Annotated in this window: 66 protein-coding genes (2 of these 66 cut by a window edge); 48 read left to right on the top strand and 18 right to left on the bottom strand. The window is 30.9% G+C overall.

What is annotated here, in order from left to right:
• Together B8063_RS03065 and B8063_RS03060 are read right to left on the bottom strand one after the other, a co-directional pair.
• On the bottom strand, positions 1-805 hold the 5' portion of the coding sequence (locus tag B8063_RS03065) for a sodium:solute symporter family protein (protein WP_085069376.1). The gene continues 1010 nt to the left of window position 1, outside the view; only the first 805 of its 1815 coding nucleotides appear in the window; it begins with the start codon at positions 803-805; the stop codon falls past the left edge of the window.
• Positions 802-1062 (bottom strand): DUF4212 domain-containing protein, encoded by a 261-nt coding sequence (locus tag B8063_RS03060; RefSeq protein ID WP_085069374.1) that lies wholly within the window; start codon positions 1060-1062, stop codon positions 802-804. The genes B8063_RS03065 and B8063_RS03060 overlap by 4 nt, the downstream gene beginning before the upstream one ends.
• Positions 1063-1263: 201 nt before the next feature.
• Here B8063_RS03060 and B8063_RS03055 point away from each other — a divergent pair, with 201 nt between their 5' ends.
• Complete coding sequence (locus B8063_RS03055) at positions 1264-1821, top strand: esterase (protein ID WP_232311414.1); 558 nt, start codon at positions 1264-1266, stop codon at positions 1819-1821.
• Here the strand turns inward: B8063_RS03055 and acs are convergent.
• The 3 genes from acs to tsaD are packed head-to-tail and all read right to left on the bottom strand — an operon-like array spanning position 1818 to position 5394.
• Positions 1818-3893 carry an acetate--CoA ligase gene (acs, locus tag B8063_RS03050; protein WP_085069369.1) on the bottom strand — a complete coding sequence of 692 codons (2076 nt, stop codon included), beginning with the start codon at positions 3891-3893 and terminating at the stop codon, positions 1818-1820. The two genes, B8063_RS03055 and acs, sit on opposite strands and share 4 nt — an antisense overlap.
• A gap of 14 nt (positions 3894-3907) precedes the next feature.
• Complete coding sequence (locus B8063_RS03045; RefSeq protein WP_085069367.1) at positions 3908-4321, bottom strand: EVE domain-containing protein; 414 nt, start codon at positions 4319-4321, stop codon at positions 3908-3910.
• Positions 4321-5394, bottom strand: coding sequence for a tRNA (adenosine(37)-N6)-threonylcarbamoyltransferase complex transferase subunit TsaD (tsaD, locus tag B8063_RS03040; protein ID WP_085069365.1), 1074 nt, complete (start codon positions 5392-5394; stop codon positions 4321-4323). Before tsaD ends, B8063_RS03045 begins: the two co-directional genes overlap by 1 nt.
• A gap of 58 nt (positions 5395-5452) precedes the next feature.
• Between tsaD and hemC the strand changes: the two genes are divergently transcribed.
• Genes hemC through B8063_RS03010 form a run of 6 tightly spaced genes read left to right on the top strand, consistent with a single transcriptional unit; the run spans position 5453 to position 10360 of the window.
• Positions 5453-6361: a hydroxymethylbilane synthase gene (gene hemC, locus B8063_RS03035; RefSeq protein WP_085069363.1), complete on the top strand. Its 909-nt coding sequence runs from the start codon at positions 5453-5455 to the stop codon at positions 6359-6361.
• A 1-nt stretch (position 6362) separates the two neighbouring features.
• On the top strand, positions 6363-7061 hold the full coding sequence (locus B8063_RS03030; RefSeq protein ID WP_085069361.1) for a uroporphyrinogen-III synthase: 699 nt from the start codon (positions 6363-6365) through the stop codon (positions 7059-7061).
• Positions 7062-7064: 3 nt separating this feature from the next.
• Positions 7065-8150 carry a mechanosensitive ion channel family protein gene (locus B8063_RS03025; protein WP_085069359.1) on the top strand — a complete coding sequence of 362 codons (1086 nt, stop codon included), beginning with the start codon at positions 7065-7067 and terminating at the stop codon, positions 8148-8150.
• On the top strand, positions 8147-8440 hold the full coding sequence (locus B8063_RS03020; protein WP_085069357.1) for a YggT family protein: 294 nt from the start codon (positions 8147-8149) through the stop codon (positions 8438-8440). The genes B8063_RS03025 and B8063_RS03020 overlap by 4 nt, the downstream gene beginning before the upstream one ends.
• 3 nt (positions 8441-8443) lie before the next feature.
• Positions 8444-9292, top strand: coding sequence for a bifunctional 5,10-methylenetetrahydrofolate dehydrogenase/5,10-methenyltetrahydrofolate cyclohydrolase (locus tag B8063_RS03015; RefSeq protein ID WP_085069355.1), 849 nt, complete (start codon positions 8444-8446; stop codon positions 9290-9292).
• Between the two features lie 9 nt (positions 9293-9301).
• A complete protein-coding gene (locus B8063_RS03010; protein WP_085069353.1) occupies positions 9302-10360 on the top strand; it encodes an MBL fold metallo-hydrolase in 1059 nt (352 codons plus the stop codon).
• On the opposite strand, the gene B8063_RS03005 is transcribed toward B8063_RS03010, so the two are convergent.
• Complete coding sequence (locus B8063_RS03005) at positions 10357-11418, bottom strand: PQQ-dependent sugar dehydrogenase (RefSeq protein ID WP_085069351.1); 1062 nt, start codon at positions 11416-11418, stop codon at positions 10357-10359. The genes B8063_RS03010 and B8063_RS03005 overlap by 4 nt on opposite strands.
• A 1-nt stretch (position 11419) precedes the next feature.
• Positions 11420-12130: an SDR family NAD(P)-dependent oxidoreductase gene (locus B8063_RS03000; protein WP_085069349.1), complete on the bottom strand. Its 711-nt coding sequence runs from the start codon at positions 12128-12130 to the stop codon at positions 11420-11422.
• 28 nt (positions 12131-12158) lie between these two features.
• Here B8063_RS03000 and B8063_RS02995 point away from each other — a divergent pair, with 28 nt between their 5' ends.
• On the top strand, positions 12159-13652 hold the full coding sequence (locus B8063_RS02995; protein ID WP_085069346.1) for a cryptochrome/photolyase family protein: 1494 nt from the start codon (positions 12159-12161) through the stop codon (positions 13650-13652).
• The gene (locus B8063_RS07270) at positions 13649-13774 is read left to right on the top strand and encodes a DUF2256 domain-containing protein (protein WP_085069344.1); all 126 of its coding nucleotides are present in this window, start codon (positions 13649-13651) and stop codon (positions 13772-13774) included. The genes B8063_RS02995 and B8063_RS07270 overlap by 4 nt, the downstream gene beginning before the upstream one ends.
• A gap of 1 nt (position 13775) precedes the next feature.
• Here B8063_RS07270 and B8063_RS02985 read toward each other — a convergent pair whose 3' ends face one another.
• From B8063_RS02985 to B8063_RS02955, 7 genes are read right to left on the bottom strand one after another with little or no spacing between them, the layout of a single operon-like run.
• The gene (locus tag B8063_RS02985) at positions 13776-14003 is read right to left on the bottom strand and encodes a hypothetical protein (protein ID WP_085069342.1); all 228 of its coding nucleotides are present in this window, start codon (positions 14001-14003) and stop codon (positions 13776-13778) included.
• Between the two features lie 30 nt (positions 14004-14033).
• Positions 14034-15170, bottom strand: a complete 1137-nt coding sequence (locus B8063_RS02980) for an FAD-binding domain-containing protein (RefSeq protein WP_085069340.1) — start codon at positions 15168-15170, stop codon at positions 14034-14036.
• Between the two features lie 9 nt (positions 15171-15179).
• Positions 15180-15560 (bottom strand): phosphate-starvation-inducible PsiE family protein, encoded by a 381-nt coding sequence (locus B8063_RS02975; protein WP_085069338.1) that lies wholly within the window; start codon positions 15558-15560, stop codon positions 15180-15182.
• A complete protein-coding gene (locus tag B8063_RS02970) occupies positions 15560-16018 on the bottom strand; it encodes a hypothetical protein (RefSeq protein ID WP_085069335.1) in 459 nt (152 codons plus the stop codon). Before B8063_RS02970 ends, B8063_RS02975 begins: the two co-directional genes overlap by 1 nt.
• A gap of 60 nt (positions 16019-16078) precedes the next feature.
• Positions 16079-17263, bottom strand: coding sequence for an argininosuccinate synthase (locus tag B8063_RS02965; protein ID WP_085069333.1), 1185 nt, complete (start codon positions 17261-17263; stop codon positions 16079-16081).
• A gap of 4 nt (positions 17264-17267) precedes the next feature.
• Complete coding sequence (locus B8063_RS02960; RefSeq protein ID WP_085069331.1) at positions 17268-17768, bottom strand: invasion associated locus B family protein; 501 nt, start codon at positions 17766-17768, stop codon at positions 17268-17270.
• Positions 17759-18793 (bottom strand): aldo/keto reductase, encoded by a 1035-nt coding sequence (locus tag B8063_RS02955; protein ID WP_085069329.1) that lies wholly within the window; start codon positions 18791-18793, stop codon positions 17759-17761. The genes B8063_RS02960 and B8063_RS02955 overlap by 10 nt, the downstream gene beginning before the upstream one ends.
• A gap of 69 nt (positions 18794-18862) precedes the next feature.
• Between B8063_RS02955 and B8063_RS02950 the strand changes: the two genes are divergently transcribed.
• Entirely contained in the window at positions 18863-19621 is a 759-nt protein-coding gene (locus tag B8063_RS02950) for a Bax inhibitor-1/YccA family protein (RefSeq protein WP_085069327.1), read from the top strand.
• Here B8063_RS02950 and B8063_RS02945 read toward each other — a convergent pair whose 3' ends face one another.
• Together B8063_RS02945 and B8063_RS02940 are read right to left on the bottom strand one after the other, a co-directional pair.
• Positions 19622-19966 carry a DUF2794 domain-containing protein gene (locus B8063_RS02945; protein WP_085069325.1) on the bottom strand — a complete coding sequence of 115 codons (345 nt, stop codon included), beginning with the start codon at positions 19964-19966 and terminating at the stop codon, positions 19622-19624.
• Entirely contained in the window at positions 19959-20510 is a 552-nt protein-coding gene (locus tag B8063_RS02940) for a septation protein A (RefSeq protein WP_085069322.1), read from the bottom strand. The genes B8063_RS02945 and B8063_RS02940 overlap by 8 nt, the downstream gene beginning before the upstream one ends.
• A gap of 77 nt (positions 20511-20587) precedes the next feature.
• Between B8063_RS02940 and hspQ the strand changes: the two genes are divergently transcribed.
• The 22 genes from hspQ to B8063_RS02835 all read left to right on the top strand — a co-directional run bounded on the left by hspQ (position 20588) and on the right by B8063_RS02835 (position 40194).
• Entirely contained in the window at positions 20588-20908 is a 321-nt protein-coding gene (hspQ, locus tag B8063_RS02935) for a heat shock protein HspQ (protein ID WP_085069320.1), read from the top strand.
• A 170-nt stretch (positions 20909-21078) separates the two neighbouring features.
• Positions 21079-21786: a heme ABC transporter permease CcmC gene (ccmC, locus tag B8063_RS02930; RefSeq protein ID WP_085069315.1), complete on the top strand. Its 708-nt coding sequence runs from the start codon at positions 21079-21081 to the stop codon at positions 21784-21786.
• Entirely contained in the window at positions 21783-22016 is a 234-nt protein-coding gene (ccmD, locus tag B8063_RS02925) for a heme exporter protein CcmD (protein ID WP_085069313.1), read from the top strand. The genes ccmC and ccmD overlap by 4 nt, the downstream gene beginning before the upstream one ends.
• 12 nt (positions 22017-22028) lie before the next feature.
• Positions 22029-22448 (top strand): cytochrome c maturation protein CcmE, encoded by a 420-nt coding sequence (gene ccmE / locus B8063_RS02920; protein WP_085069311.1) that lies wholly within the window; start codon positions 22029-22031, stop codon positions 22446-22448.
• Between the two features lie 2 nt (positions 22449-22450).
• Positions 22451-24325 (top strand): heme lyase CcmF/NrfE family subunit, encoded by a 1875-nt coding sequence (locus B8063_RS02915; protein ID WP_085069309.1) that lies wholly within the window; start codon positions 22451-22453, stop codon positions 24323-24325.
• Positions 24315-24839, top strand: a complete 525-nt coding sequence (locus B8063_RS02910) for a DsbE family thiol:disulfide interchange protein (RefSeq protein ID WP_085069307.1) — start codon at positions 24315-24317, stop codon at positions 24837-24839. The genes B8063_RS02915 and B8063_RS02910 overlap by 11 nt, the downstream gene beginning before the upstream one ends.
• The gene (locus tag B8063_RS02905; RefSeq protein WP_085069305.1) at positions 24836-25201 is read left to right on the top strand and encodes a cytochrome c-type biogenesis protein; all 366 of its coding nucleotides are present in this window, start codon (positions 24836-24838) and stop codon (positions 25199-25201) included. The genes B8063_RS02910 and B8063_RS02905 overlap by 4 nt, the downstream gene beginning before the upstream one ends.
• Before the next feature lie 11 nt (positions 25202-25212).
• The gene (locus B8063_RS02900; RefSeq protein WP_085069303.1) at positions 25213-25710 is read left to right on the top strand and encodes an acyloxyacyl hydrolase; all 498 of its coding nucleotides are present in this window, start codon (positions 25213-25215) and stop codon (positions 25708-25710) included.
• Between the two features lie 14 nt (positions 25711-25724).
• Positions 25725-26876, top strand: a complete 1152-nt coding sequence (locus B8063_RS02895) for an alpha-hydroxy acid oxidase (RefSeq protein WP_085069301.1) — start codon at positions 25725-25727, stop codon at positions 26874-26876.
• 9 nt (positions 26877-26885) lie between these two features.
• Positions 26886-28049 carry a pyridoxal phosphate-dependent aminotransferase gene (locus B8063_RS02890; RefSeq protein WP_085070863.1) on the top strand — a complete coding sequence of 388 codons (1164 nt, stop codon included), beginning with the start codon at positions 26886-26888 and terminating at the stop codon, positions 28047-28049.
• Between the two features lie 3 nt (positions 28050-28052).
• Positions 28053-29549: an FAD-linked oxidase C-terminal domain-containing protein gene (locus B8063_RS02885; RefSeq protein ID WP_085069299.1), complete on the top strand. Its 1497-nt coding sequence runs from the start codon at positions 28053-28055 to the stop codon at positions 29547-29549.
• Positions 29503-30780: an FAD-binding protein gene (locus tag B8063_RS02880; RefSeq protein WP_085069297.1), complete on the top strand. Its 1278-nt coding sequence runs from the start codon at positions 29503-29505 to the stop codon at positions 30778-30780. Before B8063_RS02885 ends, B8063_RS02880 begins: the two co-directional genes overlap by 47 nt.
• Positions 30780-32072, top strand: a complete 1293-nt coding sequence (gene glcF / locus B8063_RS02875) for a glycolate oxidase subunit GlcF (RefSeq protein ID WP_085069295.1) — start codon at positions 30780-30782, stop codon at positions 32070-32072. Before B8063_RS02880 ends, glcF begins: the two co-directional genes overlap by 1 nt.
• Position 32073: 1 nt before the next feature.
• Positions 32074-33027, top strand: a complete 954-nt coding sequence (locus tag B8063_RS02870; RefSeq protein ID WP_085069293.1) for a 2-hydroxyacid dehydrogenase — start codon at positions 32074-32076, stop codon at positions 33025-33027.
• A gap of 126 nt (positions 33028-33153) precedes the next feature.
• Positions 33154-34311 carry a TRAP transporter substrate-binding protein gene (locus B8063_RS02865; RefSeq protein WP_085069291.1) on the top strand — a complete coding sequence of 386 codons (1158 nt, stop codon included), beginning with the start codon at positions 33154-33156 and terminating at the stop codon, positions 34309-34311.
• Positions 34312-34381: 70 nt separating this feature from the next.
• Positions 34382-34966: a TRAP transporter small permease subunit gene (locus B8063_RS02860; protein ID WP_085069289.1), complete on the top strand. Its 585-nt coding sequence runs from the start codon at positions 34382-34384 to the stop codon at positions 34964-34966.
• Positions 34956-36317 carry a TRAP transporter large permease gene (locus tag B8063_RS02855; RefSeq protein WP_085069283.1) on the top strand — a complete coding sequence of 454 codons (1362 nt, stop codon included), beginning with the start codon at positions 34956-34958 and terminating at the stop codon, positions 36315-36317. The genes B8063_RS02860 and B8063_RS02855 overlap by 11 nt, the downstream gene beginning before the upstream one ends.
• 11 nt (positions 36318-36328) lie before the next feature.
• Positions 36329-37654 (top strand): amidase, encoded by a 1326-nt coding sequence (locus tag B8063_RS02850; protein WP_085069281.1) that lies wholly within the window; start codon positions 36329-36331, stop codon positions 37652-37654.
• Between the two features lie 2 nt (positions 37655-37656).
• Positions 37657-37833: a hypothetical protein gene (locus B8063_RS07210; protein WP_179850052.1), complete on the top strand. Its 177-nt coding sequence runs from the start codon at positions 37657-37659 to the stop codon at positions 37831-37833.
• Between the two features lie 56 nt (positions 37834-37889).
• On the top strand, positions 37890-38795 hold the full coding sequence (locus tag B8063_RS02845) for a DMT family transporter (RefSeq protein ID WP_085069279.1): 906 nt from the start codon (positions 37890-37892) through the stop codon (positions 38793-38795).
• Positions 38779-39591: an alpha/beta hydrolase gene (locus B8063_RS02840; RefSeq protein ID WP_085069277.1), complete on the top strand. Its 813-nt coding sequence runs from the start codon at positions 38779-38781 to the stop codon at positions 39589-39591. Before B8063_RS02845 ends, B8063_RS02840 begins: the two co-directional genes overlap by 17 nt.
• 48 nt (positions 39592-39639) lie before the next feature.
• Positions 39640-40194, top strand: a complete 555-nt coding sequence (locus B8063_RS02835; protein ID WP_085069275.1) for a hypothetical protein — start codon at positions 39640-39642, stop codon at positions 40192-40194.
• Here B8063_RS02835 and ftsY read toward each other — a convergent pair.
• Positions 40178-41095 carry a signal recognition particle-docking protein FtsY gene (ftsY, locus tag B8063_RS02830; protein WP_085069273.1) on the bottom strand — a complete coding sequence of 306 codons (918 nt, stop codon included), beginning with the start codon at positions 41093-41095 and terminating at the stop codon, positions 40178-40180. The two genes, B8063_RS02835 and ftsY, sit on opposite strands and share 17 nt — an antisense overlap.
• A complete protein-coding gene (gene dapF / locus B8063_RS02825; RefSeq protein ID WP_085069271.1) occupies positions 41095-41919 on the bottom strand; it encodes a diaminopimelate epimerase in 825 nt (274 codons plus the stop codon). Before dapF ends, ftsY begins: the two co-directional genes overlap by 1 nt.
• 159 nt (positions 41920-42078) lie before the next feature.
• Between dapF and ffh the strand changes: the two genes are divergently transcribed.
• The 16 genes in view from ffh to B8063_RS02745 are tightly spaced (at most 50 nt apart) and all read left to right on the top strand, a layout consistent with a single transcriptional unit that may run on beyond the window.
• The gene (gene ffh, locus B8063_RS02820; RefSeq protein ID WP_085069269.1) at positions 42079-43437 is read left to right on the top strand and encodes a signal recognition particle protein; all 1359 of its coding nucleotides are present in this window, start codon (positions 42079-42081) and stop codon (positions 43435-43437) included.
• A 14-nt stretch (positions 43438-43451) separates the two neighbouring features.
• Complete coding sequence (gene rpsP / locus B8063_RS02815; protein WP_085069267.1) at positions 43452-43922, top strand: 30S ribosomal protein S16; 471 nt, start codon at positions 43452-43454, stop codon at positions 43920-43922.
• Complete coding sequence (gene trmD / locus B8063_RS02810) at positions 43923-44618, top strand: tRNA (guanosine(37)-N1)-methyltransferase TrmD (RefSeq protein WP_085069265.1); 696 nt, start codon at positions 43923-43925, stop codon at positions 44616-44618.
• Position 44619: 1 nt separating this feature from the next.
• Entirely contained in the window at positions 44620-45219 is a 600-nt protein-coding gene (gene rplS, locus B8063_RS07320) for a 50S ribosomal protein L19 (RefSeq protein WP_085069261.1), read from the top strand.
• Between the two features lie 11 nt (positions 45220-45230).
• Positions 45231-46634: a 3-isopropylmalate dehydratase large subunit gene (gene leuC / locus B8063_RS02800; protein WP_085069259.1), complete on the top strand. Its 1404-nt coding sequence runs from the start codon at positions 45231-45233 to the stop codon at positions 46632-46634.
• Entirely contained in the window at positions 46634-47239 is a 606-nt protein-coding gene (gene leuD, locus B8063_RS02795) for a 3-isopropylmalate dehydratase small subunit (protein ID WP_085069257.1), read from the top strand. Before leuC ends, leuD begins: the two co-directional genes overlap by 1 nt.
• On the top strand, positions 47232-48341 hold the full coding sequence (gene leuB / locus B8063_RS02790; protein ID WP_085069254.1) for a 3-isopropylmalate dehydrogenase: 1110 nt from the start codon (positions 47232-47234) through the stop codon (positions 48339-48341). The genes leuD and leuB overlap by 8 nt, the downstream gene beginning before the upstream one ends.
• Positions 48342-48370: 29 nt before the next feature.
• Positions 48371-50128 carry an acyl-CoA dehydrogenase family protein gene (locus B8063_RS02785; RefSeq protein ID WP_085069252.1) on the top strand — a complete coding sequence of 586 codons (1758 nt, stop codon included), beginning with the start codon at positions 48371-48373 and terminating at the stop codon, positions 50126-50128.
• Positions 50129-51751, top strand: a complete 1623-nt coding sequence (locus tag B8063_RS02780) for an acyl-CoA synthetase (protein WP_085069250.1) — start codon at positions 50129-50131, stop codon at positions 51749-51751.
• 50 nt (positions 51752-51801) lie between these two features.
• Complete coding sequence (locus tag B8063_RS02775; protein WP_085069248.1) at positions 51802-52911, top strand: dimethylsulfoniopropionate demethylase; 1110 nt, start codon at positions 51802-51804, stop codon at positions 52909-52911.
• Positions 52912-52934: 23 nt separating this feature from the next.
• Positions 52935-53930 carry an aspartate-semialdehyde dehydrogenase gene (locus B8063_RS02770; protein WP_085069246.1) on the top strand — a complete coding sequence of 332 codons (996 nt, stop codon included), beginning with the start codon at positions 52935-52937 and terminating at the stop codon, positions 53928-53930.
• Between the two features lies 1 nt (position 53931).
• Positions 53932-54312 carry a succinate dehydrogenase, cytochrome b556 subunit gene (gene sdhC, locus B8063_RS02765; protein WP_085069244.1) on the top strand — a complete coding sequence of 127 codons (381 nt, stop codon included), beginning with the start codon at positions 53932-53934 and terminating at the stop codon, positions 54310-54312.
• Entirely contained in the window at positions 54312-54638 is a 327-nt protein-coding gene (gene sdhD / locus B8063_RS02760; RefSeq protein WP_085069242.1) for a succinate dehydrogenase, hydrophobic membrane anchor protein, read from the top strand. Before sdhC ends, sdhD begins: the two co-directional genes overlap by 1 nt.
• Entirely contained in the window at positions 54638-56413 is a 1776-nt protein-coding gene (gene sdhA / locus B8063_RS02755; protein ID WP_085069240.1) for a succinate dehydrogenase flavoprotein subunit, read from the top strand. Before sdhD ends, sdhA begins: the two co-directional genes overlap by 1 nt.
• Entirely contained in the window at positions 56413-57186 is a 774-nt protein-coding gene (locus B8063_RS02750; RefSeq protein ID WP_085069238.1) for a succinate dehydrogenase iron-sulfur subunit, read from the top strand. Before sdhA ends, B8063_RS02750 begins: the two co-directional genes overlap by 1 nt.
• Positions 57187-57210: 24 nt before the next feature.
• Positions 57211-57671 carry the beginning of a CoA-acylating methylmalonate-semialdehyde dehydrogenase gene (locus B8063_RS02745; protein WP_085069236.1) on the top strand. The gene runs 1033 nt beyond the window's last position, so the window shows 461 of its 1494 coding nt (coding positions 1-461); its start codon is at positions 57211-57213; its stop codon lies beyond the right edge, outside the window.

Here is a 57671-nt window from a genome sequence, read left to right as displayed (position 1 = left end):
GATCTTCCTTAGAATTTGCAACGAAACCAAACTGCTGTTCAAGTTCACCAATTCTAGCAACCTCATCAGCTAACATAAAGTGAGGGAAGAACCCTGCACCCATTTTGTTACTGATCCAGAATACTGGAAGTAGGTAAGCTATAATTAGCACGATATATTGTGCAACTTGTGTCCAAGTTACTCCTCTCATACCACCCAACATTGAACATAATAAGATACTTATTAATCCAATATAAACAGCGTACTGAAATGGAATATCAAGTGCAACAGATGCAATAGTTCCTGTAGCGTTAATTTGAGCTGTTACATAAGTGAACGATGCAACAGTTAAAACAGCCACCGCACAGAACCTAGCTAAATTACCACCGTATCTTGTACCTATAAAATCTGGGACTGTGTAACAGCCAAATTTTCTTAAGTATGGTGCTAATAAGGATGCAACAAGCACATAACCACCAGTCCAACCTACAAGTAGAGCCATATAACCATAACCTTTAAAGTAAATACCACCTGCCATTGCAACGAATGAAGCACCAGACATCCAGTCTGCTGCTGTGGCCATTCCATTGAACACTGTTGGTACTTGCCTTCCAGCTACGTAATAAGCATCTGCTTGGGCTGTTCGTGATAGATAACCAATTAATGCATAGATGAATACTGTAAATGCAACAAAAGCGATACCTATCGCTTTAGCAGACATACCCATCTGTTCAGCAATTGCCATGATGACTATGAAACCTATAAATCCTCCAGTATAAATTCCATAAACTCTTGGCAAATTATCTATAAAACTACCTTTCATTATTCGTCCTCTCTTTCGCTAAAGCCGAACTCTTCATCAATTTTTTCTTGCCTATTTGCAAACCAGAAAATTAAAATTACAAAGATTCCTAGAGATCCTTGACATGTAAACCAATATGTCCACGGATATCCAAAAGGTCCAGTGACCTCGTTCATTTCAGCTCCAAAGAGAAAGATGCCAATTGAGAATACAAACCATATAGCAAGTGTTATAAACAACAAGCCACGGGTTTTTTCCCAATGTTTTGTTTGATTTGACATTTTTACCTCTCTATTAAGTTATAACTTGATAAAACCATAACCATTATCAGAGCTTTGAAAAGACTAAAAATTATACATATAAAGTACTTATTTACTTACTTTTTTAAGGTATAATTGACTCACCTCACATAAATTATGGGAAAATACAAATTAACCTGGAAAGATCTCACTCTAAGAGATTTCAAAATATATTTATTCGCTATGTTCAAAGCGTTTATTCCAAAGAAAAAAATCAAAAATTTAGACCAATTAGAAGAGTTTATTCAAACAAAATCTGCATGGGTAACTCAAGTTACTTTGTATAACTATTTAAAAACTAGAATGGGAACGAGATATGTACTTCATTTTGAAAATGATGTTTTTATGGGATCAGTAAATCTTGCAAAATGGAATATTTATTCGGTATCTTTGCAGGATTTAACTTTTTTTACGTTCTCATATTTAAATGTAAATTTTAATTTTCAAGAAATAAATAAAGCGAAAGAGATTTTCAATAAGATTTTAGATGATGAAATTTCAAATAAGATGCCATTGGACATAATTGAGTCGGCTAGAAAAAGTTTTGATGAAAGGTTAGAAAAAATTAATTGGAATGAATATTATCAAGATTTGCCATTCAATCCTAGTGCTTTGTCATTATATAGATGGGCCCCAATAGCAGAAGAGTTGAAAACTTTAGATCGACAGATTGTACTTAATTCAATGATTTTAAAATGGGATATTATAAAAAAAGAATTCGTAAGTTTAATTCAATTTTAAATATTTTTCCTATTTTCAACTAAACTGTTTACAACACTAGGATCTGCCAAAGTGGTAGTATCACCTAATTGTTGATGTTCATTAGCAGCAATTTTTCTTAAAATTCTTCTCATTATTTTACCAGATCTTGTTTTTGGAAGACCTGGAGTAAAATGAATAAGGTCTGGAGTTGCTAGAGGTCCAATTTGTTTTCTTACCCAAAGTTTTAAATCTCTTTCAAGCTCCCCTGTTTCTGTTTCTCCAGCATTTAGAGTTACATAACAGTAGAGACCATTTCCTTTAATATCATGTGGATACCCAACTACTGCCGCCTCTGCTACTTTTGGATGAGCTACAAATGCACTTTCTATTTCTGCAGTTCCCAGGTTATGTCCTGATACTATAATTACATCATCCACTCTACCTGTTATCCAATAGTAACCATCCTTATCTCTTCTACATCCATCTCCTGTAAAATATTTTCCATTAAACTGAGAGAAGTAAGTATCAATAAACCTTTGATGATCCCCATAAACAGTTCTCATTTGACCAGGCCATGATTGTGCAATACAAAGTCTTCCTTCTCCAGCACCTTTAATTTCATCACCGTTTTTATCAACTAAGACTGGTTTAATTCCATAGAACGGTTTTGTTGCTGAACCTGGCTTAAGTGGAATAGCTCCAGTTTGAGGAGCAATCATAATTCCACCTGTTTCTGTTTGCCACCATGTATCTACAATCGGGCATTTAGAATTTCCTACAGTTTTATAATACCACATCCATGCTTCAGGATTGATTGGTTCTCCAACTGTGCCTAAAAGTTTTAATGATTTACGTGATGTTTTTTTAACGGGTTTATCGCCTTCTCGCATTAGAGCTCTGATTGCAGTTGGAGCAGTGTAAAATGTATTTACTTTATATTTGTCAACTATTTGCCACCATCTTGAACTGTCAGGGTAATTTGGAATACCCTCAAACATAATTGTAGTTGCTCCATTGGAAAGTGGCCCATAAATTATATAGCTATGACCTGTAACCCAACCAATGTCAGCTGTGCACCAGTAAATATCTTTTGGCTTATAATTAAAAATATATTGATGTGTCATTGAGGCATAAACCATGTATCCACCAGTCGTGTGAAGTACGCCCTTCGGTTTACCTGTTGAACCTGATGTATATAAAATGAATAAAGGATCTTCCGCATTCATTTCCTCCGGTTCACATTGATTTGAAACATCTTTAATTAAATCATGGTACCAAACATCTCTTTCATTATCCCAATTGATATAATTACCTGTACGTTTTACTACAATGCATTTTTTAACATTTGGACAATTTAATAGCGCTTCATCAGTTGTATATTTAAGAGGAATAGTTTTTCCTCCTCTAACTCCTTCATCTGCAGTAATAATGTATTCTGACTCACAATCGTTAACTCTTCCAGAAATAGACTCAGCAGAAAAACCACCAAAAATTATTGAATGAACTGCGCCAATTCTCACACAAGCAAGCATTAAAATTGCAAGCTCAGGTATCATTGTTAAGTAAATAGTAACTCTATCACCTTTTTTAATTCCTAATTTTCTTAAACCATTTGCTGCTCTAGATACTTTTTGATGGAGTTGTTTATAAGTTATTTTTTGACTATCTTTTGGATCATCTCCAACCCAAATGATTGCAGTTTTGTCTTTTTTATCTTTTAAATGTCTATCAATACAGTTTGCAGATGCATTTAAAGTTCCATCTTCAAACCATTTAATTCTTACATCTTTAGTACTGTATTTTACATCTTTGATTTTTTTATATGGTTTAATCCATGAAATTCTTTTTCCTTCTTTTCTCCAAAATTCATCATTGCTTTTTATAGATTGAGAATACTTTTGTTGGTATTTACTTTTATTTGCTAAACTACTTTTTATCCATTCAGGTTTTGTTTTTATTATTACCTCTGAGACTTGATTTGCCTCTTGCTTTTGAATTTTTATTTTTTTTTTAATTTTTTTTGAAGATTTTTTTTTGATTTTAGAGCTATATTTTAATTTTTTAGAAATTTTTGTTCTTTTTTTTGTAATTTTCTTTTTTTTTTTAGGCATGTAATAATTTAATTTTAAATTTTACTCATGTTATTTATAATTTTCCAGCTTTTATAATCAACTGGCATTACTGAAAGTCTACTTTGTTTGATCAAAGCTAAATGGCTTAAATCCTTATTTTTTTTGATATTTTCAAGAGTAACTGGAGTTTGTAGTTTACTTTTAAATCTTACTTTAACAGCAACAAACTTCTTTTTTTTATCTGTTGGGTCTATAAAGGCAGCTTTGATGACCTCGACTATACCGACAATTTCTTTACCAATATTAGAATGGTAAAAAAAACAGAGATCACCCCTCTTCATACTTTTTAGATTATTTGCTGCTTGATAGTTTCTAACTCCATCCCAATTTGCACCTTTTGATCCAGCCTTGATTTGTTGATCAACAGACCAGACGTCTGGTTCTGACTTAAGTAACCAGTATCTCATTATAATTCTACCCCTGCTCCTTTTAGGAATTTGGCATTTGCATCTAGAGGAAGTCTTGGATCTGCGGGTAAATCTAAATTATCAAATTGTTTATTTTTAAATTTTTCTAATCCTACCATTGCTATCATTGCAGCATTGTCACCACACAAATGTAAATCAGGAAAAATAGGTTTGAAATTATGTTGCATACTTACTTCAATTAATTTTTTTCTTATACCTTTATTTGCAGCTACTCCTCCAGCTACTACAAATGAACCTTTGTTTGTTGAATTTAATTTTTTAAACTCATCTAATGCAACTTTTGTTTTTGTAAACAATATTTCTTCTATTGTTTTCTGAAATGATGCTGCAAGATCAAATTTTTCCTGATCACTTTTAATATTTTTTACAATTCTTAAAATTGCAGTCTTTAGTCCTGCAAAAGATAGATTGCATCCACCTTTATTAATTATTGGTTTTGGTAAATCATATTTTTCTGGATTTCCTTTTTTGGCAAACTCTTCAATTTTAGGCCCTCCAGGAAAATCTATACCCAACAATTTTGCAGTTTTATCAAAAGCTTCCCCCAATGCATCATCTATTGTAGTACCAAGTCTTTTATAATCTCCCAAACCATTTACAGATAGATACTGACTGTGGCCTCCAGAAATCAATAGTAGAAGATAAGGGTAATCAATTTTATCTTGGAGTTTTGGACTTAAAGCGTGTCCTTCTAAATGATTTATCCCTATAAAGGGAATGCCCAAAGTTGATGCTAATCCTTTACCAAAACTTAGTCCAACTGAGAGACAAACTATTAAACCAGGACCATAAGTCGCCGCTATCGCAGAAACTTTATTTAATTCAATTCCACTATCGCTAATTGCTTTTTTCGCTATAAGGTCGATTTTTTCAACATGTGATCTAGCAGCTAATTCAGGAACTACACCACCAAACTCTTTATGAATATCAAATTGACTTGAGATTATGTTTGATAGAATTTTTGGTGTTCCATTTTGTTTATCTTGAATTAATGAAACTGCTGTTTCATCACAACTAGTCTCTATACCTAATATTATTGGTTTTTCTGACATAAAATTTTTTTTTTAATTAATACAATTAAATTATAAGAATGTAATAGAAATTAATTTTATGAAAAGAGATAACATCATAATTGGATCAAGAGGAAGTAAGCTTGCTATAATTTATGCAGAAAAGGTGAAGAGTGAGATATCAAAATTCTATTCTGGAAAAATTAAGATAAGAAAAATTATAACCAGCGGTGATCAAAATCAAAATGAAAGACTTTCAAGTATGGGTGGAAAAGGAATGTTTTCGACAGATATTGAAAAAGAACTATTAGAAAATAAAATTGATATAGCCGTTCATGCTCTCAAAGATATGCCATCTGCCGATACTATCGGACTAACAACAAATTGTTTTTTGAAAAGAAATTCACCAAATGAAATACTAATCAGTAAAAATTTAAAATTTAATGAGCTTAAGCAAGGATCAGTTATTGGTACGTCCTCATTTAGAAGAGAATATCAGTTAAGAAATGTTAGAGCTGATTTGGTATATAAATTGATAAGAGGAAATGTTGATACAAGAATTAAAAAATTAGAAAATGATGAGTACGATGCAATCATTTTATCAAAAGCAGGAATAGACTCTTTAAATTTACAAAATAAAATTACAGATGAATTTGATGTTTCAAAACTAGTTCCTTGTGCTGGACAAGGTATAATAGCAATACAGTGCAATGAAAATAATCCAGACATACTTAGATTAATAGAGAAAATAAATGACAAACAAACTAGAATTATTGCAAATACAGAAAGAGAAGTTCTTAAAATATTAGAGGGAGATTGTGATACAGCCATAGGCGTTTTTGCAACAATAGAGAACAATAAAATTGAACTCACAGCAGAATTATTCTCTGTTGATGGAAAAAGCAGATTTTTTATCAAGGAAGATGATGACATAGAAAATCACATGATTTTAGCAAAAAAGATTGCAGGAGACTTGAAGATTAAATCTAAAGGATCATATAAAGGTTAAAATGCACATACTATTAACACGACCTCTAGAGGATTCTAAAGATTTGATTATGAGGTTTAAAGAACTAGGTCATCAAGTTTCACATCTGCCAGTAATAACAATTGAAAAAAAAGATTATGAGGACCCAAATTATAATGAATTCAGAGGAATAATTTTTACAAGTTCTAACGCAATTAAAAATTTAGACATTTCAAAAATAAATAAAGATATATTTTGTTTTTGTGTAGGAAATGCAACAGAGAAAATTGCAAAAGAAAAAGGTTTTCAAAATATTTTTACTGCTGAAGGAAATGTTTCAAATTTAAAAGAAATAATTTTACAAAACTTCGATCCTAAAAATGGTAATTTAATTTATGTAAGTGGAGAGCTAGTTTCTTATGACTTGGACAAAGAATTAAAAATAGAAGGTTACTATGTGAAAAGAATTATTAATTATTCTGTAAGTTCCATTGAAAAATTATCTGATGAATTTGTAGGGCAATTAAAGAATTCTATACCAGAGATAGTTTTTATTTATTCTGAAAATAGTGCTCGTAGTTATCTAAATCTGCTTAAAAAATATAATTTAATTGATAATTGGATGGATACAAATTTAATGTGTTTAGGTGAAAAATCATCAGCTGTTCTTAACGAAATAAAGTGGAAAAAAATATTTTTATTTAATCCTGGTGAAGAAGAGTATTTACTATATAAAATTTAAATTATGGAAGTCTTAAACAATTTTAAAAGCTTATTCTTATCAGTATGGGAAAAAGGCATCCTTGGGATAGATTTTTTTCAGATCCTGGTTGGTTTGGGAATTTTTCTTCTTTTTCTTGTTTTTAGGGGCTTAATAAGCAGATTAATTATTAAAAAACTTGAAATAATTTCCAAACGCACAACTAATAAACTTGACGATACATTTGTTAAATCAATGATGGGACCTGCAAGGTTTCTTCCAATTGTCTTAGGAGTTTTTTTTGCGAGTTATTACATGTCATTTTCTGACGACATGAGAGATTTTGTGGACAATTTAAACAGGACTTTAATAACCATTTTAATATTTTGGATTATTCATCAAATAATAGAGCCAATTTCTTATATTTTAAGTGGATTAGATAAAATTTTAACAAGAGAACTAATAGGATGGATTATTAAATCTTTAAAAATTCTAATTTTTATTTTAGGTGCTGCTGCGGTTCTTGAGTTATGGGGAATTAAAATTGGACCAATTATTGCTGGTTTAGGTTTATTTGGAGTTGCTGTTGCATTAGGTGCGCAGGACTTATTTAAAAATTTAATTTCAGGAATTTTAGTTCTAGTTGAAAAAAGATTTAGGATGGGTGATTGGATCAGAGTAGACGGAATAATAGAGGGTGTTGTTGAAAAAATTGGATTTAGATCTACAGTGATAAGAAAATTTGACAAATCACTTGCAATAATTCCAAATTTTCAATTTGCTGAAAACGCAGTAATAAATGTTAGTCAAACTACGAACTGGTTAATTAGTTGGATAATTACACTTCAATATGACACCACAGTTGACCAACTTAAAACTATTAGGAATCAAATAGAAGAACATATAAATAAAAGTGAGGATTTTGACCAATCAATTGGAGTTGCTGTGAGGGTGGACAAATTTGCAGACAGTTCCATAGATATGTATGTAAGATGTTTCAGTAAAACAAATAGTTGGAACGAATGGTTAAAAGTAAAAGAGAATTTGGCGCTTTCTATAAAGCAAATAGTTGAGACAAATAAAGCTTCTTTTGCATTCCCAAGTCAATCAATATATGTAGAAAAAAAATGATAGCTATTTATTACTTAGCTCTTCAAGTTTTGAAATTATATTCTTATGTAGTAATTGGCTATGTAATATTAAGCTGGTTGGTTGGTTTTAATATAATAAATACTTCAAATAGATTTGTTTATTCCATATTACAGTTTGGTTATAGGTTTACAGAACCAGCTCTATCAAGAATTCGAAGATTTCTTCCTAATTTAGGTGCTTTTGACATTTCCCCTATCATTCTTCTTTTGTTGATATGGTTTGTAGAAATGTGTATGAAGCTCTACTTAGCACCAATTATATTTAATTAATTTATGATTTTAATCGATGGAAAAAAAGCTGCGGCTGAACTTAGACAGGAACTAAAAGAAGAAGTTTCTGAATTAAAAAAAAAATATAATCAAGTCCCTGGTTTAACAGTAATACTAATAGGAGATTTAACTCCTAGTCAAATTTATGTGAGAAATAAGGAGAAATCAGCAATTGAGGTCGGCTTAAAATCTGATGTAATAAGGTATCCAGACTCAGTCGAAGAAAAAACTGTTTTAGGAAAAATAGAAGAGCTAAATAAAGATAATAGTGTTTCAGGAATTTTAGTACAGCTTCCACTGCCAAAACATATTGATAAACAGAAAGTTATTGAGGCTATTGATCCAGCAAAAGATGTTGATGGATTTCATCCTATGAATGTTGGTAATTTATCTTCCGGATATGAAAGCTCAATTCCATGTACACCTCTTGGATGTTATCTTCTTATTAAAAAAATTGAACCTAACTTAAACGGAAAAAAGGCAGTTGTAGTTGGTAGATCAAATTTAAACGGAAAGCCTATGACGCAATTATTATTAAAGGAAAATTGTACCGTAACTATCACTCATTCAAAAACAAAAGATTTAAAAGCAGAGTGTTTAGAGGGGGATATTATAGTGGCAGCAGTTGGTATCCCTGAATTAGTAAAAGGTGACTGGGTTAAAAAAGATGCAATTGTTATAGATGTTGGAATTAATAAAACGGAAAAAGGTATAGTTGGAGATGTAGCATTTGATGAAGTTTCAAAAGTTGCAAAAGCATTAACACCCGTTCCTGGAGGTGTTGGCCCAATGACTATCGCGTGTTTACTAAAAAACACAATAGATTGTTTCAAAAGATCACAAAAAAATTAAATTATTACTGTGAAAAAATTAGCAATTTTTATTGTTATTTTTTTAACTTATAACTCATTCACAATAAGTATGGAAAATAAACCTTATCATCACTTACCAGATGGAACATTTAGAAATCCTGAAGGATCCCCTGAGAGAAATAAAAATTTTAATTGGTCATTTAAAAAGTTTAGACAAGAAAAAAAATATTTGGATATGACTGTTCCGAGTGATCATGTTGTAGAAAAAAGTAATGTAATTAAAGAATTTAATATCCTAAAAAATGATGATTATATTGGTTGGATTGGTCATGCTACTTTTTTGATTAAATTAGGTGAGACCACGATTATTACAGATCCTGTTTTTTCCAAAAACGCTGGACCACTTATATTTGGGCCCAAAAGATTTACTGAACCAGCTTTAAATTTAGATGAATTACCAGAAATTAATTTATTTTTACTAACTCATAATCATTATGATCATCAAGATATGAGTACAATAAGAAAATTTCCATACAAGCAAGCAAAGGTAATGCTTCCTCTAAAATTAGGAAAATATTTTAAACGGTATAAAGACGTTAATGAAATGGATTGGTACGACGAGATCACAGTGAATAATGATTTAAAAGTAACTTTTTTACCAGCAGTTCATTGGTCTAAAAGAAGTTTGACAGATACCAATAAAACTTTGTGGGGAAATTTTTTGATTAATTACAAGGGTAAAAAAATACTTTTTGCTTGTGATACAGGTGTTGGAAATATTTACAAAGATCTTGGTGAGAAATATGGACCAATAGATTTAACGATTTTAAATATAGGTGCTTATAACTTTTACCCCATGGCACCCTATAAAGATAAATCAACTTATCACACAAATCCAGAAGAAGCATTGAGCATAGCCAGAAATCTCAAAAGTAAAAAGGTTTTAGGAATGCACTGGGGAACATTTGTGCTTTCCTTAGAACCAATTATGGAGCCAAGGCAAAGATTTAAAGATAATGCACAAAATTATGGATATAAAAGTGATGAAGCTTTAATTTTTAAAATTGGAGAGTTTCAATCACTTAAAAAACTTCTTAATTATAATTAACTTTTTTTCATTAACCAGAGCCCATTTTCATTTAGAAAATAAATTTTTCCAGATACAGGGTGAACTTGAATATCTCTAATTCTTCCAATTTCTCCTTTAAAAATAACCTCTTCCTCTACTTTATCTAAGTCATCAAATTTCAATTTCCTTAAAGATTGATCTTTAAGAGATGTAATTAACGCATGACCATTCCATTCATTAAATTCCTCGCCCTGATAAATAGTAATTGCACTTGTTGCTATTGAAGGAACCCAATATTTTATTGCTTTTGTAAATCCTGGTTTCCATTTTGGACCTATAGGTAAACCCGAGTAATTCTTTCCTCCCCAACCAAGAATTTTCCAACCATAATTTTCACCTTTTTTTGCTTCACCAAACCAATCTCCACCTTTAGCACCGTGATTACTCATATAAACTTTACCGTCAAAAGGTGAAACAGTCAGTCCTTGAGGATTTCTAATACCAATTTGATAAATTTCAGGTAACCAGTTGGGTTTTCCATCAAATTTAGGATTATCATTTGGAATACTTCCATCTAAATGAATTCTGATTATGCTACCTGGATGTTTTGATGTATCTTGTGCGATCATCCCTTTGCCTCTTTCACCAGCTGACGCGTAAAGATATTTACCCTTAATAGCTAATCTAGAACCAAAGTGATAGCCAGAATCTATTGGTGGATTAGCTTGGAATATATTTCTAAAAACTAAATTTTTTTTATCTAAATTTGCTAAAGCTATTGAAGTACTAGTTTTCCCATTTCCTCTATTTTCTGTATATGAAATCCAAACTTTATTTTCTTGATGTAGAATATCAAGCAGTCCTCCTTGTCCATCTTCCAAAAAATTAAGATTGTGCTCAACATCGTTAACTTGATTATTAATAATATTTACAATCTTAATGAGACCACCTTTTTCAGTTATTATCATTTCATCATTATTTAAAAAAGAAGAGCCCCAAGGATTATTTAAATTAGCAATCTTTACAAATTTAAAGTTTTCCGAATTAGCTTTTGAAAATGAAAGTATAAAAATAAATAGAAAAAAAAATTTTTTCACTCTAGGATAGCTTTGATCTTCCACCGTCAACTGCAATTATTTGACCTGTAACCCAAGAACTTTCATCAGTAATCAAAAATTTTGCTAGCGAAGCCGAGTCTTTTCCTTCTCCAATTCTTTTAAGAGGATGTGCTTTAGCAATTCCCTCTGCTAAAACTTTATTCTTTAACATTGGTTCAGCTATTTTTGAATTTGTTAAACTAGGTGCAATACAATTAACTCTGATATTTGGAGCAAATTCAGCAGCTAATGACACAGTAAGTCCCTCAACAGCTGCTTTTGTTGATGCAATTATAGAGTGATTAGTAAAACCTCTTTGAGCTGCGACTGTTGAAAATAGTACTATTGACCCCTTATTTTTTTTTAATGACTCTTGGTACCCTTTTATTAAATCTATTGCAGAGTAAAGATTAAGCTTCATACATTTGTTTAAATCTGTTTCGGTTACCATTCTAAATGGCTTCAGATCAATTGAACCAACGCAGTATGCTATACCTTTAACTTCCTCAATGTCTGACCTTAGTTTTTCTACAAAACCATCATCTAAAACATTTAATATAGTGTAATCACAGTTAAATTTTTCAGATAAAGATTTGGTTTGCTCCTCATCTCTACCTACTAGGTGAATTTTTTTACCTAGTGAGTACAATTGCTCTGCTAAATTAGATCCTATTGATCCTGTTGCACCAACTATTAAATATTTATCTGACATATTTTTTTTGAAGGGTTATATATAGGTAATGAAATTATTTTTTCTACTAGGAAACCAGCTATTTGATGAAAAATACTTAGAAAAATTTAAAAAAGACCATATTTTTTATATGGCTGAGGATTTTGAACTATGTACTTACGAAAAACACCACAAAAATAAAATTTTGTTGTTTCTCTCGTCCATGCGGTCGCATGCAGAAAGATTAAAAAAAAGTAATTTTAAAATTGAATACTCATCAATAGAGGAAAAGATATTTAAGTTAAATTACACTGAAAAATTAAAAAAAATTATAAAATCAAAAAAAATTACTGAAATTTCTAGCTTCGAAATTGAAGATAAATTTTTTGAAAAAAAAATAAGTAATTTCACCAAAAAAGAAAATATTAACTGGAATATTGTCCAAACACCGATGTTTTTGAATTCAAGAGAAAACTTTAAAAAATATCTATCAAAATCAAAAAAACCTTTTATGGCTGTCTTTTATAAAGATACACGAAGAGAATTAGATGTTTTAATTAAAAAAGATGGAACCCCCGAGGGAGGAAAGTGGAGTTTTGATGAAGATAATAGGAACAAACTACCAAAAAATATTTCAATTCCAAAATTTCCAAAAATAAAAGAGACATCTCATACAAAAAAATTAAAACTTATTATTGAAAAATACTTTAAAGATCATCCTGGAAATGTGGAAAACTTTTGGTTTGCAACGGAATATGAGGATGTCATCAAGCTATTAAATTTTTTTATTAAGGAAAAATCTAATTTATTCGGTGATTACGAGGATGCTGTTGATCAAAAAGACAATATATTATTTCACAGCGCATTAAGTCCTTATATAAATTTAGGATTAATTACCCCTGAGCTTATAATAAAAAAAATCTTAGATTTTCATAAGAAAAATAAAATTAGATTAAATTCATTAGAGGGATATATCCGACAAGTTATAGGGTGGAGAGAATTTATGAGAGGTATTTATCAAAGTTATTCTAATGAAATGGAAACAAGAAACTTCTTTAAACAAAATAGAAAAATGAAAAAAAGTTGGTACGATGGATCAACTGGCCTTCCACCTTTAGATTACGCAATTAAGAACGCGTTGAAATATGGATGGTCACATCACATAGAGAGATTAATGATTTTGTCTAATATTATGAACCTTTGTGAAATTAAACCTAACATCGTTTATAAATGGTTTATGGAAATGTTTGTTGACTCCTCTGATTGGGTTATGGTTCCAAATGTTTATGGTATGGGCTTGTTTAGTGATGGAGGTATTTTTGCAACCAAACCTTACATTTGTGGATCCAGTTATTTTATGAAGATGATGGATTTTAAAAAAGGAGAATGGTGCAACACAATGGATGGTTTGTACTGGAGGTTTATCAACAGGAATAGAAGTTTTTTTTTAAAAAACCCAAGATTATCGATGATGGTGAGAATTTTTGATAAAATGAAAGCTGAAAGGAAAAAACTGATATTATCCGAGGCAGAAAAATTTATAAAACAAAATACAATCCAGTGAAAAAACAAAATCTACCTTCTAAAATATGCCCAATATGTAAAAGATCATTTGCATGGAGACGAAAATGGAAGTTGAACTGGGAAAGAGTTAAATATTGTTCTAAAAAGTGCTCGAGATCTTAAATTAGCAGCAAGAGCAACTACTTTTTTTTTCTTTTTTTATCTTTTCAGGATTATCTTTTTCTATTTTATTTTGAATAACTTTAGACTCTTCAAAAACTTTTTTCTTTAAAATTTTATCCTCGATATAGGCATACAATGAACTAAAACCTAACTTAGAAGCTCTTTTTTCTTCATAGGCTCTTCTTCCTTTTAAGTTTTCAATAATTTCTAATATTTGAGGATTATTCATAGAAATAATTTATATCACATAAAATTTTTATTACAAAATATGCTCTATAATCTTGGGAATATATTTTTTAAAATTAAAAAATCCTTTGTTACAATATTTCCATGCGTTTTGATCAATATTTCTATATAAGAAATGAATTCCTAAATTATTCGAATTTAAAAAATCTAAATTCTCACCTATTGTTGGATATAAACCACAACAATTTTCAACATTTGTTATTTCACTAATGTTAATAATTTCACAATCAATAGATTGATCTTTTAATCTTTTTTCTTGATCCTCAATTAACTGAGATTTAAATTTCAATAATTTCTCACTAAGCTTTATAGATCTATTATTATTTTTATTAGAAACTAAGTAAATTTTCTTAAAGTGTTTATCTTTAAAGTCAGTAATTTCGAATGAGAGATTATTTTCAAAAACCAACAGGTTTTTTTCTTCAAAATTTTGTGGGTTAGTAAAATTTTGTTTTACTACATTATAAGATTTTTCAGATACTTTTGGAGGAGCATTTTCATTTAATTTAACTTTTTGAAATCTATTGTTAGTAAATTTTTTAATATTCCATTCACTCGCTAAGTAATGTTTACCTTGAGTTTGAATACCCGCAACCCATCTCCATCCAAGTGTATTTGAAGCAGCATCTCCATCAAAAAGATGTTGCATAAAAAATTCCGCACCTAATTGCCAAGGTAATTCTAAAGTAAAAATCCAAATACTAGCGAACCACATTCTTGTGTGATTATGTAAATAATTATTCTCTTTAAGCTCGTTTACCCATTCATTGAAGCAATCTATATTTGTTTTTCCATCAATTGCAGACAGATAATCTTGATTATTTTGAAATTCTTTTTTTATCTTATCTAATTCTAGAAGATAATCTGTCCAAACATTAGGTCTTAATTCTAACCAACCTTTCCAATATGTTCGCCATAAAACTTCCTGAATAAATTTTTCATTTTTTGAGAAAGAAAACTTACTTAGTGATTTTTGTATCACTTCTTTTTCATTAATTATCCCATGAGTTATATATGGTGATAAACAAGACACATTTAACCTCTTTTCAGGTCCAAAATCAAAATTTCTTAGTCTAGAATATTCTGAAAGATTATTTTCAACAAAATTATCTAATTGATTTATGGCCTTAGCCCTTGAAGCTTCAAACATTGCTTTTAATTATTTCGATTTTTTTTTCTTTAGACCTAATTTATCACTGTGTCTCAACCTTAAAACAACAATTGCTCCAGCAATTAACAAAATTGCAACTGCTTCGTAAACAAGTGCAGTAGGATCCATCTCCTTACCTTGTAAAATAATAAATCGGGCAAGAGCCGTTATCGCAATAAGCAATGGAAGTGTAATACTAATAGACTGCTGGTTCCAAAAAACTCTAACCATAGCTAGCACCTCTAAGTAAAGAAACATTAAAAGTAAATCAGCTAATGTTACCAACTGATTGGTGAACATATTTTTAATTTCTATGCCAACAGCAATAACTGTGCTCACTAAAATAATACACATTAAAGCTAATTGTAAGTTTTTTGTAATATTGTCCATTATTTACCTTTAGTAAATGGTAGCCATTTTTCAAACGCTGATTTTAAAGGACCATCATATGGAATTGAGTAAGAATTTGGATTCGGACTAGTTAAAACTTCAATACCTTTTGAAAAAATAAAAATAAATACTATTACAAAAACAATTACCATTATTTTAAAAGGGTCAAAATTTTTTGTTTGAAAAACACTTGCGGATTTTGCTTCTGCTTTATGGAATTGTTTAAAAGTCATGTAGACAGCAAATATTAATCCTATATGAGCTAAAAAAAGACCAGCCCACCCAAATGCAAAAGTTGTATATGAAAAAACATATAAACTAAAAACTGTAGTCCAAATAAAACTTAAAACTAATAAAATTTGTAGTCTTACTGTTTTAGGAAGTGCACGTAGATCATTTTTGCTATCATCAAATAAAATATTTGCAGCATCTTTCATCCAATTTTTAATTGATTCCATATTTCAAAGATATAATTTTTTATAATTTAAACAAATGCTAATTTGCCCTAAACTTTACAGTTAACGAAGCTTTTTTTTGTGAAAATTGATAAATCTCTCAACATTAGATTTATTAAATGACTTGTTCTCCTCAAATGAAACTTTCTTCATTGAATATGCACTACTATTAGTAACTCTTGATTGAATTGTAATATTCCCTTTATATAATTTAAGCTTGACTGCGCCATTAACTTTACTTCTTTTTAAATCAACAATTTTCTGAAGTTTAAATCTTTCTTTTGAATACCAGTAACCATTATAAATCAATTCTGCATATCTAGACATTATTCGATCTTTCTTATGCATGGTTGCTTTATCTAAAGTAACAGACTCAATTGCTCTATGTGCATTAATTAAAAGAGTTCCACCAGGTGTTTCGTATACACCTCTAGATTTGATGCCTAAAAATCTATTCTCAACTAAGTCAACCCTTCCAATTCCATTATTACCAGCGAAATTATTAAGTTTTGACAGTAATTTAGCGGGTGACATTTTTTTTCCATTAATTCCAAAAGGATCACCATTTTTAAAATTTATAGTAACATAAGTTGGTCTATTTGGTGCTTTTTCAGGTGAAACAGTTCTTTGAAAAATAAATTCTGGAGCTGAATTTCTAGGGTTCTCCAAGACCTTTCCCTCTGTCGAGGTATGAAATAAATTATCATCCACAGAAAAAGGTGGTTCTCCTTTTTTATCATTTGGAATTGGAATATTGTATTTTTTTGCGTAATTAATTAAGTCAGTTCTTGATTTTAATTTCCAAATTCTCCATGGAGCAATAATTTTTATATTTGAACCAAAATAATGATAACCTAATTCAAACCTTATTTGATCGTTGCCTTTTCCAGTCGATCCATGCGAAACAGCATAAGCTTTAAATTTCTTAGCAACTCTTATTTGGTCTTTAGCAATTAAGGGGCGTGCAATTGATGTACCAAGTAAATAGACACCTTCATAAATTGCATGTCCTCTAATCATTGGGTAAATGTATTCTTTTACAAAAATATCTTTTAGATCATTTATTATTATCTTTTTTACACCAAGTTTTTTTGCATTTTTAATAATTTTATTTTTATTTATCTCTTGGCCAATATCGGCAGTGTAGCATATTACTTCTGCATCATAATTCTCTTGAAGCCACTTTAAAATTATAGAAGTATCTAACCCTCCAGAATAGGCGAGCACTATTCTTTTTTTTGACTTCATGATTTTATGTGCAATTTTTTTTTGCTGAATTGTATGCTTTAGTAAAACCCATCAAAGAATAATGATCAATTGTTTGAGATCCTGATTTATTATATGCAGTAACCATTATTCTTGACGCTTTTTTCATTCTTTTTATAATTCTTTTTTCTATTTTACTGCTTGAAATCCACGCAAAGTCTTCCTGCGCAATATCAAATTTATATTTAGATTTTCCAGATGATGCTATTATTGAATTTTGACTATTATATTCGTAACCTGATGTAGTGCTCACCTCGTCTGAAATTTTATCAGTTGGCCTAAATGTAACAAATAATCTTGCCTCTCTATCTCCCTTTTTTGGAGATTGTAAAACAGGTTTAGATTGAGCAAAACAAATTTTTCCACTTGTATCTAATACTTGAATTACTTCCCAGTCTTTAAACTTTCCAATTTTTTTAACTTCTTCAGCAAAGCCTGATGAAAATGTTAAAAATAAAAAAATAATTGAGTATCTAATTACGGACATGGATTTGGAAAAATTTTTTGAACATTATTAATTGCATTTATTACTTCTTGATCTAATTTGACTTTTACACTTTCTATATTAGTTTTCAACTGATCCATGGTTGTTGCACCTATGATCACGCTAGTCATAAATTCTTGCTCCTCACAAAATTTAATGGACATTTGACTCATATCTAGACCATATTTTTCACTTATTTTGAAATATTCCTCTACTGCTTTTTCAGTATTGGGCTTTCTATATCTGGTCCAAAAATCATAATCTCTTTCCATTCTCGAGCCCCTTGGCAATTCTCCATTTCTATATTTGCCTGACAAATATCCACTTGCCAAAGGTGAATAGGAAAGACATCCTATCTGTTCTCTTATAGACACCTCTGCAAGTCCGACTTCATAAGATCTATTCAGCAAACTATAGGGATTTTGAATAGACATCATTCTTGGTAAATTTTTATCTTTAGAAAGTTTAATATAATTCATCACTCCCCAAGGAGTTTCATTTGATAGCCCTACATATCTAATTTTACCCTTATCAACATATTTTTTTAACTCATTAAGAACATCTTCGAATTGATTCCATTCATTTTCTTTATGTTCATAACCCAATCTTCCAAAGTTATTGACATTTCTTTCTGGCCAATGCAGTTGATACAAGTCTACATAGTCAGTGTTCAATCTTTTAAGACTATGATTAAGCGCATTTTCTAAATTTTTACCTACAAAACTATTTTCACCTTTTCTTAAGTAATCCCTAGATGGTCCAGCAACTTTTGTTGCTAAAATAATATCTTCTCTTTTTCCGTTTTTTTTTAACCAATTGCCTATGATTTTTTCTGTATGACCGTAAGTTTCCTTTTTTGGAGGAACTGCATAAAGTTCAGCTGTGTCCCAAAAGTTTACACCCTCATTTAATGCAAAATTCATCTGTTCAAAGGCTTCCGCTTCAGTATTTTGTTCTCCCCAGGTCATTGTACCGAGACAAATTGTGCTTACTTTAAGGTCAGTATTTCCTAATTTTTTGTAATTCATTTTTTAAAGTTATTTTTACTTATATTTTGGTGGCTTGAAAATATAGAAATATGATATTATATAAATCTTATGGAATTCAACAAAGAAAATATTTTAAATAAATCTACAATTGCAAAACAAGCAGTTGCAATGGATGAAGGTTTAAGAGCCTACATGTTAAAAGTATATAACTATATGGCTACAGGAGTTCTGTTAACTGGAATTATAGCACTGTTATCTTTCAAAATGTCGGTTGTTACAGATGCAAATGGTTCAATTGTTGCATTAACTGAATTTGGTAATACTATATATATGTCAGGATTAAAGTGGGTAGTAATGCTCGCACCTCTTGCAATAGTTTTTTACATGAGTTTTGGAATTAATAAAATGAGTTCATCAAAAGCTCAAACTACCTTTTGGATATTCGCAGCTTTAATGGGTCTTTCTTTGTCCTCAATTCTTTTAGTTTACACAGGTTTAAGTGTTACTAGAGTATTTTTCATATCTTCAGCAACTTTTGGTGCAATGAGTATTTACGGTTACACAACAAGAAGAGATCTAACTAAATTTGGATCTTTTTTAATGATGGGCTTGATTGGAATTATTATTGCTTCACTAGTTAACATTTTTCTTAAATCTTCTATGATGTATTTTGCAATTTCTATAATTGGAGTATTAATTTTCGTGGGCTTAACTGCTTATGATACTCAAAAGATTAAGAATATGTATGTTGCCTCAGACACTGGAGAATTAATGGGCAAAAAAGCAGTTATGGGTGCTTTAACTTTGTATTTAGATTTCATTAATTTATTTATAATGTTGCTGAGACTCTTTGGTCAGAGAAGATAATTAATTTTTTAATTTTTTCCAATTAGTATTCTTTAATAAATTTTCAAGATCAAATGAATTTTTTAATATCTTACCATTGGTATCAGTGATCAAATATCTTAAGTTTTTGTTTGATGGTTTAAAATTTTTACAAATTTTATAGATAGCATTTTCTGCAGCATTTTTAAAAACACTAAAACTTACTTGTTTGCTAGAAATAGAAAGCCCGTAGTCTCTCCAAGATCCTTCAGATACCATTTTAGCATAGAGATCCAAAATAATTTTCAACTCATTCTTTTCGAAAAAATACTTTATTTCCTCATCTTTTTTTAAGTTATTTACAACAAGTTTTAAGTTTCTATTCATTTATCTTGTACTTGTTAATCAGACCAATTTGAAAAGCAGTAAAAATAAATGTGATTGGAAGCATTCCCCAAACTTTGAAGTTAACCCAAAACTCCTCTGTTTGCGTTCGCCAAATTACTTCATTTAATAATGCAAGACCAAAAAAGAAATACATCCATCTATTATTTAAGATTTTCCAGCCTTCGTCACTTAATGGTAAAGATTTTCCTAAAATTTTTTTTAAAACAGGCTCATCTGTAAAATATTTTCCGAAAAATAAGGCTAACGCGAATAAAATATTAATTATTGTGGGCTTCATGTAGATGAAAACTGGATTATCAAAATATATTGTTAAACCTCCAAATAATGTAATTAACACTCCACTTATCAGTGGAACCATTGGAATTTTTTTCTCTAGTATCCAAACTATAAGAACTGCAATTATAGTTGCAACTATGAGTGGAGGTATAGCTATTTTTAAATTTTTATCGTTATTATAATAAAAGAAAAAAAAAATTACTAAAGGTCCAATATCTGTAATAAATTTTAAGAAAGATTTATTCACTGCTACATATTATCAGATTAATAAAACAATCATATTTTTTTTATTGATTTTTTTTTTCAAATATCCATATTTGTTTAGTGAGCATTCAAAAAGCTAAATTTTCAATAGGTGATGTAGTAAAGCATAAGCACTTCGAATTTAGAGGTGTGATTTATGATGTGGATTTTGAATTTAATAATTCAGAAGAATGGTACCAATCAATACCTAAAAACGTTAGACCTAGAAAAGACCAGCCTTTTTATCACCTACTCGCTGAAAATGATGAAATAACATATGAAGCATACGTGTCAGAACAAAATCTTTTAACAGACGACTCGGAAGAACCCATTAAACATCCATTGATAAATGAGATTTTTTCGGGGAAAAAAGGCTCAAGTTATTTTAAACCTTCAAATTAATCGAAAGCCTACTTTTTAACACATTTTATACAAACAGAAGTCATAACTTATAAATATTATTAACTTATATCTGGCTGAGAATGCTTATTAATTCCATTTTTATCTCCCTCAGTATTCTCGGTCAGACGATTTATCAAAATTTATATCGATTATTTATGTTATAAAAACTCATGTTAAATTATTTTAATCCTAGTAACACTTTAAAGGTTATTAATAAGCTTCAGAAATTTATTTTTGCGTTATTTATTGCAGTTTTAATTCTTGGATTGTTTGAAGCTTTGGTACTTTCTCCTGAGGATTATAAACAAAGCGACTCTGTAAGGATAATGTATGTTCATGTTCCTGCAGCTTGGATTTCACTTGGCATATTTTCTGTTATATCAATCTTATCTTTTGGAATTTTAATTTTTAAAAATAAAAATTTTATTTTAATTTCTAAAAGTTTAGCACCATCTGGCTTTGTATTTAATATTATTGCATTGGTTACAGGCTCAATCTGGGGAAAACCCACATGGGGTACCTGGTGGGCTTGGGATGCTAGAATTACATCAATGTTACTTCTCGCTGTATTTTACTTGATGTTCATGCTGAGTTGGAAAATTTTTGAGGATGAAAAGAAATCAATTAAACTTAGTTCATACATTGCAATTTTTGGATTAATAAATGTTCCAATAATTAAATTTTCTGTTGACTGGTGGTCAACTTTACATCAACCGTCTTCTGTAAATGTATTTAAGGAAACCACTATTCACTCAACTATGCTCATGCCATTAGGTATAATGACTGCGGCATTTGCACTTTTCTCAATTTTAATATTTTTAATGAAATATCATACAGAACTGCTAAAGATTAAAAATAAAGGATTAGATAGATTATGATAAGTGAAATTTTAAACATGAACGGATACGGTTTATATGTTTGGTCATCTTTCATGTTTACTTTGTTAAGTTTTGGTACTTTATATTTCGTAACTAAAATTCAGCTAAATAAAGAGTTAAGGAACTTTCAGGCTAAATTTAGAAATTTAGATATTGAAAAAGCTGAAATTGCAAAAGAGCAAGAAATTTACAGAGGAATTTTATCAAGTACTTCAACATCTAAAATTTAACTTTAGATTTTCATGTATGGTAAAAAAGTCAAGATACGAGCCTTTTTTATTATTTTAGTATTCACTTCAGCAATTCTTATCACTTTTTTGGTGATCAATTCATTAAAAGAAAATGTAGTATTTTTCAAATCACCGACCGACATAAATAATTTAAATCAAATAGAAAGTAAAAAGATAAGAGTTGGTGGGATGGTTAAAAAAAACTCAATAGAAATTGAAAATAAAAATTTAAAATTTGTAATTACTGATTTTAAAAATGAGATAATTGTAACTTTTAGTGGAGCTGTACCCAACTTATTTGAAGAGGGAAAAGGAGTAGTTGCAGAGGGATATTTAGAAGATAAAAAATATTTAAAAGCAGAAAAAATTTTAGCAAAACATGATGAAAATTATATGCCTCCAGAGGTTAAAGAGGCAATGCAAGGAAATTAGAAATGATTAATCAAATCGGAGCTTATTCATTATATATTTGTTTATTTGCATCTGTATACTTAATATTTAAATCATATATTTCCTCAAAAAATTTTGACAAAAAAATTGATCTAACATTTTTTGCAACTTTGTCAGTACAACTATTTATGACAATTTTAAGTTTTTTTACCCTAGTTTTTGCTTTTGTTTTTTCTGACTTTTCAAATATTACAGTGTTCAATAATTCTCATACGTTAAAACCTCTTTTTTATAAAATATCAGGTACCTGGGGCAATCATGAGGGAAGTCTACTGTTGTGGTTATTGGTACTAACTTTCTTTTTGTTCATTTTTTTTGTTACTTCAAAAAAGATGAATGTAAGATATAGAATTTTAACAATTTTATTTCAGGAAATTATTATTTTAGGTTTTTTACTCTTTATTCTTTTTACATCAAACCCATTTTTAAATATTTTACCAATACCTAATGAAGGTTTAGGTTTAAATCCAATTTTGCAAGATCCAGCACTTGCAATACATCCACCACTTTTATATGTGGGTTATGTTGGAACCTCTATTATTTTTTCTGCATCATTAGCAGCTTTAATTACTAAAACTGTAGATAATGTTTGGGCATCTCATATTAAAAATTGGATTTTAATATCTTGGATATTTCTATCAGTGGGAATACTTCTAGGATCTATATGGGCTTACTATGAATTAGGATGGGGTGGATTCTGGTTTTGGGACCCGGTCGAAAATGTTTCATTGATGCCTTGGTTTTGTTTGACTGCATTGCTTCATTCAATAATAGTTCTTAAAAATAGAAATATTTTTCATTCTTGGACTGTAATTTTATCAATCACAACATTTTCATTAAGTATGAGTGGAACCTTTTTAGTAAGATCAGGGATACTCAATTCAATTCACACATTTGCTAATGATCCATCCAGAGGAGTGTTTATACTAACATTCCTATTATTTCTTGTTTTACTGGCAGTTTTTATTTTCTTTTTTAATCAAAAAAATTTTCCAGATACATACCAAAGATCATTCTTAGTTAGTAGAGAGACAAGTATATTAATCAATAACTGGTTTATGATGTTTTTTTTATCAGTAGTATTAGTTGGGACAGCATATCCAATTTTTCTTGAAGTTATTAATGACGCCAAAATTTCGGTAGGACCACCATTTTATCATAAATTAATAGTTCCATTTCTTATACCTTTTTTATTTTTTATGGCATTAGGACCAAATATAAAATGGATAAAAGATAAAATAAATAAACTAAATATATCACAAATTATTTTTTTAATTTTATCTTTTGTAATTTCCTTTTTTATTGTTTTAAATACTAATACAAATTATTTATTCTCAACTTTGTTATTTACCTTCAGTTTTTATTTATTTTTTAATGTAATAAATAGTTTTCAAAAAAAAAATTCCAATTTATCTCAAAAAGTTTCCCATCTTGGTTTTAGTATTTTTATGCTTAGTATTTTATTCAATGGTATTTTATCTAAAGAAAATTCGGCAAACATGAAGGTTGGTGATGAAATTAATTTTTTAAATAAAAAATTAATTTTCGAGAATGTAAAAGTTGAAAGTGATTCAAATTTTAAAAAATTAGTAGGTGAATTCAAACTTAATGACAATGGAAAAATTATTCATTTTAAACCAGAAATTAGAGTTTATAGCCAACCCGAAACCATCACAAGTGAAGCAGATATTTCATCAACACTATTTTCAGATAATTTTTTAGTTTTCAGCCTTATTAAAAATGATGGTTTTTTTAATGTTAGATACCAACACAAACCTTTAATGATTTGGATCTGGATATCAGTATTATTGATGTCACTTGGTGGTGTATTCAGCTTCTTTAAATTAAATGAAAAATAATAAGATTTTTTATTTTATTGTAAGTCTAATAGTAGCAATTTTTTTTGTTTTGCTTTTAGGTTTGAAAGAAGAAAAAAATTATTCCCCACAGTCAGAAACTAAAATGTTAAATAATTCAATTTCACTTAAAGAGCTTTATTCAGGAAAAAATATTTTTCTTAATGATTTATTGCTAGAAAATGAGTTAAATTTAATTAATATTTGGGCTTCATGGTGTTTGCCATGTAAAGCTGAACATCCTTACTTGATAAATCTGAATGAGAGATTTGACATAAATTTAATAGGAATAAACTATAAAGATAACTTAGATAATTCAAAAAAATTTCTATCTGATCTTGGAAACCCATACGATGAGGTTTTGGTAGATAGTGATGGAATAAAATCAATTGAGCTTGGTGCTATAGGTGTTCCTGAAACATACTTAATTAATAATGAATATAAAATTATCAAAAAATTTATTGGACCATTAGACCAAGATGATTATGAAAATATAATTAGTTTAATTAAAAAATGAAAAAAATTATTTTGACAGTCTTAATATTAATAATAACCACTTTACATTCCAATATCTCTTTTGCAGATCAAAACAAGAATATTGATCACATAACTAAGAATTTACGATGTTTAATTTGCCAAGGTCAATCTGTTTATGATTCTCAATCAGATTTTGCATTGAGTATGAAAAAATTAATTCAAATTAAAATTAAAGAGGGAAATACCGAAGATGAGATATACAAATTTTTAAAAGAAAAATATGGTGAGTGGATTGTTTATGAGCCAGAAGTGAATAAAAATACAATTTTTTTATGGGGATTACCCCTTATTTTATTTATTTTTGGTGGTCTTTTAATTATTAGAAAAGTAACTATAAAGTAACTCAATTTACCATGAGATCAATAATTAGCTTAGTTATTTGTTGTGTTTTATCGTTTCCAAATTTTGTGAACGCTGAAAATTCTGGAAACAAATGGAGCTTTTACACAGGTATGTTTGATTTCAGTGATGATGGAAAAAAATCAAATCTTTTTGGAATTCAACATATAAATGAGGATTTATATAGAGAAACTTCTTTTGGTACTCTTCAGCCTGTGACTGGTGCATTCATAACAGCTGATAATGCGAAATATATATATACAGGTTTTCAAATCCCAAAAAAAAACGGATCTTTCACGTTCACACCAAGCTTTACACCTGGCCTTTATGATGAGGGAGATGGAAAAGATTTAGGACATGTGATTGAATTTAAAACTGAAATTCAGATATCTTTTGAGATATCAAATCAAAGTGAAATCGGATTATCTTATAATCATATTTCTAACGCCAGCCTAGGAGATAAAAATCCGGGCGCTAATAGTTATATGTTTAATTTTATAAAAATTTACTGACAGTTCCCTAAGGTATGAAAGTTAAAGATTGCTACAATTTTGAAGATTTTAGAAAACTTGCAAAAAGCAAGTTACCAGACCCAATTTTTCATTATATTGATGGGGGAGCAGATGATGAAGCAACTCTTAAAAGAAACACAAATGCTTTTGATGATTGTGACTTAGTTCCAAGTATTTTAACAAGTGTAGGAGAACCTGATCTGAAGACAGAAATTTTTGGTAGAAAAATTGATATGCCTATTTTTTTATCTCCAACAGCAATGCAAAGTTTATATCACCCGGATGGTGATAAAGCATCAGCCAGAGCAGCAGAAAAATTTAACACCATGTACAGTATGTCTACTATGGCTTCATTCTCAATTGAGGAGATTGCAAATGTTTCAAGTGGACCAAAATTATTTCAACTTTATATTCATAAAGATAAATCTTTTACTGATGATCTAATTGATAGATGTCGAAGAGCAAACTTTGATGGACTATGTTTGACTGTAGATACCTTAGTTGCGGGTAATAGAGAAAGAGATCATAGAACTGGATTTACTACACCACCTAAATTTACTCTGGAAAGTTTAATGAGTTTTGCGATGAGACCTCAATGGGTTTTAAATTATTTAACAAATAAAAAGTTTGAATTAGCGAATATCAAACATAAAACAGACAAAGGTACAAATATCGCTAAATCTGTCATTGATTATATTAATGAGCAATATGATCCAAAGATGAATTGGAGTGATGCAGAGTATTGTATTAAGAAATGGAATGGACCATTTGCTTTAAAAGGTGTTATGTCAGTTGAGGATGCCAAAAGAGCAGTGGATATTGGATGTACTGCAATAATGATCTCAAATCATGGTGGTAGGCAATTAGATGGATCAAGATCTCCATTTGATCAAGTTAAAGCAATTGCAGATGCTGTGGGTGATAAGCTAGAGATAATACTAGATGGTGGGGTAAGAAGAGGAACACATGTGTTAAAAGCCCTTGCGGCAGGCGCAAAAGCATGTAGTTTTGGGAAAGCTTTCCTTTTTAGCCTTGGAGCCGGAGGTCAAGTAGGTGTAGAAAGATTGCTACATAATATGCAAGCTGAAATTAGAAGAAATATGATACTAATGGGTTGCAAAAATTTATCAGAATTAAACCAGGACAAAATAATATATAGGAGATAGATTATGGAAATGAAATTAGCTGCGAGCTTAAATAGATTAGGTACAGAAACTGCTTTTAGTGTCTTAGCTGAGGCTAAAAAACTAGAAGCGAAAGGTCATCCCATGATCCATCTTGGACTTGGACAACCAGATTTTAAAACTCCAAAGCATGTTGTAGATGCTGCAAAAAAAGCGTTGGATGATGGACACCATGGATATGTAATGTCCAATGGAATACCTGAGTGCAGACAAGCTGTAACTAGATGGATTAAAAAAAGGTACAATGCAGATGTTAATTTCGAGAGAATATTAATCATGCCAGGTGGTAAACCCACTATGACATATGCAATTCAATGTTTTGGTGAACCTGGAGCAGAGATTATACATCCAACACCAGCATTTCCGATTTATGAGTCTATGATAAATTATACTGGATCAACAGCTGTACCGTATGATCTTACAGAAGATAAAGATCTGAAATTTAATGCAGATAAAATATTATCCTTAATTACTGATAAAACTAGACTGCTAATTTTAATCAATCCAAATAATCCAACTGGAAGTTTTGTTGAAAAACCAGAAATAGATAAACTAGCTAAGGGATTAGAAAAGTTCCCGCATGTAACAATTTTAAGTGATGAAATTTACAGCAGACAAATTTTTGATAATAAAGAAATGCCTACTTTTTTTAATTACCCAGAATTAAGAGAGCGATTAATTGTTTTAGAAGGTTGGAGTAAAGCATATTCAATGACCGGTTGGAGACTAGGTTGGAGTTTTTGGCCTGAACATCTAGTTGAACATGTTAACAAATTATTAATTAATAGTGTTTCTTGCGTTAACGCGGCAGCACAGTTTGCTGGAATAGCTGCTTTAGATGGTCCGGATGATTCAATCCATGAGATGATGGAAAAATTTACCGCAAGAAGAAAATTAATTCATGAAGGTCTTAATAGTCTACCAGGTGTTGAATGTAGTTTACCAGGTGGTGCATTTTACGCTTTTCCAAAAGTAATTGGAACTGGAATGAATGGTGCGGAGTTTTGTAAAAAAGCAATGCATGAAGCAGGTGTTGCAATTGTTCCAGGCACAGCCTTTGGAAAAAGTTGTAACGACTATGTAAGATTTAGTTTTGCAGCCTCAAGAGATAATATTTCTCAAGCTTTAGATAATATCAAAAAAATGCTTGGATAATTCATGACTGAATTAGCTTTGCCAAAAATTGATAAAGATACAATTTCAAGGAAAAACCAAATCGTTTCTCAACTTAAAAAATTTACTAAAGATGAAAATATTCTGAGTGAGAATGAGGAGATCAAACCATATGAAACTGATGGTTTAGCCGCTTATAAACAGACCCCACTAGCAGTTGTTTTGCCAGAAAATACAAAAGAGGTAAGTGAAATATTAAAATTCTGTAATCAAGAAAACATAAAAGTAATACCTAGAGGCGCAGGAACAGGTTTGTCCGGTGGTGCACTCCCCCTTCAAGATGCAATTTTGTTAGGTCTTGGAAAATTTAACAAAATTCTTGAAATAGATTTTGAAAATAAATGTGTGGTGACACAACCTGGTGTTACAAATCTTGGTATTACACATGCTGTCCAACATAAAGGATATTATTATGCTCCAGATCCATCAAGTCAGTTAGCATGTTCAATTGGAGGAAATGTAGCTGAAAACTCAGGTGGCGTTCACTCTTTAAAATATGGAACAACTACAAATAATATTCTTGGTGTTGAAATGGTGATGATGGACGGAACTATCACCAGAATTGGTGGTAAGACTTTAGATCAAGAGGGATATGACTTGTTAGGGCTATTATGTGGATCTGAAGGGCTACTAGGAGTAATTACAGAAGTAACAGTAAAAATTTTAAGAAAACCTCAATCTGTGAGAGCCGCTTTAATTGGCTTCCCCACGGTCGAAGACGGAGGTAATTGTGTTTCTGATATTATATCAAGTGGGATTGTACCTGCTGGAATGGAAATGATGGATAAAGCTTTGATTGATGCAACGGATAAATTTTCAAAAGCTGGTTATCCTAAAGACGCAGAAGTTTTAATGATTGTTGAGCTTGATGGTACCAAATCTGAAGTTGACGGTCTTTTAAGTAAAGTAAGTGAGATTGCTAAACAAAATAACTCTAATAGTATGAAATTAAGCAATAATGAAAAAGAAAGATTAGCTTTTTGGTCTGGAAGAAAAGCTGCTTTCCCAGCTTGTGGAGCAATGGCCCCAGATTATTATTGTATGGATGGCTCTATCCCAAGAGGGAAGCTGTCATTAATTTTAAAAGAAATAAATGAGCTGTCAAAAAAATATAACTTAGCTGTGGCAAACGCTTTTCATGCTGGAGATGGAAATTTGCATCCCCTTATAATGTTTGATGGTAGTGATAAGGAGCAGTTGAGAAAAACCGAAGAATTTGGTGCAGAGATTTTAAAAGCATGTGTAAAACATGGTGGAGCATTAACGGGAGAACATGGTGTAGGAATTGAAAAAAGAGAATTAATGTGTGAGTCATTTAACAATGACGATATACAACAACAATTGAATATTAAAAAATCTTTAGATGAAAAAAATCTTTTAAATCCAGGAAAGGTTTATCCGATACTAAGAAAATGTGCAGAGGAAGGAAGAGTCCATGTCCACAGAGGAGAAGAAAAATTCCCAGATCTCCCTAGATTCTGAAATATTAAGTCCAAGTACTGAAAAAGAAGTATCAGAAATAGTAAGAGAAATTTATTCGAAACAACTACCTATAGAGATTGCTGGAACAGGGACAAAAAAGGGTTTTGGTTATAATTTACAAACTGCTAGGAAACTAACTCTTTCAAAACTTTCTGGGATTATTGATTATAAAAAAGAGGAACTCTACATCAAAGTTAAGGCAGGAACTCCCATTCAAGATATTGAAAAAATATTAGATGAAAATAATCAAGAGTTGGCATTTGAACCAATTGATTTTGGATACATGATAAATGGTCAATCGAATAAAGGGACTATTGGTGGTTATGTAGCTTGTAATTTTGCTGGATCAAGAAGATTTAAAGTTGGAAGTGTTAGAGATCATATTTTAGGTTTTAAAGGAGTAAATGGAAAAGGTGATATTATTAAGTCAGGCGGTACCGTAGTTAAAAATGTTACTGGCTATGATCTCTCAAAACTAATATCTGGTTCGTTTGGAACACTTGTTGTTTTAACTGAAATAACATTAAAAGTTTCACCAAAAAAACAATCTCAAATTACAGTAATTGTTTATTCTGATGAAATTAAAAAAATATCAAATTTATTTGATAAAATTTTAAGTTCTAGCAATGAAGTTTCAGCTGCAACATTTATACCTGAAGAACCAGATAATGAAAATTATGATCATACAAAAAAGAAAATTTTCAAATTTAATGATCTTGACCATGAAGGATCTTTTTTGGCTTTTAGAATTGAAGGAGACAAGAGATCAATTGATGAGAGATTAAAAGAGCTGAAAATAGAATTAGATTTATCAAATTTCAATAGCTCAATATTAGATGTTCACCAATCAATACCATTCTGGAAAAAAGTCAATAATTTGGAGTTATTTAGTGGAACAAAAAATAATATTTTGAGAGCTGTTTTACCTCCTGCTAAATGTGAGACATTTAGTAAATTTCTTAATAAAAAATATAAATATTGCATAGATTGGTGTGGATCATTATTTTGGATTGAGGTCCTCGACAAAGACGATGAAAAAATAAACAAAATAAAAAATTTTACCGTAGAAAATAGTGGATATCTTACGATTCTAAAAAAATCTGAAAATTTTGATTTTCAAGACACTTTGTTTACTATCGATAATACAAGATTGATGATATCAAAAAAAATAAAGGAAAGTTTTGATCCAAAAAAATTATTTAACCCAGGAAGAATGTATAGAGAATTTTAATGCAAACTAATTTTTCAGAAGATCAACTTAAAGATAAAGATAATCAGTCAACAGAGAAGATTTTTCAAAAATGTGTGCACTGTGGTATGTGTAATGCAACTTGTCCCACTTATGGAATATTAGGCGATGAACTAGATGGACCAAGAGGAAGAATATATCTGATACAAGATATGTTGGAAAACGAGAGAAAACCCTCAAAAAAAGTTGTTAAGCATATAGATCGTTGTCTATCATGTTATAGCTGCATGACGACTTGTCCAGCAGGTGTTAATTATATGCATGTGATTGATCACGGCAGAAAATATATTGAGAAAAATTATGACAGACCTTTTTTTGATAAAATTTTAAGAAATTTTTTATCGAAAGTTCTTCCAAACACTCAATATTTTAAATTAACAAGTTATTTGGTCAAGATTGGAAAGTTATTTAAATTTTTATTTCCAAAGAAAATAAAAGACATGATGGAATTGATGCCAACTTCTTTTCCAGAAAAAACTATTAAAGTAAAAGAAATATATCCAGCAAATGGAAAAAAAATCGCAAGAGTAGCCCTACTAACTGGATGTGTGCAAAAAGAATTATCACCACAAATTAACGAGTCTACAATAAGATTATTAAATAGGCATGGCGTTGAAGTTGTTGTCCCAAAAAAAATTAGATGCTGTGGTTCATTAAATCATCATTTAGGTAAAGAGGATGATGCAAACGTCGATTTTATAAATAATATTGAAACCTGGTATGAGGAACATAAAAAAGGAAATCTTGATGCAATATTATCTAATACCTCTGGATGTGGAACCACTTTGAAAGACTATGGATTTATATTTAGGAATGACAAAAAATTAAAAGCTAAAGCAAAAACAGTATCTGAGTTAAGCAAAGATGTTACTGAATATTTATCAGAAAACTTAAAACTAAATATACAAAAGAAAAATAAGAAATATAAAATTGCTTATCATTCTGCATGTTCAATGCAACATGGTCAAAAGGTTCATAATGAACCGATCAGTTTACTTCAAAAAACTGACAATGATATTATGGAAATTCCCAATGGACACCTTTGTTGTGGTTCTGCAGGGACTTATAACATTCTGCAATCAGAAATTGCGAAAAATCTTTTAAAAGATAAAGTTAAGAACATAGAGAGTACAAATCCACAAATTATATCTACTGGAAATATAGGTTGCATAACCCAAATATCTAATGGTACCAATATACCAATACTACATACTATAGAACTGCTGGATTGGTATACTGGTGGTCCTAAACCAAAAATTTTGAATAAAATTTAATATGAAAAAAATTCTAGTAACAAGAAAACTACTTAGATCTTGTGAAGATAAAGCATTAAAAAGTTTTGATGCTAATTTAAACTTAAATGACGAATTATATTCTCAAAAAAAATTAATTGAAATGAGTGAAGGAAAAGATGGAATATTATCTTCTTTAACAGATAAACTTGATGCTGAAACAATAAATAAGTTACCGGAAACTATAAAAATTATTTCAAATTTCGCAGTTGGTTTTGGAAATATAGATTTGGAGGCAGCTAAGACGAGAGGAATAGCGGTTACAAATACACCTGACGTTTTAACAGATGCTACAGCTGAAATTGGAATCTTGCTAATACTTGGAGCATGCAGAAGAGCATCAGAGGGAATAGAATCTGCTAAAGAATGCAACTGGAAGTGGTCTGCAGATTACTTAATTGGAAAGCAACTAACGGGTGCAAGACTCGGAGTTCTAGGCATGGGAAGAATTGGTCAAAAGATTGCAAAAATTGCAAAGTCTTTAGGAATGATAATACATTATCATAATCGGTCAAAATTATCTGAGGAGAAAGAACAGGGTGCTGTTTATCATGATAATTTAAAAAGTTTGTTGTCAGTATCTGATGTTTTATCTATTTGTTGTCCAGCTTCAAAAGAAACAATTGATATGATTAACAAAGAGACCATCGAGTATTTGCCAAAAGGCGCAGTTGTCACTAACGTTGCAAGAGGAGATATTGTAGAGGATGAAGCTTTGATAGATGCACTTGAAAGAAGAAAAGTTTATGCAGTTGGTTTAGATGTCTACAAAAATGAACCAAATTTAAATCCAGGTTATCTTAAATATAAGAGTGCTTTTATTCTTCCTCATTTAGGAAGCGCTACAAAAGAAACAAGAACTGCAATGGCTAATCTTGCAATTGATAACATTGATGAATTTTTCAAAACAGGAGACTGTAAGAATAAAGTGAATTAGGACTTTTTGACCTAATAATACAATCTCAAATTGTATTTAATTAAAAATCTAATCGATTTTAGAATGACTCTAACAAGTTTACATGTTTAAATCTTTGAAGTTAATTAACTTAAAGAGGAGAAATAAATGGTTAAAGAAAAAAAACCTTTGAAGGGTAAAATTCCTTCAAGACGTAAGTTCTTTAAAACGGCAGCAGCAACTGGTGCAGCAGCAACAGCAGCAGTAGCAATGCCTAATCTTGCATTGGGGGGTGGTCATACTACTCTTAAAATGCAAGCAGCTTGGCCTAGCGGAGCAAATATCTTTTTCGAAATGGCAGGAGACTATGCGAAAATGGTTGATCAGATGTCAGGCGGAACATTAAAAATTGACTTACAACCAGTCGGAGCTGTTGTTAAAACTTCCGAAATTGGACAGGCAGTAAGTTCTGGAGTACTTGATATGGGTCACTGGGTGACTGCATATTGGTATGGAAAAAACCCTGCAGCTTCATTATTTGGAACAGGACCATCATACGGTATGTCATCACAAGAAGTTATGGGATGGATGGAATATGGTGGAGGAAGAGCTCTATATGAAGAAACTTTAGCAAAAGTTGGTTTTGACTATGTTGGTTTCTTTCATATGCCTATGCCAGCTCAACCATTCGGATGGTTTAAAAAGAATGTAACTAAAGTATCCGACGTTAAAGGAATGAAGTACAGAACAGTTGGTCTTGCAACTAACGTTCTTACTGCAATGGGAATGGTCGTAAGACAGTTACCAGGTGGAGAAATCCAACCAGCAATGAAAACTGGTTTGATTGATGCAGCTGAGTTTAACAACCCAACTTCAGACTCTCAGTTTGGTATGCAGGATGTATCTAAGCACTATCACTTAGGTAGTTTCCACCAATCTCAGGAGATGTTTGAAATTCCTATTAACAAAAAATCATACAACAACCTTTCGCCTGCACATCAAGCAATTTTGAAAAATGCTGCTTATGCTGCAAACACTGATAACTACTTTAAAGCTTTAGTAAGATATTCAGCTGACTTATCTAAGTTAATGAATGAGCATAAAGTAAATGTATATCAAACTTCAGATGCAATTCTTTCTGAGCAGTTAAAAGGTTGGGACAAAGTAGTCGGTGACTTTTCTGGAAAAGATCCATTCTTCAAGAAAATCATAGACTCACAGAAAGCGTATGCTAAGAGAGTAATGAAGTACTTGCTGATGAATCAGCCTAATTACAAACTTGCTTACGAAAATGAGTTTGGTCCAATAGCAAAAGTAAAAATCTAATAATTTTTAATAAATTAGAAAAAAAAGGGGGGCTTTTTAGCCCCCTTTTTGTTATTACTTAGAAGTTTTTATGAGATCATTTATCAAGTTTGCAGATCAATTAAGTACATCAATGGGTAAGGCATTTTCATGGTGTATTGTAATTTTAATGTGTGGAACTTGTTATGAGGTGGTTATGGCATATGCATTTAATGCTCCCACATTATGGAATTTTGATTTTAGTCTTCAAATGTATGGAGCCATTTTTATGATGGCAGGTGCTTATACTTTGTCGACCGAGGCTCATGTAAGAGGTGATGTAATTTACCGATTATTTAAACCCAGAACTCAAGGTTGGATTGATCTAATTTTATATTTTATATTTTTCTTTCCAGGTGTTTTGGCTCTAGCATTTTATGGGTACGAATACGCATCTATGGCTTGGAAAATAAAAGAAACAAGTTGGAATAGTCCAGCACAAATTCAAATTTATATGGCAAAATCTTTGATACCACTTTCTGGTTTACTATTAATCATTCAAGGAATAAGTGAGGTATTCAGATCAATCATTTGCATTCAAACTGGTCATTGGCCTGCAAGAATGGTTGTTGCTGAGGAGACAGAAAAAATTTTAATGAGAACAACTCAAGACGAGGACCAAAAAGATGTTATTTAGTTTAACAAATCCTGAAATAGCCATCTTGATGATGGGTATATTTCTATTCGCAGTGCTTTTAGGTTTTCCAATTGCATTTACCTTAATGGCAATGGGAATTGGTTTTGGATATTTTGCATATTACGATCCGTCAAGAATGGATCATTTTTTGGATAACAGGATATTTCAATTATTTGTTCAAAACACATATTCTGTAATGGACAATACAGTGCTTACCGCCGTCCCCTTATTTTTATTTATGGGTTATCTAGTTGAAAGAGCAGGAATTGTAGCAAGATTATTTAATGCAATTAGACTTGCTTCACATGGTTTGCCAGCTTCAATGGCTGTAGCTGCTCTCGTCACTTGTGCATTATTTTCTACAGCTACAGGAATTATCGGTGCAGTAGTTACATTAATGGGACTACTTGCATGGCCTGCAATGATAAGAGCAGGATATGACAAAAAATTTGCATCAGGAGTTATATGTTCGGGTGGTTGTTTAGGTATTTTAATTCCTCCAAGTATTATGCTTATAGTTTATGCAGTAATTGCTCAATTATCTCCTCTTAGATTATTTGCAGCAGCAATATTTCCTGGATTAATGTTGGCAGGGCTTTATATAATTTATGCAATAACTAGGGCGTACTTTAATCCATCCATTGCACCTAAGCCTCCAAAGGAGGAAATACCACCAAGAGCAGTGATATTAAAAGAGGTTTTAGTTTCATTTGTACCATTATTTTCTTTAATAATATTAGTTTTAGGTACTATTCTTGCAGGTCTTGCAACACCAGCAGAGGCTGCAGCGGTGGGAGCTCTTGGATCTTTAGTCCTATCTTTAATTTATAAGTCTTTAAAATGGAAAAGTTTCAAAGAGTCTGTTTTCCTTACAGCAAAAACAACCGCAATGATAATGTGGTTGTTTGTAGGATCATGGACTTTTGCAGCAGTGTTTTCTTATTTGGGTGGTCACGAAGTTTTTGAACACTTTTTTAAATCTATGAATTTAGCTCCTTGGCAGTTTTTAGTGATAACTCAAATAATTATTTTTATTCTAGGTTGGCCTTTAGAATGGACAGAAATTCTAATTATTTTTGTACCTATATTCCTTCCACTGGTAGAATTTTTTGGTGTTAATCCGTATTTCTTTGCTATGTTGATTGCATTAAACTTGCAAACATCTTTCTTAACACCACCCATGGCAATGTCTGCATATTATCTTAAAGGCGTACAAACAAAAAATGTAGAATTGTTGGAAATATTTAAAGGGATCATGCCATTTTTAGGAATAGTGATTTTTGCAATGGTATTGATGTACATTTTTCCAGGTATAGCCTTATGGCTTCCTGATGTACTTTTTGCTGACTAAAGAAGAAATTTATGAATGAAATATTTTCACAGAGTGTAGAAAACCTTGCTTTAAAAATAAAAAATTCAGAATTAACCTCGGTAGAGTTATGCGAAAAATATATAGAAAGAATCGATAAATTTGAAAAAGAAGTAAAAGCTTGGGCATTTTTTGATAAAAAAATTTTATTAGAGAAAGCTAAAGAGGCAGACGACTACAGAAGATCGGGTAAACCAATTGGCTTCCTACATGGCATACCTGTAGCTGTTAAAGATATTGTTGGAACAGTTGAGATGCCAACTGAGTGCGGCACAAGCATAAGAAAAGGCAAATCTTACTCACAAAATGCAGAAATTATTGATTTATTGATTTCGGAAGGAGCTATTGTAATGGGCAAAACTGCAACTTCAGAATTAGCTTTTCTTGGACCTCCAAAAACTACGAACCCACATGATTATTCTAGAACACCAGGCGGTTCTTCCAGTGGATCAGCCGCATCAGTTGCATCATATATGGCACCCCTTTCAATTGGATCTCAAACAGGCGGATCAGTAATAAGACCTGCTTCTTACTGTGGTGTAGTAGGCTATAAACCAACTTATGGCTTAATATCAAGAAATGGTGTTTTAAGAACCTCTCAAACTTTAGATCATATTGGTATGTTTGGAAGAAATGTAGAGGACGTTGCTTTATTGGCTAAAGCTTTAATTAAGAAAGACAAACAGGATCCAGCTTCAATACATTATTCATCAGAGAATATTCTAGCAGAGACAAAAAAAGGCCCATTATTTGAACCAAAATTTATATTTTATAAAACAAATCACTGGAAGATGATTGAAAAAAAATCCAGAGATGCTTTTGAATATTTTATTAAGTCTTTTAAAAACATTGAAGTTTTTGATACTCCGTCTTACTTCAAAGATATACATAAATATCATCAAGTAATTCACGAAACAGACTTAGCAAACAATTTTTCAATTTATTATAAAAAGTTTAAATCTAAATTGTCTAAATACTTGCAAGATGCAATTTCTAGAGGAAATAAATACTCTGCAAAAGAATACGCAGAGGCTATTGATTTTAGGAAACAAAGTTATGAATCTTATAAAGAAGTTTTTGAGGATTACCATGGAGTGCTAATGCCGTCCAGTCCAGGGGTCGCACCTAAAGGATTAAAAAGCACAGGTACTGCAGAATTTAATAAGGTTTGGTCTTATCTTGGTACGCCTTGTATTTCTCTTCCTTTACTTGAAGGTGAAAATAAATTACCATTAGGTGTTCAATTAATCGGTGATAAATATGATGATCACAGATTTTTAGGAGTTGCAAGATGGTTAGAGAAGGAATGTGAAGATTAAATATGAATAAATTAACAACAGTTATTGGAATTTCGTTTGCTCTATTCTTTTTAGTTGGCTTAGCTACTACTCTTACTAGATCTATGATGATAACTTTTTTAGACGTATTACCTGTATATATCTTTATGGGTGCAGCAATTATAATGATGATTTACGAAGCTTTTTTTGACAAGCAATAAATCTTTCAATCTAAACATATCTTCTAAAAATAAAAATTAAACTATAAGAAATAAAGATGAACAAACAAAATCTTTTTCCTTATCTATTACTTTTTATTCAACCAATTTTTATGGCAAGCAACTTAATAGTTGCTCGTGGAGGTGTTGAGTTTATACCTCCAATTTCATTAGCATTTTGGAGGTGGTTTTTTGTTTTTTTAATTCTGTTATCCTTTACTTTTTTTTCTATTAAAAGAGAAATTAGGATCATAAAAAAAGAAATCTGGAAACTTTTATTTTTAGGCTCAATGGGCTGTGGTGTATGTGGCGCCTTCCCTTTTATAGCTGGAAAAACAACTACGATAATTAATATGGGAATTATTTATACCTCCTCTCCAATTTTTATTATTATAATTTCCTCTTTATTTTTTGGTGAAAAAATAAATAACCTTAAGATTTTTGGTTTAGTTTCCTGTTTAGTCGGAGTTCTTATTATTATAATCAAAGGTGATATTTTGCTTTTATTCAATTTAACTTTTAATCAAGGTGACTTATGGATGTTGGGGGCTGCAATTGGTTGGGCATTATATTCAATTTTCTTATTTTACTGGAAGTCCGATTTAGATGTTTTTCCAAGGTTTACTATTATCTCACTCGGCGGCATCATTAGTTTGTTACCTTTCTACTTATTAGAAGAAATATATTTTGTACAAACTCAATTTGACTCAAATTTTTATTTTTGGGTATTGTTTGCAGCAATTTCACCAGGAATTATTGCATTTGCACTTTATACTTTAACGCAACAAAAATTAGGAGCGTCTGTAACTGGATTTACATTATATTTATTCACTGTTTATGGGGCATTTTATGGAATATTTTTATTCGATGAAAATTTAGAAAATTACCATTATCTAGGAACCGTCTTAGTATTTTTTGGAATATATTTAGTTAAAAGAAAAGTTGATAATGAACAAAAAGCATAAAATGATTTTTTTTAAAATATTATTTTATATTTTCGTAATTTATTTTGGGGTCTCGCTTGTAGTATATTTTTACCAAAGAAAATTACTTTATCATCCCGGCGAAAATAATTATCTAGATGAAGGACCACTTAATCACAAAATAGAAAAAGTATATATTCAGTCTGAAAATGAACTTGTAGCTTGGAGATTTGTGAAAAATAAAAACTTTAAAACTATTCTTTTTTTTCACGGAAATGCAGGAAAAATAGATAATAGAATTTATAAACTTAATGAATTTTCTAAGTTAGATATTAATTATTTAATATTTGCTTATAGAGGTTTCAGTGGAAATAAGGGCAAACCAACTGAGCAAGGACTTTATGAAGATGCAAGGGCTGCGAAGAAATGGCTTAATTCAAACGGTGTAGAGGACAATTCAATTATATTATATGGAGAATCTCTTGGAACAGCAATTGCTGTAGATCTTGCAAGCTCTAATAGTTTTTCTGGTTTAATATTAGAGTCACCATTTACTTCAATGGAAATCCTAGCTAAAAAATATTACCCGTACTTGCCCGCTAAATTAATTTTAAAGGACAAATATAAGTCGATTGAAAAAATATCAAAAATAAATTCGCCTATTCTAATAATGCACGGAAGAGAGGATAAAATTGTTCCTTTTAGTATGGGTGAAGAAATGTACAAAAAATTTGATGGTGTTAAATACAATTTTTTCAGTGATAATGACGATCATATGATGAATTTTAATGAAAATTTAATAAATACAATTAAAAAATTTATCTCCAGCTTAAATTAGAACACAATTTAACCAAAGCATTATCTTTTTCTTTAGTTAAAAATTATAATGAAAAAAATTATAATTTTTTTATTTTTTATTTTTTTCAATAATGCTTATGCAGAAAAAATAAATAAATATTTTCATATTGGTCTAATGGAGTCTTATGACAAAAAATTCACTCTTTATTTTAAGACTAGAGAAAAGGCTATAATTGCAAAAGGAGAGCATAGAAATTATCTCAATGATTATCCCCAAGACCTTTATATTCATGACCATAAAACTAAGAAAGATTATCCTCTTATCTCTTATGAGTGGTTTCCAAAAAGAGTAAAAAAAATTACAAACAATTTTGAATATCCAATGTTCCCTGAGGACTTCGCATATTATTTGTTAAATGATAATGATACATTGATATTAGTAAGCGCATCAAAAAAATTTTTTAAAAATCTTAAATTCAGTATTTCAAACAAACATTTGTCTACTGCAAAATCAAACGGAAAATTAGAATTTATTGTTTCAAGTTTCGCAAAAAACTGTGGTTATAGAGATTTGAAAACAAACTTTGAATGTAATATTTATAAGCCACTGATTTCAAAAAACTTAATTACATCTTTTGAGTAAATGCACTCGCGAATTGTTTTGCATTAAAAACTTGCAAATCATCTTCTTTTTCACCTAAACCAAGTCCAACAATTGGTATTTTATATTTTTTTGAAAGTGCAATTAGAATTCCTCCTTTTGCAGTACCATCTAATTTTGTCATTATTAATCCTGAGACTGGAATAATTTTATTAAATTCCTCTAATTGATTAATAATATTTTGACCTGATGTTGCATCTAAAACAAGTATTACCTCGTGCGGTGCGCCCTCAGAACTTTTTTTAACTACACTTCCTATTTTTTTAAATTCTTCCATAAGATTTTTTTTATTCTGTAGTCTTCCAGCAGTATCTATCAAAACTTGATTGATATTATTTTGCTTAGCATATTCAACAGCTTTAAATGCAACTGAGGCTGGATCAGAACCAGCGTTTGATTTTATAATCGTAGCCCCAACTCGATTTGACCACTCCTCTAGCTGTTCAATTGCTGCAGCTCTAAAAGTATCACATGCAGAAAATATAACTTTATTGTGATTTTCAATAAAAATTTTTCCAATTTTCCCAATCGTTGTGGTTTTGCCTACACCATTAACACCTGAAATTAAAATAATATTCAAATTCTCTTTTTTTTCAAAAAAGTTTTTTTTTTCGAGTGGTTCCATAAGATTGATAATATATTCTTCAAGTATTTTATTAACCTCACTTACAGCATTATTTTTTGGATCAATTTTTTTTCGTGCTATTATTTCTTTTATTTCTGAAGAAGCATCAATTCCGACATCTGAGCTAATTAAGAATTCCTCAATTTCATCTAATGTTTTGTCATCTATTTCTTTTTTAATTATTATTTCTCTTAGACCAGAAGCAATATTATCGGCACTTTTTTTAAATCCGATTTTAAATTTTTCAAAAATTCCCATTAAAGTTTAATTGTTATTTTTTGTATCTCCGAAACAGGACCTTTCATGTGTATAAACTTATCTTGATCAATTTTTATTTGTAATCTTCCCAGTTTAAATTCTATTTCAGTGACTGTATTTTCCAATTCATCAATGTTAGCAGCAACAGCTGTTGCACATGCGGCTGTACCGCAAGCTTTTGTTAGTCCAGCACCCCTCTCCCAAACTTTTATTTTTATATGTTCGTTACTTATTTTCTGAGCTAATGTAACATTACATTTTTCTGGAAATATTTCATTATTCTCTATTTGCGGACCAATTTTTTTTAAGTCAAATGATTCAAGATCATTTACAAAAAAAATTACATGGGGATTACCAACATTGATACCTACACCTCCAGTAATTTTATTATTGTCAACATCAGAGATAGTTAATTCTAAATTTCTTGTATTCAATTCTCTATTAATTGGGATATCCTTCCAATTCAGTTTTGGTTTTCCTATTATTGTTTCAACCTGTTTACTATCTAAAATTTTAGAATTAAGTATTTGATTATCAACATTTAGACTTATATTTTTATTTTTCTCTTCTTCTGAAATCAAATATGCAACACATCTTGTTCCATTACCACATGCTCCTGATGTACTCCCATCTGAATTATAAAATTGCATTGAAGCATTTGATATAGTGCTATTTTGTATAAAAATTAATTGATCACATCCTAAAAAATTACGATCACAAATTTTTATAATTTGATCCTTAGTAAGACTTACCGATCTTTTTCTTTGATCAATAATGACAAAATCATTACCCAAACCGTCCATTCTAAAAGCTTCAAACTCCATAGATTAAATACTTAACTTATTTATTGACTTTTTGAACCTCTATTATAGTTTACCGCAGTTTCCGCAAAATACAGCAATTTGCGGTGTCTTTGGTAACAAAGAGATCGACACCAGTCAGCGAGGGTTCGCCCACTGGTGCGGTACCTGCTGTGTAAAATTATGTTTGAAAATTTAACAAATAAATTTGAGGAAATTTTTTCCTCTTTAAAAAAAGCACCCTCTCTTGATGAAAAACAAGTGGATGAAGGATTGCGTGCTATTCGTCTTGCTTTATTAGAGGCCGATGTATCTCTAGATGTTGTAAAAGAATTCATAAACAGAGTTAAACCAAAAGCTCTAGGTAAAGAGATAGTAAGATCAACATCACCTGGGCAAATGGTTGTTAAAATTGTTTACGATGAACTTGTATCATTTTTAGGTGATAAAAATTCAGATATTCTCCTTAATGCTGTTCCACCTGTACCTATTATGTTAGTGGGATTACAAGGATCAGGAAAAACTACCACCACTACAAAGCTGGCCAAATTTCTAGAAAAAAATAATAAAAAAAAAGTAATGATGGTTAGCCTTGATGTGTACCGGCCAGCTGCACAAGAACAATTAAAATTACTTGGTGAACAAAATAACATAATTACTTTACCTGTTATTGAAGGTCAATTACCTGCAGACATCTGCAGACGAGCTTTAAGTGCAGCAAACCTGAATGGCTCCGAGGTAATTCTTTTTGATACAGCAGGAAGAACTCAAATAGATCTCCAAATGATGAGTGAAATTAAACAAATAGAGGGAATAATAAATCCTTCAGAAACTATATTAGTTGCAGACTCTTTAACAGGTCAAGTTGCTGCAAATGTGGCTAAAGAATTTAAAAATACTGTAAATTTAACTGGTATAGTTCTTACCAGATCAGATGGTGACGGAAGAGGTGGTGCAGCATTAAGTATGAAGTATGTTGCAGATGTTCCTATAAAATTTTTGGGAATTGGAGAAAAAATAGATAATTTTGAAATTTTTTATCCTGACAGAATAGCAAATAGAATTTTAGGAATGGGAGATATCGTTTCTCTTGTTGAAAAAGCTGCTGAAGATATAGATCAAGAAAATTTAAAAAAAACTGAAGAAAAATTAAAAAAAGGTCAATTTTCCTTAGAAGACTATTTATCTCAATTACGACAAATGAAGAAAATGGGTGGGATCGAGGGTATTATGTCTTTTCTTCCAGGTGTTTCAAAAATTAAATCTCAAATGGATGAAGCAGGTGTTGACGAAAAAATAATTACTCAAAATGAAGCTGTAATTTTATCTATGACTAAAAAAGAAAGAGAAAATCCAAAGATAATTGATGGATCCAGAAAAAAAAGAATTGCTAATGGCTCTGGTACTGACATTGCCACTATCAATAAATTGTTAAAACAATTTAAAATGATGTCTGAGATGATGAAAAAGATGTCTAAAGGAAATATGAAAGGAATGGCGGACAAAGGAATACCACCAGAACTTTTTAATCAACTTAAATAAAAAAAGGAGAAAAAATGTTAAAAATGAGATTATCAATGGGTGGTACGAAAAAAAGACCTGTTTATAAAATTGTTGTTGCTGACAGTAGATTTCCAAGAGATGGAAGATTTATTGAAAAGCTAGGTTTCTTTAATCCGTTACTTCCAAAGGAAAAAAAAGAAAGAGTAGGACTAGACCAAGAGAGAATTAAATATTGGTTAAGTCAAGGAGCGCAACCAACAACTAGAGTTGCCAGAATTCTTGGTGAGAACCAGATAATCGAAATGCCAGCTAACGGAAATAACCCTATTAAAGCAGTTCCTAAAAAAGAAAGAAACAAAAAAGATGGTGAAGGAGCGGAAGCAAAAACTGAGACGAAATCAGATAATAATGCAGAAGCACCTAAAAAAGATGCTACAAGCGAAACACCAAAAAATGAAGATACCAAAGAAGCTCCTAAGGCTGAAGCTGCTCCAGAAGCACCAAAGGGAGAAGAAAAAAAATAAATGTTTAAGTCTCGAGTATTCACTTTGTATCCAGACTATTTTCCAGGCTATTTAGAAAAAGGATTATTTGGCAAAGCTATGAAGGAAAAAATTTGGAGTTTAGAAATTGTGGATATTAGAAATTATGCTGAGGATAAGCACAAGACAGTTGATGATACACCGTATGGTGGTGGTGATGGTATGATAATGAAAGCAGATGTATTAGCAAGATCATTGGATAAAAATTTACCACAGGATGAAAAAATAATTTACCTTAGCCCAAAAGGAAAAATTTTTGATCATAATTGTGCAAAAAGATTTTCAGAATTTGAATCAATTAATTTTATATGTGGTCATTTTGAGGGCATTGATCAAAGGATAATTGATAGCAGAAATATAGAGGAAATAAGTATTGGAGACTTTGTTTTGTCTGGAGGTGAAACAGCTGTATTTGTGGTTCTTGATGCGATTTTAAGATTTGTTCCTGGTGTTTTAGGCAATGTGAACTCATCTAAAAATGAAAGTTTCGAAAATGGTCTTTTGGAATATCCTCAATATACTAAACCTCAAATTTTCGAGCAAAAAGGTGTGCCAGAAGTGTTATTATCAGGAGATCATGCCAAAATTAAAGACTGGCGTTTATCACAATCTGAGGCTATAACACGCGACCGAAGACCAGATTTGTGGGAAAAATATAAGAAGACTAAAAAGAACTAAAATGAAAAATATTGAAGAAATCAATCAATCCATTGTAAAAAAAATTGTTTCTGAGAGAAAACATCCTGATTTTTTTCCAGGAGATATAGTAAAAGTTGGAGTAAGAATTACCGAAGGTAAAAGAGACAGAATACAGTATTTTGAAGGAGTGTGTATTGCAAAAAAAAATAGAGATATAAACTCATCTTTTACTGTTAGAAAAATTTCATTTGGTGAAGGTGTTGAGAGAACATTTGCATTGTACAGTCCAATTGTTGATACAATTAAAGTTGTAAGATCTGGAAAGGTAAGAAGAGCAAAACTTTATTATCTAAGAGATAGAACAGGTAAATCAGCAAGAATAGCTGAAAAGATTAAAAAGAAAATTGGAATTGATATAGAAACAAAAATTCAACAAGTAACTGAAGAAAATGTTTTGCCAGCAACAGATGAGAATTCAAAAGAAGTTCCAAAATCTGATGCAAGCTCCGATGCAGCTAAAAAAGAAGTAGTAGCAGAAGCTCCAAAAGAAGAAGTTAAAAAAGAGGCAGTAGCAGAAGCTCCAAAAGAAGAAATTAAAAAAGAGGAGCAAAAACAAGAAAGTCCCGCAGAGAAAAAATAATATTTTTCTAAATGTCACAAACTATTTACGATAAAATTTGGGAAGAGCATCTTGTTCATGAACAAGATGATGGTACATCTCTACTATTTGTCGACAGACATTTAATTCATGAGGTAACCAGTCCCCAAGCATTTGAGGGTCTGAGAAATACAAACAGGAAAGTAAGGCAACCTAGATTAACACTTGCGGTTGCAGATCATAATGTTCCAACTACAGATAGATCTAAAGGAATTTCAGACGAGGATTCGAGAATTCAGGTAGAAACTCTTGAGAAAAATTGTAAGGAATTTGGTATCCAATTATTTGGAATGGATGATAAGAGACAAGGTATTGTTCATATAATTGGTCCTGAACAAGGCTTTACCCAACCAGGAAACATAATTGTCTGTGGTGATAGTCATACTGCTACACATGGTGCATTTGGTGCTTTAGCGTTTGGAATAGGTACTTCTGAAGTTGAACATGTGCTCGCAACACAAACCTTAGTTCAAAAAAAATCTAAAAATTTTAGAATAAATGTAAATGGTAGTTTACCTATAGGTGTAACATCAAAAGACGTAATTCTTCAAATAATTGGTAAAATTGGTACCGCAGGTGGAACAGGATATGTAATTGAGTACGCAGGAAATTTAATTTCAAGTTTAAGTGTCGAGCAAAGAATGACAATTTGCAATATGACCATAGAGGGAGGGGCAAGAGCTGGCCTTATCGAACCTGACACAAAAATTTTTAATTATCTGAAGGGGAAACCAATGTCACCGAAAGGTGAAAGTTGGGACAAAGCTATTGAGTATTGGAGTAAATTGAAAACTGATAAGAATGCTCACTTTGATAAAGAGATAACATTGGATGGCGCTGAAATAAAACCAATGGTTACATGGGGTACATCACCCCAAGACGTTGTTGAAATAGATGGCAAAGTTCCTAATCCTGATAATGAAAATGATGAGGATAGAAAAAACTCAATTACAAGATCTTTAAATTATATGGGTTTAAAACCTAATACTAACATTAAAGATATTAAAATTGATAAAGTATTTATAGGCAGCTGTACAAATGGAAGAATAGAGGACCTCAGAGATGCTGCTAAAATTTTAAAAGATAAGAAAATTGCTTCACACGTTAATGCTATTATTGTGCCTGGCTCTGGGTTAGTAAAAGAACAAGCAGAGCAAGAAGGTTTAGATAAAATTTTTAAGCAATCTGGTTTTGAGTGGAGAGAGCCGGGTTGTTCGATGTGCCTTGCTATGAATGCCGATAAACTTAAGCCTGAAGAAAGGTGTGCCTCGACCTCAAATAGAAATTTTGAGGGAAGACAAGGAAGAGGTGGAAGAACTCATTTAGTTAGCCCAGGTATGGCAGCTGCTGCTGCAATATCTGGAAATTTGGATGATGTAAGAAAGTACGAAAATTAATGAAAAAATTTGATACGTTAGAGAGTATACCCGCATATCTTCCAATAGTTAATATTGATACAGATATGATAATCCCAAAACAGTTTTTAAAAACAATTAAAAGGACTGGTTTAGGAAAAAACCTTTTCTTTGAAATGAGATATGATGAAACAGGTAAAGAAATTGAAAATTTTATACTTAATAACGAACCTTATACAAATTCTAAAATTTTAATAGCTGGTAAAAATTTTGGCTGCGGTTCATCAAGAGAACATGCACCATGGGCTTTATTAGATTTTGGTATTACTTGCGTAATTAGCTCAAGCTATGCTGATATATTCTATAATAACTGTTTCAAAAATGGAATTTTACCAATCACCATCAGTGAAGAGCAAATAAAACAAATTTCAGAGTATTCAACCAGAAAGGAAAAAATTTTGATTGATCTTAAAGATCAAAAAATAGTTTTTGGTAATAATGAAATAAAATTTGAGTTAGATGAGTTCAAAAAAAAATGTTTAATTGAGGGTTTAGATGACATTGCTTTATCTCTAGAGAAATCAGACAAAATTGACTCCTTTGAAAAAAAACTAAAGTCTTCAAAACCTTGGATTTTCAATGATTAAAATTAAAAAAAGAAAATTTCTGTTGCTTCCAGGTGATGGTATTGGTCCTGAAGTAATTGCTGAAGTCAAAAAAATTATAAATTGGTTTAACACAAATAAATCTTTAGACTTCGAAATTGATGAAGATTTAGCTGGCGGGGCATCATATGATAAGCATGGTACTCCAATTACAGATGAGGTTTTTTATAAAGCATTAGAGTGTGAGGCGGTTATTTTAGGAGCTGTAGGTGGTCCTAAATGGGATAATCTAGAATTTTCAAAAAAACCTGAAAGAGCTTTACTAAAATTAAGAAAGGAACTTAAACTTTTTGCAAATTTAAGACCTGCAATCTGCTTTAAGCAATTAGTCGATGCTTCTACTCTAAAGCCAGAAATAGTTTCTGGTCTAGACATCATGATTGTAAGAGAGCTGACCGGTGGAATTTACTTTGGAGAACCTCGAGGTATTAAACCAATAGATAATGGAGAGAGAAAAGGAATAAATACTCATACATATACAACGAGTGAAATAGAAAGAGTTGCAAAAGTAGCTTTTGATCTTGCTAGAAAACGAAAGAACAAAGTAACATCATGTGAAAAATCAAATGTCATGGAGGCAGGATTGCTTTGGAAAGAAGATGTTCAAGCTTTACATGATAGAGAATATAAAGATGTAGAATTAAGTCATATGTTAGCTGATAACTGTGCTATGCAATTACTTAGAAATCCTAAACAATTTGATGTTATTGTAACAGATAATTTATTTGGCGATATGCTTTCGGATGAAGCTTCCATGTTAACAGGATCTCTTGGATTATTACCCTCAGCATCACTTGGTGCAAAAAATAAAGATGGCGAAATGAGAGCAATGTATGAACCTATTCATGGTTCAGCTCCGGATATCGCTGGTAAAGGTCTTGCAAATCCTATTGCTACTATATTAAGTTTTGCAATGGCATTAAGATATTCTCTTGATTTAGATAAAGAAGCTGATTTGTTAGAAAAATCAGTTCAGGACGTTTTAGACAAGGGTTTAAGAACAAAAGATATTATGTCTCAAGGCACTAAGGAAGTATCCACCTCACAAATGGGTGATGCAATCATTGCCTGTTTGCAAAATTAAATATTTTAATTTAATTTGTTAAAATAATTATGACAATTTATTCAGCTCCCATAGACGATATGATGTTTCTTTTTGAACATCTAAAAGACAATAAAGAATATAACGAAATAGAAAAAAACAAAGAAGTTACATCAGACCTAGTAAAAAATATATTAGAAGAGGCTGCGAAAATAAATCAGGATTTAATTCTTCCATTAGCAAAAGTTGGTGATGAAAAACCATGCATTTACGAAAATGGAGTTGTAAGAACACCTCCAGGTTATAAAGAAGTGTATTCAAAATTTATAGAAGATGGGTGGGTATCTTTATCTTGTGACCCTGAGTATGGCGGACAAGGAATGCCAAAAACTGTCAGTGCATTTTTCGATGAAATGTTGTCTTCTTCTAGCTTGTCATTTAAACTTTACAGCGAATTGAGTATTGGAGCTTATAACTGTCTTAAAACTCATGGATCAGAAGAGATTAAAAATAAATATCTTCCTAAAATAGTAGAGGGGAAGTGGAGCGGTACAATGTGTTTGACAGAACCTCAGTGTGGTACGGATTTAGGACTTATAAAAACAAAGGCTGTAAAAAATGGAAACGGCTACAAGATAAGTGGACAAAAAATTTTTATAACTTCTGGTGATCACGATCTAACAGAAAATATAATTCATTTAGTTTTAGCTAGAACAACAGATGCACCTAAAGGCACAAGAGGTATAAGTTTATTTCTAGTTCCTAAGTATGAAATAAATGATGATGGTTCAGTAGGTTCGAGAAACGGAGTTAATACAGTGTCTATTGAATCTAAAATGGGAATTAAAGGTTCAGCAACTTGTGTACTAAGTTTTGATGAAGCGAAAGGTTATATGATTGGTCCTGAAAATAAAGGACTAAACTCAATGTTTACTATGATGAATTTAGAGAGAATTATTGTCGGAATTCAAGGTTTAGGAATTTCAGAAACAGCTTATCAAACTGCCTTAAGTTATGCAAAAGAGAGAAAACAAGGCAAGTCAAATGAAAATAAAAATGGGGATACAGACTTAATAATTCAGCACGCTGATATTAGAAGAAGTTTAATGAATATGAAATCGATTATTGAGGGAGAAAGAGCCTTATCGTTTTGGATGGCACAACAAATTGATGTCAGTTTAAATCATAACGACCAGAATGTTAAAAAAAAAGCGGGTGAAATGGTTTCATTAATGACTCCTGTTATTAAGTCTTTTTTTACCGATATGGCGATGGATATTACTAATGAGGCTATTCAAATATTTGGTGGATACGGATATACCAAAGATCAAGGTATAGAACAATTATTCAGAGATAACAGAATTACCCCTATCTACGAAGGTACAAATTCCGTTCAAGCCATAGATTTTGTATTTAGAAAAGTCAGCCAAAAAAATATATTTACTAATTTTTTATCTTTAATTGATGAAGAAATTAAGCTTTGTAAATCAATTGATAAAATTAAAGATAAAACATTAATTTTAGAAAATTTAAAAGATATCCTAATAGACTTTACCAAATGGATGGATCCAGAGGGCAATACACCAAAAGATGACATTAGCGCATCATGCAATGATTATTTGAAGTACTTTGGTTATACATCTTTAGCATTTGTTTGGTTAAAAGTTTTAAGAAAAAGTTATGAAAATCATTCAGCTAATAAAGAATTTTATGATGATAAAATAAATACTGGCAATTATTATTTTGATAAAATTGTACCTAGGGCTGATAGTCATTACAAATCAGCGATTTCTGGTAGCAAATACACAATGAGTGCTAAGTTTAACTAAGTGAATAAATACAATCAAAATCTTGATAAAAACGATGCAAATTTTGTTCCATTAACTCCATTAAGTTTTTTAGAAAGAGCTAAGGATATTTATCCTGATTATGTAGGAATAGTTTATGAAGACAGATCATATACTTGGTCTGAAATATATAAAAGATGTATAAAATTTGCGAGCGCATTAGAAAAAATTGGAATTGGTGAAGGAGATACCGTCTCTGTAATGGCTTGTAATACGCCTGAAATTTTTGAGGCTCACTATTCAGTTCCGATGACTGGTGGAATATTAAATACAATTAATATTCGTTTAGATGCAAAAACAGTCTCATATATTTTGGATCATAGTGAAGCAAAAGTATTAATTGTAGATAGACAATTTCATGCTGTTGTGAATAAAGCTTTAGAAACTGCTAAAAATAAACCTCTCATAATTGATATCCAAGATAAATTTGCTGATCAATCACTACTAAAAAAAATTGGAGAAAAAGAATACGAAGAATTTTTGAACACTGGAGACGAAAACTTTCAATGGAAAAGACCCAAAGATGAGTGGCAGGCAATATCATTGAGTTACACCTCGGGTACTACTGGAAATCCTAAAGGTGTTGTATATCATCATAGAGGCTCATATTTAATGTCTACTGGAAGTGCTGTTGCGTGGAATATGCCTGCTAGGCTCAATTTTTTAACTGTTGTTCCAATGTTTCATTGTAATGGTTGGTGCTATCCATGGACAATACCAATGTTAAATGGAAAAACGGTTTGTCTTAGAAATATTGACATAAAAAAAATTTTTGAATTAATCGAAGAGCATAAGATAACACATTTTGGTGGCGCCCCAATTGTGTTGAATATGATTACTGGAGCATCAGAGAAAGATCAAAAAAAGTTAGGTCACAAAGTATATGTTCTAACAGCAGGAGCACCTCCTCCAAGTATTATATTTAAAAAAATGCAAGCACTAGGCTTTGAAGTAATGCATGTATATGGACTTACTGAAACATATGGACATATTTTACAGTGTGCTTGGAATGATCAATGGAATGATTTAGACGAGGATAAACAAAATGAAATTAAAGCACGTCAAGGTGTTAGATACCCTAATACAGAAGATGTCATGGTTATGGATCCAGAAACCTTAGAACCCGTTCCAAAAGATGGAAAAACAATGGGCGAAATAATGATTAAAGGAAATGTTGTCATGAAAGGATATTTTAAAGATAAGGAAGCAACAGATAAAGCTATGGCAGGAGGTTGGTTTCACTCGGGTGACCTAGCTGTTGCTCATCCTGACGGCTATATAAAAATTCAAGATAGATCAAAAGATATAATTATTTCTGGGGGTGAAAATATATCTTCAATTGAAATTGAAAATACTTTAGCTAAGCACCCAGCAGTTTCAATAGCTGCAGTTGTTGCAAAGCCTGACGAAAAATGGGGCGAAGTTCCATGTGCATTTATTGAAAAAGTTCAAGATAAAGAAACAAGCGAGAAGGAATTAATTGATTTTTGTAAAGAAACTTTAGCAGGATTTAAAGTACCAAAGAAAATTGAATTTTGTGAATTACCAAAAACTTCAACAGGAAAAATTCAAAAATTTGAACTTAGAAAAAAAGCTAAGGAATAATGTTTGAAAAATCTTTTAAAATAAGAGAAAAGATCTCTTAATTTTAAAAAATGAAAACATTCTCTATAGCTAAATCAAGAAGATTAAGAAGTACTCCTTATACCTCTAGAATAGAAGAACAAGGAGTTACAGCATATACAACATATAATCATATGTTGCTACCAGCTGCTTTCGGATCACTTGAAGATTCCTATCATCATTTGAAAGAGTCTGTTCAAGTTTGGGACGTTGCAGGAGAACGACAAGTTGAGATAAATGGAAAAGATTCAGCAAAGCTAGTCCAGCTTATGACATGTAGAGATCTATCAAAATCTAAAGATGGTAGATGTTACTACTGTCCAATTATAGATGACAAAGGTGGAATAATAAATGATCCAGTAGTTTTAAGACTAAGTTCAGATAGATGGTGGCTATCTATAGCAGATTCAGATGTTTTACTTTTTGCAAAAGGACTGGCCATTGGTAACAATTTTTCTGTAAATATTTTTGAACCAGATGTGAATATAATAGCTGTTCAAGGACCAAAATCTTTTAAATTAATGGAAAAAATATTTGGTGAAAAAATTACTCAACTAAAGTTTTTTGGATTTGATTATTATGATTTTAAAGGAACAAAACATTTAATTGCTCGATCAGGCTGGTCTAAGCAAGGTGGATACGAAATATATGTTGAACATACTAAATCTGGATTAGATTTATACGATACTTTGTTTGAGAAAGGTAAAGACCTTGATGTAAAACCAGGCTGTCCCAATTTAATAGAAAGAATTGAGAGTGCACTTTTATCTTATGGAAATGATATTGATATAAATGACAATCCCTTGGAGTGTGGTTTTGATAAATTTGTAAATGTGGATAGTGATATTAATTTTTTGGGAAAAGAAAAATTGATAAAAATTAAGTCTGAGGGTGTAAGTAAAAAGTTAATGGGAGTAAAATTAGATTTGAAAAAAATAAATATAACAGAATCGATTGATATAATGGATGAAAATAATAATCTAATTGGTGAATTAAGATCTGGATGTTATTCACCCTATTTTGATCAAGTCATTGGAATAGCTATGCTAAATAAGCCAAATTGGAATGCTAATCAGGCAATAAAAATAAAAATTAATGATCAAGCTTTTGATGGAAAAGTTTGTGATTTACCTTTTATTTAGTATAAAACTATTCAAAAAATACCATGGATATTGCAATTGTAGGGGCAACAGGAAACGTAGGTCGTAAAACTTTAGAAGTTTTACAACAAAAGAATTTAAATATTGATAACCTCTATTTGGTTGCATCACCAAACAGCGCTGGAAAACAATTAGAATTCAATGGAAAAAAGTATTCAATAGAAAATCTAGAGACTTATGATTTTACTAAAGCAAAAATAACTTTCTTTGCAGCAGGTGGAAAAATTTCTGAACAGTATGCAGAAAAAGCTGCAAAACACACAACTGTAATTGATAATTCTAGTTATTTTAGAATGGATCCAGATGTTCCATTAATAGTTCCTCAAGTAAACGCAAAAGATATTCAGAACATGAAAAAAAATATAATTGCCAATCCTAATTGTTCCACAGCACAGTTAGTTTTAGTATTAAAGCCTTTGCATGATTTATTTAGAATTAAAAGAGTTATAGTATCTACCTACCAATCGGTTTCGGGAGGAGGCAAAGCCCCAATGAATGAATTGTTACAACAAACTAAAATGTATTTAGAAAACAAAGAAATTAAATCAAAAAATTTTACAAAACAAATTGCATTTAACATAATTCCACACATTGATAACTTTTCAGAAGATGGTTATACAAAAGAGGAATTAAAAATGACTAATGAAACAAAAAAAATTTTAGATGCAAGAATTGAACTGTCGGCAACATGTGTGAGAATACCAGTCTTAGTATCTCATTCAGAATCTGTAAATATTGAATTTGAACAAGAATTTTCTTTAGAGAAAATTAAAGATGTTTTAAATAATGCTCCAGGTTGTTCTCTCATAGATAAAAGAGAAAATGGTGGATATGTAACACCAATTGAGGCTACGGGAAAAAATGAGACTTTTATTTCTAGGATCAGAGAGGATAAATCAAAAAAAAATTGTTTAAATCTCTGGATTGTTTCAGATAATCTTCTTCGTGGGGCGGCATTAAATTCTGTCGAAATTGCAGAAGTTATTATAAATAATAATTAAAATGGAAAACAATCCTCTATCTCCTCATATTCAAATTTATAAATGGCATATTTCATCGTTAGTATCAATTACAACAAGAATTACGGGAATAATAAATATAATTGTCATTTCACTTTTATGTTTGTGGATTTCCTCTTTGTTATTAGGTGAGGAAACTTATAAATCGGTAAACTATTTTTTAAATTCATTTTTTGGAAAATTTTTTGTTGTAGGTGTTATTTGGTCTTTTAGTTTTCAAATGTTAAGTGAGATCAGGCATATTATTATGGATTTAGGTTATGGATTTGATTTAAAAACAACAAAAATTACTGGTTCTATTGTAATCGTTGGATCATTTATATTAACAATCTTAATTTATCTAATTGGGAGAAATTTGATTTAATGAAATCTGTTACTAAAAAATGGCTGTTTTTAAAAATTAGCTCACTGATTTTAATACCTTTGATGCTTTGGTTTATTCTAAATTTTGTATCTATTTATGATAATGATTATCAATCTGTAATCAGTTTTTTAAATTCTAAAACCTCAAAATTGTTAGTTAGTATTTTTTTAATTTTTTCCTATTTTTTTTCTGCTTTAAGCATTAGTGAGGTATTTGAAGATTATATACATGATGAAAATATCAAAAATGCCGCAAACAAAGCGTTAAATTTATTTGCTATAATATTACCCTTATTTACAATAATCATTTTATTTAATTTAAACTAATGACTGCTTATAAAATTATAGACCACGAATACGATGTAGTTGTACTTGGAGCTGGTGGATCAGGTCTAAGAGCTGCTGTAGGCTTAAGTGAGGCTGGTCTTAAAACTGCATGTATCTCCAAAGTATTTCCTACAAGAAGTCATACTTCTGCTGCTCAAGGTGGTATTTCAGCTGCACTTGGAAATATGGGAGAGGATGATTGGCGTTGGCACATGTATGACACTGTTAAAGGTGCAGATTGGTTAGGTGATCAAGACAGTATTGAGTATTTGTGCAAAGAGGCCCCAAAGGCAGTTATTGAATTAGAAAAGTATGGTGTCCCATTTAGCAGAACAGAAGATGGAAAAATATATCAAAGACCGTTCGGAGGAATGACTAAAAATTATGGTAATGGAATAGTTCAAAGAACTTGTGCAGCAGCAGATAGAACAGGTCATGCAATTTTACATACTCTTTATGGGCAAGCACTTAAACATAATACAGAATTTTTTATTGAATACTTTGCATTAGATTTATTAATGAAAGATGGTGAGTGTAAGGGGCTAATTGCATGGAATTTAAATGATGGAACTATCCATAGATTTAGATCGCACATAACTATCATTGCAACTGGAGGTTACGGCAAAGTATATTATTCAGCTACTTCTGCTCATACTTGTACAGGAGACGGAAACGCTATGGTATTAAGAGCTGGATTACCCTTACAAGATATGGAATTTGTACAGTTTCACCCAACTGGTATTTATGGTCATGGTACTTTGATTTCTGAGGGTGTGAGAGGTGAAGGTGGCTACCTTGTTAATTCCAAAGGTGAAAGATTTATGGAAAGATATGCTCCTAATGCGAAAGACTTAGCATCTAGAGATGTAGTAAGCAGGTCAATGTCAATTGAAATTAATGAAGGAAGAGGTGTCGGTAATGACAAAGACCACGTTCATTTATATTTAAATCATCTAGATAAAGATGTTATCGAAAATAGGTTACCAGGAATTACAGAGGCAGCAAGATTATTTGCAAACGTTGATGTAACCAAAGATCCTATTCCTGTTGTACCAACAGTTCATTATAACATGGGTGGAATACCTACAAATTATAAAGCTGAGGTTTTAACAGTTAATGGTTCTGAAAAAACTGTGCCTGGATTAATGGCTATAGGTGAGGCTGCATGTGTATCAGTACATGGTGCAAACAGATTAGGTTCTAACTCTTTAATTGATCTTGTTGTTTTTGGGAGATCAGCAGCAAAAAGAGCAGCTGAACTTATTAAGCCTGGAACTCCTCATGAAGAAATTAGTGAGAATGAAACTGAAAAATGTTTATCCCGATTTGATAAATTAAGAAATGCAGATGGTGAAAATTCCACAGCAGAATTAAGACTTTCAATGCAAAAAACAATGCAATCAAAATGTGCAGTTTTTAGAACTGAAAAAAATCTTAAAGAGGGAGTAGATGAAATAAGAAAAACTTATGATGGAATGGACTCTATTTCTGTAAAAGATAGATCGTTAGTATTTAATACAGACTTAGTTGAAACACTTGAATTTGATAACTTAATTCGTCAAGCAATAACAACAGTAGATTCAGCTTTTCACAGAAAAGAAAGTAGAGGTGCACATGCAAGAGAAGATTATCCAAAAAGGGATGATCAAAAATTTATGAAACACAGTCTTGCCTGGTGTGATGGTAAAAATACTAAAATTGAATACAGAGATGTTCATAAATCAACTTTAACAAATGAAGTTCAATATTTTCCACCTCAAGAAAGAGTATATTAATGGTTCAAATAAATTTACCTGAGAATTCAAAAATTCAAAAAGGTAAATATTTTAAAGACAAAACCAATTCAAAAAATATTAGAAAAGTTAACATTTATAGGTGGGATCCCTCAACAGGTAATAAGCCAAGAATAGATACCTACGAAGTAGATATGGACAATTGTTCCTCTAAAGTTTTAGATATTTTAAATAAAATAAAAAATGAGATTGACCCAACAATAACTTACAGAAGATCGTGTGCCCATGGAGTGTGTGGTTCATGCGCAATGAATATGGGAGGTAAAAACGGTCTCGCATGCACTACCCCACATTCTGAAATAAAAGGAGATATTAACATATATCCTTTACCACATTTAAAAGTAAAAAAAGATTTAATAGGTGATCTTGATGGTCTTTATAAACAATACAAATCCATAGAACCTTGGTTGAAAAATAAATCGACATCTGAAAGTAAAGAAATACACCAATCCCAAAAAGATAGATCAAAATTAGACGGAGCTTATGAATGCATTATGTGTGCTTGCTGTTCAACATCTTGCCCAAGTTACTGGTGGAATGGAGATAAATATCTTGGACCAGCAGTATTGTTGCAAGCTTATAGATGGATTGTTGATAGTAGAGATGAAGAAAGAAAAAAAAGATTAGAAAAAGTTGCTGATGAATTAAAACTTTATAGATGTCATACTATTATGAACTGTACAAATGCTTGTCCTAAAGGATTAAATCCAGCAAAAGCTATTGCTGAGATAAAAAAAATGCTTGCAACGACTTAATTACTTAATTAAACAATTTTATCAATGAATTTAATCGAACACTATATTGGTGGAAAAATAGTAACTGGATCATCAAGTAGAAAAGGTAAAGTATTTAATCCTGCAACTGGCACTCAAGAATCTGAAGTTTTGTTAGCTTCTAAATCAGATCTTGATTTAGCTGTACAAAAAGCAAAACAATCATTTGAAAGTTGGTCTAATACACCTCCTCTTCAAAGGGCGAGAATTATTTTTAAATATAAAGAATTAATAGAAAAAAATTCTGATCTCTTAACTAAACTTATAGTTTCTGAACACGGAAAAGTTTATGAAGATGCCAAGGGTTCACTAACTAGAGGCTTAGAAGTTGTTGAATTTGCCTGCGGGATACCTCAGATGTTAAAAGGTGAATTTACAGAAAATGTTGGAACTAACATTGACAGTTGGTCTATAAGACAACCTTTAGGAGTTTGTGCAGGTATTACCCCTTTTAATTTCCCTGCTAT

The organism is Candidatus Pelagibacter sp. RS40 (genome assembly GCF_002101295.1).
GTDB lineage: Bacteria > Pseudomonadota > Alphaproteobacteria > Pelagibacterales > Pelagibacteraceae > Pelagibacter.
This window is presented reverse-complemented; position numbering and strand designations above follow the sequence as displayed.

Excerpts from the sequence above, each read along its gene's own strand:
- B8063_RS03060 (WP_085069374.1), bottom strand. The coding sequence starts at position 1,062 with ATGTCAAATCAAACAAAACATTGGGAAAAAACCCGTGGCTTGTTGTTT.
- B8063_RS03055 (WP_232311414.1), top strand. The coding sequence starts at position 1,264 with ATGTTCAAAGCGTTTATTCCAAAGAAAAAAATCAAAAATTTAGACCAA.
- acs (WP_085069369.1), bottom strand. The coding sequence starts at position 3,893 with ATGCCTAAAAAAAAAAAGAAAATTACAAAAAAAAGAACAAAAATTTCT.
- B8063_RS03045 (WP_085069367.1), bottom strand. The coding sequence starts at position 4,321 with ATGAGATACTGGTTACTTAAGTCAGAACCAGACGTCTGGTCTGTTGAT.
- tsaD (WP_085069365.1), bottom strand. The coding sequence starts at position 5,394 with ATGTCAGAAAAACCAATAATATTAGGTATAGAGACTAGTTGTGATGAA.
- hemC (WP_085069363.1), top strand. The coding sequence starts at position 5,453 with ATGAAAAGAGATAACATCATAATTGGATCAAGAGGAAGTAAGCTTGCT.
- B8063_RS03030 (WP_085069361.1), top strand. The coding sequence starts at position 6,363 with ATGCACATACTATTAACACGACCTCTAGAGGATTCTAAAGATTTGATT.
- B8063_RS03025 (WP_085069359.1), top strand. The coding sequence starts at position 7,065 with ATGGAAGTCTTAAACAATTTTAAAAGCTTATTCTTATCAGTATGGGAA.
- B8063_RS03020 (WP_085069357.1), top strand. The coding sequence starts at position 8,147 with ATGATAGCTATTTATTACTTAGCTCTTCAAGTTTTGAAATTATATTCT.
- B8063_RS03015 (WP_085069355.1), top strand. The coding sequence starts at position 8,444 with ATGATTTTAATCGATGGAAAAAAAGCTGCGGCTGAACTTAGACAGGAA.
- B8063_RS03000 (WP_085069349.1), bottom strand. The coding sequence starts at position 12,130 with ATGTCAGATAAATATTTAATAGTTGGTGCAACAGGATCAATAGGATCT.
- B8063_RS02995 (WP_085069346.1), top strand. The coding sequence starts at position 12,159 with ATGAAATTATTTTTTCTACTAGGAAACCAGCTATTTGATGAAAAATAC.
- B8063_RS02985 (WP_085069342.1), bottom strand. The coding sequence starts at position 14,003 with ATGAATAATCCTCAAATATTAGAAATTATTGAAAACTTAAAAGGAAGA.
- B8063_RS02980 (WP_085069340.1), bottom strand. The coding sequence starts at position 15,170 with ATGTTTGAAGCTTCAAGGGCTAAGGCCATAAATCAATTAGATAATTTT.
- B8063_RS02975 (WP_085069338.1), bottom strand. The coding sequence starts at position 15,560 with ATGGACAATATTACAAAAAACTTACAATTAGCTTTAATGTGTATTATT.
- B8063_RS02970 (WP_085069335.1), bottom strand. The coding sequence starts at position 16,018 with ATGGAATCAATTAAAAATTGGATGAAAGATGCTGCAAATATTTTATTT.
- B8063_RS02965 (WP_085069333.1), bottom strand. The coding sequence starts at position 17,263 with ATGAAGTCAAAAAAAAGAATAGTGCTCGCCTATTCTGGAGGGTTAGAT.
- B8063_RS02960 (WP_085069331.1), bottom strand. The coding sequence starts at position 17,768 with ATGTCCGTAATTAGATACTCAATTATTTTTTTATTTTTAACATTTTCA.
- B8063_RS02955 (WP_085069329.1), bottom strand. The coding sequence starts at position 18,793 with ATGAATTACAAAAAATTAGGAAATACTGACCTTAAAGTAAGCACAATT.
- B8063_RS02950 (WP_085069327.1), top strand. The coding sequence starts at position 18,863 with ATGGAATTCAACAAAGAAAATATTTTAAATAAATCTACAATTGCAAAA.
- B8063_RS02945 (WP_085069325.1), bottom strand. The coding sequence starts at position 19,966 with ATGAATAGAAACTTAAAACTTGTTGTAAATAACTTAAAAAAAGATGAG.
- ccmC (WP_085069315.1), top strand. The coding sequence starts at position 21,079 with ATGTTAAATTATTTTAATCCTAGTAACACTTTAAAGGTTATTAATAAG.
- ccmD (WP_085069313.1), top strand. The coding sequence starts at position 21,783 with ATGATAAGTGAAATTTTAAACATGAACGGATACGGTTTATATGTTTGG.
- ccmE (WP_085069311.1), top strand. The coding sequence starts at position 22,029 with ATGTATGGTAAAAAAGTCAAGATACGAGCCTTTTTTATTATTTTAGTA.
- B8063_RS02915 (WP_085069309.1), top strand. The coding sequence starts at position 22,451 with ATGATTAATCAAATCGGAGCTTATTCATTATATATTTGTTTATTTGCA.
- B8063_RS02910 (WP_085069307.1), top strand. The coding sequence starts at position 24,315 with ATGAAAAATAATAAGATTTTTTATTTTATTGTAAGTCTAATAGTAGCA.
- B8063_RS02905 (WP_085069305.1), top strand. The coding sequence starts at position 24,836 with ATGAAAAAAATTATTTTGACAGTCTTAATATTAATAATAACCACTTTA.
- B8063_RS02900 (WP_085069303.1), top strand. The coding sequence starts at position 25,213 with ATGAGATCAATAATTAGCTTAGTTATTTGTTGTGTTTTATCGTTTCCA.
- B8063_RS02895 (WP_085069301.1), top strand. The coding sequence starts at position 25,725 with ATGAAAGTTAAAGATTGCTACAATTTTGAAGATTTTAGAAAACTTGCA.
- B8063_RS02890 (WP_085070863.1), top strand. The coding sequence starts at position 26,886 with ATGAAATTAGCTGCGAGCTTAAATAGATTAGGTACAGAAACTGCTTTT.
- B8063_RS02885 (WP_085069299.1), top strand. The coding sequence starts at position 28,053 with ATGACTGAATTAGCTTTGCCAAAAATTGATAAAGATACAATTTCAAGG.
- B8063_RS02880 (WP_085069297.1), top strand. The coding sequence starts at position 29,503 with ATGTCCACAGAGGAGAAGAAAAATTCCCAGATCTCCCTAGATTCTGAA.
- glcF (WP_085069295.1), top strand. The coding sequence starts at position 30,780 with ATGCAAACTAATTTTTCAGAAGATCAACTTAAAGATAAAGATAATCAG.
- B8063_RS02870 (WP_085069293.1), top strand. The coding sequence starts at position 32,074 with ATGAAAAAAATTCTAGTAACAAGAAAACTACTTAGATCTTGTGAAGAT.
- B8063_RS02865 (WP_085069291.1), top strand. The coding sequence starts at position 33,154 with ATGGTTAAAGAAAAAAAACCTTTGAAGGGTAAAATTCCTTCAAGACGT.
- B8063_RS02860 (WP_085069289.1), top strand. The coding sequence starts at position 34,382 with ATGAGATCATTTATCAAGTTTGCAGATCAATTAAGTACATCAATGGGT.
- B8063_RS02855 (WP_085069283.1), top strand. The coding sequence starts at position 34,956 with ATGTTATTTAGTTTAACAAATCCTGAAATAGCCATCTTGATGATGGGT.
- B8063_RS02850 (WP_085069281.1), top strand. The coding sequence starts at position 36,329 with ATGAATGAAATATTTTCACAGAGTGTAGAAAACCTTGCTTTAAAAATA.
- B8063_RS07210 (WP_179850052.1), top strand. The coding sequence starts at position 37,657 with ATGAATAAATTAACAACAGTTATTGGAATTTCGTTTGCTCTATTCTTT.
- B8063_RS02845 (WP_085069279.1), top strand. The coding sequence starts at position 37,890 with ATGAACAAACAAAATCTTTTTCCTTATCTATTACTTTTTATTCAACCA.
- B8063_RS02840 (WP_085069277.1), top strand. The coding sequence starts at position 38,779 with ATGAACAAAAAGCATAAAATGATTTTTTTTAAAATATTATTTTATATT.
- B8063_RS02835 (WP_085069275.1), top strand. The coding sequence starts at position 39,640 with ATGAAAAAAATTATAATTTTTTTATTTTTTATTTTTTTCAATAATGCT.
- ftsY (WP_085069273.1), bottom strand. The coding sequence starts at position 41,095 with ATGGGAATTTTTGAAAAATTTAAAATCGGATTTAAAAAAAGTGCCGAT.
- dapF (WP_085069271.1), bottom strand. The coding sequence starts at position 41,919 with ATGGAGTTTGAAGCTTTTAGAATGGACGGTTTGGGTAATGATTTTGTC.
- ffh (WP_085069269.1), top strand. The coding sequence starts at position 42,079 with ATGTTTGAAAATTTAACAAATAAATTTGAGGAAATTTTTTCCTCTTTA.
- rpsP (WP_085069267.1), top strand. The coding sequence starts at position 43,452 with ATGTTAAAAATGAGATTATCAATGGGTGGTACGAAAAAAAGACCTGTT.
- trmD (WP_085069265.1), top strand. The coding sequence starts at position 43,923 with ATGTTTAAGTCTCGAGTATTCACTTTGTATCCAGACTATTTTCCAGGC.
- rplS (WP_085069261.1), top strand. The coding sequence starts at position 44,620 with ATGAAAAATATTGAAGAAATCAATCAATCCATTGTAAAAAAAATTGTT.
- leuC (WP_085069259.1), top strand. The coding sequence starts at position 45,231 with ATGTCACAAACTATTTACGATAAAATTTGGGAAGAGCATCTTGTTCAT.
- leuD (WP_085069257.1), top strand. The coding sequence starts at position 46,634 with ATGAAAAAATTTGATACGTTAGAGAGTATACCCGCATATCTTCCAATA.
- leuB (WP_085069254.1), top strand. The coding sequence starts at position 47,232 with ATGATTAAAATTAAAAAAAGAAAATTTCTGTTGCTTCCAGGTGATGGT.
- B8063_RS02785 (WP_085069252.1), top strand. The coding sequence starts at position 48,371 with ATGACAATTTATTCAGCTCCCATAGACGATATGATGTTTCTTTTTGAA.
- B8063_RS02775 (WP_085069248.1), top strand. The coding sequence starts at position 51,802 with ATGAAAACATTCTCTATAGCTAAATCAAGAAGATTAAGAAGTACTCCT.
- B8063_RS02770 (WP_085069246.1), top strand. The coding sequence starts at position 52,935 with ATGGATATTGCAATTGTAGGGGCAACAGGAAACGTAGGTCGTAAAACT.
- sdhC (WP_085069244.1), top strand. The coding sequence starts at position 53,932 with ATGGAAAACAATCCTCTATCTCCTCATATTCAAATTTATAAATGGCAT.
- sdhD (WP_085069242.1), top strand. The coding sequence starts at position 54,312 with ATGAAATCTGTTACTAAAAAATGGCTGTTTTTAAAAATTAGCTCACTG.
- sdhA (WP_085069240.1), top strand. The coding sequence starts at position 54,638 with ATGACTGCTTATAAAATTATAGACCACGAATACGATGTAGTTGTACTT.
- B8063_RS02750 (WP_085069238.1), top strand. The coding sequence starts at position 56,413 with ATGGTTCAAATAAATTTACCTGAGAATTCAAAAATTCAAAAAGGTAAA.